Annotated in this window: 45 protein-coding genes and 3 pseudogenes (2 of these 48 cut by a window edge); 36 read left to right on the top strand and 12 right to left on the bottom strand. The window is 68.8% G+C overall.

Going from position 1 to position 57,671, the window contains the following annotated elements; genetic code table 11:
* Positions 1–736, bottom strand: the 5' portion of a protein-coding gene (locus DL990_RS40115) for a cytochrome P450 (RefSeq protein ID WP_233598738.1). 500 nt of this gene lie to the left of the window's left edge; only the first 736 of its 1,236 coding nucleotides appear in the window; its start codon is at positions 734–736; its stop codon lies off the left edge, out of view.
* A 118-nt stretch (positions 737–854) separates the two neighbouring features.
* On the opposite strand from DL990_RS40115, the pseudogene DL990_RS40110 reads away from it, so the two are divergent.
* Positions 855–2,306, top strand: a pseudogene (locus DL990_RS40110) (MFS transporter); the annotation flags it as partial.
* On the opposite strand, the gene DL990_RS40105 reads toward DL990_RS40110, so the two are convergent.
* Positions 2,218–4,248, bottom strand: coding sequence for an efflux RND transporter permease subunit (locus DL990_RS40105; protein WP_199746795.1), 2,031 nt, complete (start codon positions 4,246–4,248; stop codon positions 2,218–2,220). The pseudogene DL990_RS40110 and the gene DL990_RS40105 sit on opposite strands and share 89 nt — an antisense overlap.
* Before the next feature lie 106 nt (positions 4,249–4,354).
* Here DL990_RS40105 and DL990_RS40100 point away from each other — a divergent pair, with 106 nt between their 5' ends.
* Together DL990_RS40100 and DL990_RS40095 are read left to right on the top strand one after the other, a co-directional pair.
* Positions 4,355–4,837, top strand: coding sequence for a MarR family winged helix-turn-helix transcriptional regulator (locus tag DL990_RS40100; protein WP_125782853.1), 483 nt, complete (start codon positions 4,355–4,357; stop codon positions 4,835–4,837).
* A gap of 11 nt (positions 4,838–4,848) precedes the next feature.
* Positions 4,849–6,315 (top strand): SDR family oxidoreductase, encoded by a 1,467-nt coding sequence (locus DL990_RS40095; protein ID WP_125801786.1) that lies wholly within the window; start codon positions 4,849–4,851, stop codon positions 6,313–6,315.
* Positions 6,316–6,353: 38 nt separating this feature from the next.
* On the opposite strand, the gene DL990_RS40090 is transcribed toward DL990_RS40095, so the two are convergent.
* Positions 6,354–7,379 (bottom strand): LacI family DNA-binding transcriptional regulator, encoded by a 1,026-nt coding sequence (locus tag DL990_RS40090; RefSeq protein WP_125801807.1) that lies wholly within the window; start codon positions 7,377–7,379, stop codon positions 6,354–6,356.
* An 89-nt stretch (positions 7,380–7,468) separates the two neighbouring features.
* Between DL990_RS40090 and DL990_RS40085 the strand changes: the two genes are divergently transcribed.
* Genes DL990_RS40085 through DL990_RS40060 form a run of 6 tightly spaced genes read left to right on the top strand, consistent with a single transcriptional unit; the run spans position 7,469 to position 15,953 of the window.
* Positions 7,469–8,398, top strand: a complete 930-nt coding sequence (locus DL990_RS40085) for a carbohydrate ABC transporter permease (protein WP_199746794.1) — start codon at positions 7,469–7,471, stop codon at positions 8,396–8,398.
* Positions 8,398–9,261: a carbohydrate ABC transporter permease gene (locus tag DL990_RS40080; RefSeq protein ID WP_125782855.1), complete on the top strand. Its 864-nt coding sequence runs from the start codon at positions 8,398–8,400 to the stop codon at positions 9,259–9,261. Before DL990_RS40085 ends, DL990_RS40080 begins: the two co-directional genes overlap by 1 nt.
* Positions 9,262–9,284: 23 nt before the next feature.
* Positions 9,285–10,613: a sugar ABC transporter substrate-binding protein gene (locus tag DL990_RS40075; RefSeq protein ID WP_199746793.1), complete on the top strand. Its 1,329-nt coding sequence runs from the start codon at positions 9,285–9,287 to the stop codon at positions 10,611–10,613.
* Between the two features lie 3 nt (positions 10,614–10,616).
* A complete protein-coding gene (locus DL990_RS40070; RefSeq protein ID WP_125801785.1) occupies positions 10,617–12,161 on the top strand; it encodes an alpha-N-arabinofuranosidase in 1,545 nt (514 codons plus the stop codon).
* On the top strand, positions 12,154–13,917 hold the full coding sequence (locus tag DL990_RS40065) for a beta-galactosidase family protein (RefSeq protein WP_125801784.1): 1,764 nt from the start codon (positions 12,154–12,156) through the stop codon (positions 13,915–13,917). Before DL990_RS40070 ends, DL990_RS40065 begins: the two co-directional genes overlap by 8 nt.
* 35 nt (positions 13,918–13,952) lie before the next feature.
* Entirely contained in the window at positions 13,953–15,953 is a 2,001-nt protein-coding gene (locus tag DL990_RS40060) for an RICIN domain-containing protein (RefSeq protein WP_125801783.1), read from the top strand.
* A gap of 741 nt (positions 15,954–16,694) precedes the next feature.
* Here the strand turns inward: DL990_RS40060 and DL990_RS40055 are convergent.
* Positions 16,695–18,425, bottom strand: a complete 1,731-nt coding sequence (locus DL990_RS40055; RefSeq protein WP_125801782.1) for a glycoside hydrolase family 6 protein — start codon at positions 18,423–18,425, stop codon at positions 16,695–16,697.
* A gap of 236 nt (positions 18,426–18,661) precedes the next feature.
* On the opposite strand from DL990_RS40055, the gene DL990_RS40050 reads away from it, so the two are divergent.
* The 3 genes and pseudogenes from DL990_RS40050 to DL990_RS40040 all read left to right on the top strand — a co-directional run.
* Positions 18,662–19,339: a response regulator transcription factor gene (locus DL990_RS40050; RefSeq protein ID WP_125801781.1), complete on the top strand. Its 678-nt coding sequence runs from the start codon at positions 18,662–18,664 to the stop codon at positions 19,337–19,339.
* Between the two features lie 43 nt (positions 19,340–19,382).
* Positions 19,383–20,723 carry a cell wall metabolism sensor histidine kinase WalK gene (locus DL990_RS40045; protein WP_233620710.1) on the top strand — a complete coding sequence of 447 codons (1,341 nt, stop codon included), beginning with the start codon at positions 19,383–19,385 and terminating at the stop codon, positions 20,721–20,723.
* Positions 20,724–20,780: 57 nt separating this feature from the next.
* Positions 20,781–21,794: pseudogene (locus tag DL990_RS40040) on the top strand (acyltransferase family protein); the annotation flags it as partial.
* A gap of 126 nt (positions 21,795–21,920) precedes the next feature.
* Here DL990_RS40040 and DL990_RS40035 read toward each other — a convergent pair.
* Complete coding sequence (locus tag DL990_RS40035) at positions 21,921–23,369, bottom strand: DHA2 family efflux MFS transporter permease subunit (protein ID WP_125782869.1); 1,449 nt, start codon at positions 23,367–23,369, stop codon at positions 21,921–21,923.
* Positions 23,370–23,578: 209 nt separating this feature from the next.
* Here DL990_RS40035 and DL990_RS40030 point away from each other — a divergent pair, with 209 nt between their 5' ends.
* Entirely contained in the window at positions 23,579–24,430 is an 852-nt protein-coding gene (locus DL990_RS40030) for a maleylpyruvate isomerase N-terminal domain-containing protein (protein ID WP_370451416.1), read from the top strand.
* Positions 24,431–24,449: 19 nt separating this feature from the next.
* On the opposite strand, the pseudogene DL990_RS40025 reads toward DL990_RS40030, so the two are convergent.
* Positions 24,450–24,827 (bottom strand): annotated as a pseudogene (locus tag DL990_RS40025) (winged helix-turn-helix transcriptional regulator); the annotation flags it as partial.
* Between the two features lie 94 nt (positions 24,828–24,921).
* On the opposite strand from DL990_RS40025, the gene DL990_RS40020 reads away from it, so the two are divergent.
* The gene (locus tag DL990_RS40020; RefSeq protein ID WP_125782871.1) at positions 24,922–25,329 is read left to right on the top strand and encodes a RidA family protein; all 408 of its coding nucleotides are present in this window, start codon (positions 24,922–24,924) and stop codon (positions 25,327–25,329) included.
* A gap of 3 nt (positions 25,330–25,332) precedes the next feature.
* On the opposite strand, the gene DL990_RS40015 is transcribed toward DL990_RS40020, so the two are convergent.
* On the bottom strand, positions 25,333–25,812 hold the full coding sequence (locus DL990_RS40015; RefSeq protein WP_125782873.1) for a cupin domain-containing protein: 480 nt from the start codon (positions 25,810–25,812) through the stop codon (positions 25,333–25,335).
* Positions 25,813–25,951: 139 nt separating this feature from the next.
* Positions 25,952–26,383 carry a VOC family protein gene (locus DL990_RS40010; RefSeq protein ID WP_125782875.1) on the bottom strand — a complete coding sequence of 144 codons (432 nt, stop codon included), beginning with the start codon at positions 26,381–26,383 and terminating at the stop codon, positions 25,952–25,954.
* A gap of 104 nt (positions 26,384–26,487) precedes the next feature.
* On the opposite strand from DL990_RS40010, the gene DL990_RS40005 reads away from it, so the two are divergent.
* The 20 genes from DL990_RS40005 to DL990_RS39910 all read left to right on the top strand — a co-directional run bounded on the left by DL990_RS40005 (position 26,488) and on the right by DL990_RS39910 (position 52,625).
* A complete protein-coding gene (locus DL990_RS40005) occupies positions 26,488–27,144 on the top strand; it encodes a GntR family transcriptional regulator (protein WP_125801779.1) in 657 nt (218 codons plus the stop codon).
* 2 nt (positions 27,145–27,146) lie between these two features.
* Positions 27,147–27,653 (top strand): hypothetical protein, encoded by a 507-nt coding sequence (locus tag DL990_RS40000; protein ID WP_233620709.1) that lies wholly within the window; start codon positions 27,147–27,149, stop codon positions 27,651–27,653.
* A gap of 143 nt (positions 27,654–27,796) precedes the next feature.
* Complete coding sequence (locus DL990_RS39995; RefSeq protein ID WP_125782879.1) at positions 27,797–29,110, top strand: sugar ABC transporter substrate-binding protein; 1,314 nt, start codon at positions 27,797–27,799, stop codon at positions 29,108–29,110.
* Positions 29,110–30,066, top strand: a complete 957-nt coding sequence (locus DL990_RS39990) for a carbohydrate ABC transporter permease (protein WP_125782881.1) — start codon at positions 29,110–29,112, stop codon at positions 30,064–30,066. Before DL990_RS39995 ends, DL990_RS39990 begins: the two co-directional genes overlap by 1 nt.
* Complete coding sequence (locus DL990_RS39985) at positions 30,059–30,898, top strand: carbohydrate ABC transporter permease (protein ID WP_125782883.1); 840 nt, start codon at positions 30,059–30,061, stop codon at positions 30,896–30,898. Before DL990_RS39990 ends, DL990_RS39985 begins: the two co-directional genes overlap by 8 nt.
* 32 nt (positions 30,899–30,930) lie before the next feature.
* The gene (locus DL990_RS39980) at positions 30,931–32,268 is read left to right on the top strand and encodes a GH1 family beta-glucosidase (protein ID WP_125801778.1); all 1,338 of its coding nucleotides are present in this window, start codon (positions 30,931–30,933) and stop codon (positions 32,266–32,268) included.
* A gap of 338 nt (positions 32,269–32,606) precedes the next feature.
* Positions 32,607–34,082, top strand: a complete 1,476-nt coding sequence (locus DL990_RS39975) for an amidohydrolase family protein (protein ID WP_125782887.1) — start codon at positions 32,607–32,609, stop codon at positions 34,080–34,082.
* The gene (locus DL990_RS39970; RefSeq protein ID WP_125801777.1) at positions 34,079–35,221 is read left to right on the top strand and encodes a M20 family metallopeptidase; all 1,143 of its coding nucleotides are present in this window, start codon (positions 34,079–34,081) and stop codon (positions 35,219–35,221) included. Before DL990_RS39975 ends, DL990_RS39970 begins: the two co-directional genes overlap by 4 nt.
* Positions 35,222–35,252: 31 nt before the next feature.
* Positions 35,253–36,137: a GNAT family N-acetyltransferase gene (locus DL990_RS39965; protein ID WP_125782891.1), complete on the top strand. Its 885-nt coding sequence runs from the start codon at positions 35,253–35,255 to the stop codon at positions 36,135–36,137.
* Entirely contained in the window at positions 36,134–37,240 is a 1,107-nt protein-coding gene (gene menC / locus DL990_RS39960; RefSeq protein ID WP_125801776.1) for an o-succinylbenzoate synthase, read from the top strand. The genes DL990_RS39965 and menC overlap by 4 nt, the downstream gene beginning before the upstream one ends.
* A 76-nt stretch (positions 37,241–37,316) precedes the next feature.
* Positions 37,317–38,987 (top strand): CdaR family transcriptional regulator, encoded by a 1,671-nt coding sequence (locus DL990_RS39955; RefSeq protein ID WP_125801775.1) that lies wholly within the window; start codon positions 37,317–37,319, stop codon positions 38,985–38,987.
* Positions 38,988–39,128: 141 nt separating this feature from the next.
* Positions 39,129–40,397 (top strand): MFS transporter, encoded by a 1,269-nt coding sequence (locus DL990_RS39950; RefSeq protein WP_125782897.1) that lies wholly within the window; start codon positions 39,129–39,131, stop codon positions 40,395–40,397.
* 93 nt (positions 40,398–40,490) lie between these two features.
* Positions 40,491–41,402 (top strand): serine hydrolase, encoded by a 912-nt coding sequence (locus DL990_RS39945; RefSeq protein ID WP_125782899.1) that lies wholly within the window; start codon positions 40,491–40,493, stop codon positions 41,400–41,402.
* Positions 41,403–41,523: 121 nt separating this feature from the next.
* Positions 41,524–42,912: a serine hydrolase gene (locus DL990_RS39940; RefSeq protein WP_125782901.1), complete on the top strand. Its 1,389-nt coding sequence runs from the start codon at positions 41,524–41,526 to the stop codon at positions 42,910–42,912.
* Positions 42,909–43,796, top strand: coding sequence for a serine hydrolase (locus DL990_RS39935; RefSeq protein ID WP_125801774.1), 888 nt, complete (start codon positions 42,909–42,911; stop codon positions 43,794–43,796). The genes DL990_RS39940 and DL990_RS39935 overlap by 4 nt, the downstream gene beginning before the upstream one ends.
* 24 nt (positions 43,797–43,820) lie before the next feature.
* Positions 43,821–45,419 (top strand): ABC transporter substrate-binding protein, encoded by a 1,599-nt coding sequence (locus tag DL990_RS39930; RefSeq protein ID WP_125801773.1) that lies wholly within the window; start codon positions 43,821–43,823, stop codon positions 45,417–45,419.
* Positions 45,419–46,399, top strand: a complete 981-nt coding sequence (locus DL990_RS39925; protein WP_125801772.1) for an ABC transporter permease — start codon at positions 45,419–45,421, stop codon at positions 46,397–46,399. The genes DL990_RS39930 and DL990_RS39925 overlap by 1 nt, the downstream gene beginning before the upstream one ends.
* 15 nt (positions 46,400–46,414) lie before the next feature.
* A complete protein-coding gene (locus tag DL990_RS39920; protein WP_125801803.1) occupies positions 46,415–48,313 on the top strand; it encodes a dipeptide/oligopeptide/nickel ABC transporter permease/ATP-binding protein in 1,899 nt (632 codons plus the stop codon).
* Positions 48,310–49,317 carry an ABC transporter ATP-binding protein gene (locus DL990_RS39915; protein ID WP_125801771.1) on the top strand — a complete coding sequence of 336 codons (1,008 nt, stop codon included), beginning with the start codon at positions 48,310–48,312 and terminating at the stop codon, positions 49,315–49,317. Before DL990_RS39920 ends, DL990_RS39915 begins: the two co-directional genes overlap by 4 nt.
* Positions 49,314–52,625, top strand: coding sequence for a serine hydrolase (locus DL990_RS39910; RefSeq protein WP_125801770.1), 3,312 nt, complete (start codon positions 49,314–49,316; stop codon positions 52,623–52,625). The genes DL990_RS39915 and DL990_RS39910 overlap by 4 nt, the downstream gene beginning before the upstream one ends.
* Here DL990_RS39910 and DL990_RS39905 read toward each other — a convergent pair.
* The 4 genes from DL990_RS39905 to DL990_RS39890 all read right to left on the bottom strand — a co-directional run bounded on the left by DL990_RS39905 (position 52,622) and on the right by DL990_RS39890 (position 55,882).
* Positions 52,622–52,816: a hypothetical protein gene (locus DL990_RS39905; protein ID WP_125782913.1), complete on the bottom strand. Its 195-nt coding sequence runs from the start codon at positions 52,814–52,816 to the stop codon at positions 52,622–52,624. The two genes, DL990_RS39910 and DL990_RS39905, sit on opposite strands and share 4 nt — an antisense overlap.
* 488 nt (positions 52,817–53,304) lie before the next feature.
* Positions 53,305–53,952: a response regulator gene (locus tag DL990_RS39900; RefSeq protein WP_125782915.1), complete on the bottom strand. Its 648-nt coding sequence runs from the start codon at positions 53,950–53,952 to the stop codon at positions 53,305–53,307.
* Positions 53,940–55,139 (bottom strand): sensor histidine kinase, encoded by a 1,200-nt coding sequence (locus DL990_RS39895; RefSeq protein WP_125801769.1) that lies wholly within the window; start codon positions 55,137–55,139, stop codon positions 53,940–53,942. Before DL990_RS39895 ends, DL990_RS39900 begins: the two co-directional genes overlap by 13 nt.
* A gap of 29 nt (positions 55,140–55,168) precedes the next feature.
* Complete coding sequence (locus DL990_RS39890; RefSeq protein WP_233598741.1) at positions 55,169–55,882, bottom strand: sulfite exporter TauE/SafE family protein; 714 nt, start codon at positions 55,880–55,882, stop codon at positions 55,169–55,171.
* A gap of 177 nt (positions 55,883–56,059) precedes the next feature.
* Here DL990_RS39890 and ald point away from each other — a divergent pair, with 177 nt between their 5' ends.
* Both ald and DL990_RS39880 read left to right on the top strand, forming a co-directional pair.
* Entirely contained in the window at positions 56,060–57,175 is a 1,116-nt protein-coding gene (gene ald / locus DL990_RS39885) for an alanine dehydrogenase (RefSeq protein ID WP_125801768.1), read from the top strand.
* A gap of 65 nt (positions 57,176–57,240) precedes the next feature.
* Positions 57,241–57,671: the 5' portion of a PLP-dependent aminotransferase family protein gene (locus tag DL990_RS39880; protein ID WP_125801767.1), read on the top strand. Its footprint extends 1,033 nt past the window's final position; the window shows 431 of its 1,464 coding nt (coding positions 1–431); the start codon lies at positions 57,241–57,243; its stop codon lies beyond the right edge, outside the window.

Here is a 57,671-nt window from a genome sequence, read left to right as displayed (position 1 = left end):
GGCCGATCCCGGTCGCGACGAGCAGCGCGTCGGACCAGCGCTCGCCGTCGGCGTCGGTGTCGGTGATGAGCGCGCTCAGGATGTCCTCGCCCGGTTCCGCGCGCTTGGCCGCGATGTGCCCGCCCATGTAACGGCCGAATTCCGCCTGCGCGACGTCGAACTCCGCCTGGGTGTAGCGGGTCATGCTGAGCATGACGTCGGACCAGTGGGCGAACCGTTCCCGGTCGCTGTCCGGGACGCCGAGCATGTCGCAGATGACCCACACCGGCAGCGGGAAGGCCACGCCCGCCTTGAGGTCCGCGGGTCCGCCCTTCGCGACCATCTCGTCGATCAGCTGGACGGCCATCGCCTCCATCCGCGGCCGCAGCGCGTTCATCCGCTTGGCGGTGAACCACTTTCCGAGCATCCGGCGCCACTTCAGATGCGCTTCGCCGTGCTGAGGGATCACGCCCGCCATCTCGCTGTTGAAGACGCCGCCCGATTCGGTGTCCGCGACCCGCGCCGCGTTGTCCGCAGGGGTCGGCCTGGTGAACCGTGAGTCGGACAGGACGCGTTTGACGTCCGCGTAACGAGTGATCAACGCCGCCTCGTCGCCGCTGGCGAGAGCGACCTTGGCGACCGGGCACTTCGCGCGGAACTCGGCCCATTCGGCGGGCGGCGCCAGTGCCTCGTCGGTGGGGAACGGGAAGCTCGGCAGCCGATCCGGATCGCTCTGTGTCGTCAACGGCTCCGTCATCAAGGGCTCCTTCGGCGTGGTGGTCCGGTGATTCACACAGTGCCCGGGTTGTTGGCATAAGTCAATCAACTGACTTAAGTTGGAGTCGTTCACTCCCGCTCCCCTCCGGAGGCTTCGAATGACTCAGCCCGTGCCGCGTCCACAAGTGGTCGTGGTGGTGCTAGCGCTGGGCGGGATCGTGGTCTCGCTGATGCAGACCCTGGTCATCCCGCTGATCCCGAAGCTGCCGGAGCTCCTGGACGCTTCGCCCGCCGACGCGGCCTGGGTGATCACGGCGACGCTGCTCGCGAGCGCGGTCGCGACACCGATGGTCGGCAGGCTCGGCGACATGTACGGCAAACGGCGGATGCTGCTGCTCAGCCTCGGCATGCTGATCGCGGGTTCGGTGGTCGCCGGGCTGAGCGACACGTTGGTGCCGATGGTCGCCGGTCGGGTGCTGCAAGGTTTCGCGGCCGGGGTGATCCCGCTCGGGATCAGCATCATGCGTGACGAACTCCCGCCCGAAAGGCTCGCTTCGGCGACGGCGACGATGAGCGCCTCACTGGGCGTCGGCGGCGCCCTCGGCCTGCCCGCGGCCGCGTTGCTCGCCGAGAACGCCGACTGGCATCTTCTGTTCTGGACGGCGGCGGGACTCGGCGCCGTCGTGACCGCGCTCGTGCTGGCGTTCGTTCCCGAATCGAACGTGCGCACCGGCGGCAGGTTCGATTTCGTCGGCGCCGCAGGACTTTCGACGGCCTTGGTCTGCCTGCTGCTGGCGATCTCCAAAGGCGCGCAATGGGGCTGGGCGAGCGGGCGGACCCTGAGTCTGTTCGGGGCCGCCGCGCTCGTCCTGCTGCTGTGGGGCGGCTGGGAACTGCGGGCGGCCCGGCCGCTGGTGGACCTGCGGACGACCGTCCGGCGGCAGGTCCTGCTGACGAATCTGACGTCGATCGTGTTCGCGTTCGCCATGTTCGCGCAGTCGCTGGTGCTGCCGCAGATCCTGCAGCTGCCCGCGGCGACCGGCTACGGACTCGGGCAGACCATGCTCGTCACCGGTCTTGTGCTGGTGCCGTCCGGTGTGGTGATGATGCTGACCGCGCCGCTGTCCGCGCGGATCACGAAAGCCCGCGGCCCCAAGGTGACGCTGATGCTCGGCGCGCTCGTGGTCGCCGCCGGCTACGGCCTCGGCACCGTCCTGATGGCGAGCGAATGGCATCTGGTCCTGGTGTCCGCCACGATCGGCGCGGGGATCGGGCTCGCGTACGGCGCCATGCCGGCGCTCATCATGGGCGCAGTCCCGGTTTCGGAGACGGCGGCCGCGAACAGCCTCAACACCCTCATGCGTGCGATCGGCACGTCGGTCTCCAGTGCCGTCGCTGGCGTGATCCTCGCGCAGCTGACCGTCTCTTTCGGGCCGGTGCGGGTGCCGTCCCATGACGGATTCCGGCTGATCATGGGACTCGGCTCGGCGACCGCGCTCGTCGCGCTCGTGATCGCCGCTTTCATTCCCGGCCGGTCTTCGCCAGCTTCGACGGCCACCAGATCTTCCGTCCGACGTCCACCGACAGCGCCGGTACCAGCAGCGAGCGCACCAGAAGTGTATCGAGCAGAACGCCGAACGCGACGATGAAAGCCAGCTGCGCCAGGAAAAGGATCGGCAGGACGGCCAACGCGGCGAACGTCGCGGCGAGCACGACACCCGCGGAGGTGATCACGCCGCCGGTGACACGCAGGCCGCGCAGCGTCCCGTCCCGGGTGCCGATTCTGCCGGCCTCCTCGCGGACCCTGGTCATCAGGAAGATGTTGTAGTCGATCCCCAGCGCCACAAGGAAGACGAAGCCGAACAGCGGGACGACCGGGTCGGCGCCCGGGAAGTCGAAGACGTGGTTGAACACCAGCGCCGAGACGCCCATCGTCGCGGCGAACGACAGCACCACCGTGCCGATCAGCAGCAGCGGCGCGAGCAGCGACCGCAGCAGCAGGGCGAGTACGAGGAAGATCACGACCAGGACGATCGGGATGATCAGCAACCGGTCGTGCTCCGAGGTCTCCCTGGTGTCGAGCAGGGTCGCCGTCGGCCCGCCGACCTTGGTGCCGTCGACGGTGTGCACGGCTTCGCGGATCCGTTGGACGGCCGCGACGGCCGCGTCGGAGTCGGGCGGATCGGCCAGTACCGCGTCGATCTTCGCGAGCCCGCCCGCTTCGCCGCTTTGACGGACGTCCGAGACGCCGGGGACACGCGCCAGCTCGGTCACCGTCTTGGCTTGTCCGGCAGGGGCGATGATCACGGTCGGAGAGCCTGAGCCGCCGGGGAAGTAGCGGGAAAGGACTTCCTGTCCCGCCACGGAATCGACCGGCGTGAGGAAGACGTCGGACTGCGCGGTGCCGGAAGCCTTGAGCTGCGGGAGGAACGCGCCGCCCGCGAGGAGGACGACGGTCGTGACGATCCAGATCGTGCGCGGCGCGCGGGAGATCCAGCCCGCGACGCGTCCCCAAAGTCCGCCGGTCTCTTCCTTCGGCGGGGCGACCGCCGGCCGGAAGGGCCAGAAGGCGTTGCGCCCGCACAAGGCCAGGACGGCGGGCAGGAACGTGATGGTCGTCAGGAAGGCCGCGCCGATGCCGATGGCGGCGACCGGCCCGAGTCCCTTGTTGGAGTTCAGGTCGCTGAAGAGCAGGCAGAGGACGCCGAGGATCACGGTCCCGGCGGAGGCCGCGATCGGCTCGATGGTCGAGCGCCAGGCCGTGCGGAGCGCGGAGCGGGCGTCGTCGGACGTCCTGAGTTCCTCGCGATAGCGCGAGATCATCAGGAGCGCGTAGTCGGTGGCGGCGCCGAAGACGAGGATGAACAGGATGCCCTGACTCTGCCCGTTCAACGCCAGCACGTCGTGATCCGCGAGCAGGTACACCGCGAGGCTCGCCGTTCCCAGCGCGAACACCGCCGACAACAGGACGAGCAGGGGCAGCAGTGGGCTTCGGTAGACGATGATCAGGATGAGCGCGACCACCGCGCCCGCGACCAGGAGCAGCAGCCCGTCGATCCCGCCGAACGCCTCCTTGAGATCGGCGACCTGCGCGGCCGGACCGGTCACCAGCACTTTCAGCCCATCCGGTGTGTCACGGGCGAGCGCGTCACGCAGTGCCTCGACCCCGTCCCCGGGGTCGGTCGTGGCGTCGAGGAGCACGACGACCTGCGCGCCCGCGTTGCTCTCCGGAGCCGGGACGAGCCGTGCGTTCGACGTCCGGTCGGCGAGGAACCGCTTGTCGCCCTCGGTCAGGCCCGACGGCCGTTCGGCGACGACGATCGCCGGGATGACGGCGGCACTGGAGAACTGCTTCTGGAGTTCACCGACCTCGGTCGCTTCGGCCGAAGCGGGCAGGAAGCTGCTGCTGTCGTTCTCCGTGACCTGGCTCAGCTTGCCCGCATACGGGCCGCTGAATCCGCCGAAGATCAGCCAGGCCACCGCGACGAGGGCGGGGAGCAGCCAGCGCAGACGTGACCGCGTGCGGGCGGGGTGTTCGACTTCGGAGATCATGAGCGGATGGCTCCCGTGGCAGTACTACTTCGACGAGTGAATAGTTCGACCATCGAAATAGTAGAGTGGTCACCCGGACGGGGCAGCGTGAGGGGAGGTTTCGGGCATGACCAAGGGCGCTGAAGACACCGAGGAGGTCACGGACGCCCTGCTCGTCCTCCTGCTGCGGCAGCTGACCGTCGAATCGGACCGGTTCGCCGAGATGTTCGGCGAGGCGCACGGCCTGCACCGGACCGACCTCAACGCGCTCGCGGTGATCATGGACGCGGCCAGGATGGGGGACCCGATGAGCCCGAGCAGGCTCGCGGGCGCGCTGCATCTGAGCGCGTCGGCGACGACGTCGGTGCTGGATCGGCTGGAGCGGGCCGGGCACCTCTACCGGGACCGGAGCGCGACCGACCGCCGCAAGGTCGAGTTGCGGATGCACGACAAGGCGCGGGAAATCGGCGCCGAGTTCTTTCTGCCCCTCGGCGAGCGCTTCTCCGCCGCATGGCGCGACCTTGGGGACGATGAGCGGCGGACGGTCGCCCGGTTCCTCCGAAGCAGTATCGCCGCGACCGTGGAGGTGCGAGCACGCCTGGCACCGTGAACACTCGGGGAATGCGATGTGTGGTGCTCGGAGCGACGGGATATGTCGGCGGGCGGCTGGTGCCGCAACTGCTCGAAGCGGGTCACGAGGTCCGCGTGGTGGCTCGCTCGCCGGAGAAGGTCGCCGAAGAGCCCTGGCGTGACCGGGTCGAGGTCGAACGCGGCGACGTCACCGATCCGGCTTCGATCGAGACGGCGCTGGCCGACGGCGAGGTCGTCTACTACCTCGTGCATTCCCTGGCGCGAAAGGACTTCGTCGCGATCGACCGCGAGGCGGCGAAGACGGTCGCCGAGGCCGCGAAGAAGGCGGGCGCACGGCGGCTGGTGTATCTGGGCGGCATCGTGCCGGACGACGAGGAGTTGTCGCCGCATCTGGCTTCCCGCGCCGAAGTCGGCAGGGTCCTGCTGGACTCCGGGGTGCCCGCCGTCGTCCTGCAGGCCGCGGTGATCATCGGCTCGGGTTCGGCGAGTTTCGAGATGCTGCGCTACCTGACCGAACGCCTTCCCGCGATTATCACCCCGCGGTGGGTGCACAACCGCATCCAGCCGATCGCGATCCGTGACGTGCTGCACTACCTGGTACACGCCGCAGACCAGCCACCGGAAGTGAACGGCGCGTTCGACATCGGCGGCCCAGACGTCCTGACCTATTTGGACATGATGCGCCGCTACGCCGTCGTCGCGGGTCTGCCAAGGCGAGCCGTCGTGCCCGTTCCGGTGCTGACTCCGTGGCTTTCCGCGCAGTGGGTCAACCTGGTCACGCCCGTGCCGAAGTCGATCGCCGTACCGTTGATCGAGTCGCTGGTGCACGAAGTGGTCTGTCACGACCACGCCATCGCCGAGCACATCCCCGACCCGGAAGCGGGGCTGACCCACTACGAACACGCCGTCGAACTGGCGCTGACCCGGATCCGGAACGCCGACGTGCCGACCCGCTGGTCGGACGCGTCGACCGCGCCGTCGGACCCCCTGCCGAGTGATCCGGAGTGGGCGGGAGGCACGGTCTACGAGGACAAACGCGAGCAGCGGACGGACGCCTCGCCGGAAGCGCTGTGGGACGTCATCGAGTCGATCGGCGGGGAACACGGCTGGTACTCGTTCCCGCTGGCCTGGTCGGTCCGCGGCTGGGCGGACCGGCTCGTCGGCGGGGTCGGGTTGCGGCGCGGGAGGCGGGATCCGCGACGGCTGCATCTCGGAGAGGCACTGGACTGGTGGCGCGTCGAATACCTCGACCGGCCGCGCCTGTTGAGGCTGCGGGCGGAGATGAAGCTCCCGGGCCGCGCCTGGCTCGAACTCGGCGTCGAGTCCGATGAGGACGGTGGGACGATCTACCGGCAGCGGGCGGTGTTCGAGCCGCACGGGCTCGCCGGGCACGCGTACTGGAAGGGGATCGCGCCGTTCCATGGCGTGGTCTTCGGCGGCATGGTCCGCAACATCACCGGCGCCGCGCAGAAAGCGGCCGGCGTGCTCGAAGGCTGAAGGGGACTTTCCCCTCGTTACGTGCGGTGAAGCGCCCTTCAGTCCTTCCTCGACCGTGACCGCGGCGGCGCGGTGCTGGACCGGACGACGAGTTCCGTCGGCACGCTGATCGCACCCGCCGCGGCGCCGTCGGAGATCTCGGCGAGCAACGCGGCGACGGCCCGGTTCCCGACCGCGTCGAACGACTGCCGGACGGTGGTGAGCGGCGGCCAGAAGTGGGCGGCCTCGTCCATGTCGTCGAAGCCGACCACGCTCACGTCATCAGGGACGGACCGGCCCTTTTCGTGCATCGCACGCAGCAGGCCGAGCGCCATCTGGTCGTTCGCGACGAAGACGGCGGTGACCGCGGGATCGCCCGCCAGCCGGACGCCGTGTTCGTACCCGGACCGCGAAGACCAGTCACCGGTGAGCGGTGGCGGCACTTCCCGGCCCTCCGCCTCGAGCGTCTCCTGCCAAGACTTCCGGCGGCGTTCGGCCGCGTAGGACTCGGGCGGGCCGGCGACGTGCCACACGGTCTCGTGCCCGAGATCGAGCAGATGCCGGGTCGCGGCGATGGCGCCGGACGCCTGATCGAAGTCGACGACCGGATGGTCGCGCCTGCCGCCCGCGTCGATGACGACGACCGGAAGCCCGTGGGGCAGCTCGATCTCGCTCTGGTCCAGCTCGTGCTGCTCGATGAGGATGATGACGCCGTCGACGGCCTGTTCGTCGAGTCTGCTGAAGGCGCCCGACACCTCGCCTTGGGACGGTCTGGTCACCGGCATGAGGATGATCGAGAACCCTTCGCCCGCGGCCGCGGACGCGACCGCGTCGAGGGTGCGGCTGTTACCGAAGGTCGCGAGCGCCGAGATGATCACGCCGATACTGCGGAACCGGCCGTTGCGCAGTGCGCGGGCCGCGCTGTTGGGCCGGTAGCCCACCCGGCGCATCGCCGCGAGCACACGTTCTCGGGTCGCCTCGTCGACGTTCGTCCGACCGTTCGCGACCCGGGAGACGGTCTGGCCGGACACGCCGGCTTCCCTGGCGACGTCGGCCATCGACGGTCCGCGGCCGTTCCTGGACATGTTCACGTCAACACGATAGCCTCCGCCGGTCTGATGTTGACGTAAACATCTCGCGAGCCGCGCTTTCGCTCGGAGAATCCGGAGGGACGATGACGTCCACAGCGGTCGCGCCCGCACCGGCGCCGCCCCGCCGTGCGGGCACCACGCGACGAGTCCGTCGCAACTGGCGCGGCTGGCTTTTCGTCGCCCCGTTCATGCTGGTGTTCGCACTGACGTTCCTGGCGCCGATCGTGTACGCGTTCGTGCTGAGTCTCTTCCGCGACCAGGCTTTCTTCGGCGGGACGACGTTCGTCGGGGTGGACAACTACGCGCAGGTGCTCGCCGATCCGAAGTTCTGGGACTCCTTCCAGCGGGTGCTGGTGTTCCTCGCCGTGCAGGTGCCGATCATGCTGGTGCTCGCGCTGATCGCGGCACTCGCCATCGACAGCGCCCGCCTGCACGCGTCCGGCTTCTTCCGGGTCGTGATCTTCTTGCCCTACGCAGTGCCCGCCGTGGTCGCCGCGCTGATGTGGGGCTTCATCTATGGCGACCACTTCGGACTGGCGGCCGACCTGAACCACCTGCTCGGCCGCGACGTGGTCAAACCGTTGTCGGACAACTGGATGCTCGCCTCCATCGGCAACGTCGTCACGTGGGAGTTCGTCGGCTACAACATGCTGATCTTCTACTCCGCGCTGAAGGTGATCCCGAAGGAACAGTTCGAGGCCGCGGCGATCGACGGCGCCGGCGCGTTCCGCACCATCCTGAGCGTGAAGCTGCCCGCACTACGCGGGGCGATCGTCATCGCCACGATCTTCTCGATCATCGGCAGTTTCCAGCTCTTCAACGAGCCGAACATCATGCGCACCTTGGCGCCCAACGTGATCGGCACCTTCTACACGCCGAACATGTACGCCTACAACCTTTCCTTCGGCGCGCAGCAGTACAACTACTCCGCCACCGTCGCGATCGTGATGGGCGTGATCACCGCGATCATCGCCTATGTCGTGCAGCTGCGCGGCTCCCGGAAGGGGATGTGATGGCCACGTTCTCGGTGACGCGGCCCCGGAAGTCACGCGTCCTCACCGCCGTCATGGCGTTGTACCTGATCTACACGCTCGTGCCGCTGGTGTGGCTGGTGATCAACGCGACCAAGACGCAGTCCGCCCTGTTCACCACCTCGGGACTGTCGTTCGGCGGACCGTTCGCGCTGTTCGAGAACATCGGCGAGACCTTCACCTACGACAACGGGATCTTCCTGCGCTGGCTGGGGAACACGCTGCTCTACGTCGTGGTCGGCGCCGGGGGAGCGACCATTCTCGCCACCGCCGCGGGATACGGCCTGGCCAAGTACCGCTTTCCCGGCCGCCGCGCGGTGTTCGCGGTCGTGCTCGGCGCGGTCGCCGTCCCGGGTACGGCGCTCGCGGTGCCGACCTTCCTGATGTTCAGCGAACTCGGCCTCACCAACACGCCGCTGGCGATCATCATCCCGTCGCTCATCAGCCCGTTCGGTCTCTACCTGATCTGGGTGTATGCCTCCGAAGCGATCCCGGACGAGCTGCTGGAGGCGGCGCGGATCGACGGCGCGGGGGAGATCAGGATCTTCCTCACCGTGACGCTGCGCCAGCTCGCGCCCGGGATCGTCACGGTGGCGCTGTTCACCGTGGTATCCACCTGGAACAACTACTTCCTGCCGTTGATCATGCTCAGCGAACCGAAGTGGTACCCGCTCACCGTCGGGCTCAACCAGTGGAGCGCGCAGGCCTCCGGTGCCGGCGCCCAGCCGGTGTACCACCTGGTGCTGACCGGCTCGCTGCTCACCATCGTCCCGCTCGTCATCGCCTTCCTGCTCATGCAGCGCTACTGGCAGTCCGGCCTGAGCGCGGGCAGCGTCAAGCAATGAACATCGTCCCGAAAGGACACTCGATGTCGCGAATCCGTAGAGGCGTCAAGGCCGCCGTCGCCATGACACTGGCCGCGGCGCTGGCCGTCGGCTGTTCGTCCGGCGCGGACGGTCCGGTCGCCGGGAACCAGGACTCGGTCGACGCCGCGCTCAAGGCGGGCGGCACGATCACCTACTGGAGCTGGACGCCGTCGGCGAAGGACCAGGTCGCCGCGTTCGAGAAGGAGTTCCCGAACGTCAAGGTCAACTACGTCAACGCCGGTACCAACAAGGAGCAGTACACCAAGCTGCAGAACGCGATCAAAGCAGGCTCCGGGGCACCGGACGTCGCCCAGATCGAGTACTACGCGTTGCCGCAGTTCGCACTGACCGACTCGCTGGCCAATCTCGATCAGTACGGCTTCGGTTCCTTCGAAAAGGACTACGCGCCCTCGACCTGGTCCAGTGTCCGGGTGAATAACGGCCTATACGGCTTGCCGCAGGACTCCGGTCCGATGGCGCTGTTCTACAACAAGGAAGTCTTCGACGCCCACGGTATCGCCGTGCCGAAGACCTGGGACGAGTACGTCGCCGCGGCCAAGAAGCTGCACACGGCCGACCCCGGCAAGTACCTCACCTCCGACACGGGCGACCCCGGCTTCGCCACCAGCATGATCTGGCAGGCTGGCGGGAAGCCGTTCACCGCCGACGGGCGGAACGTCAAGGTCGACCTCGCCGACGCCGGCACCAAGAAGTGGACGGCCACCTGGAACCAGCTGGTCGAGGGCAAACTGCTCGCCCCGATCAAGGAGTGGTCCGACGACTGGTTCCGCGCGCTCGGCGACGGCACCATCGCCTCGCTGGTCACCGGCGCCTGGATGCCGGGCAACTTCAAGTCCTCGGTTCCCGGCGGCGCCGGCAAGTGGGCGGTGGCGCCGATGCCGACGTACGACGGTCAGCCGGTCACCGCGGAGAACGGCGGCAGCACGCAGTCGGTGCTGAAGCAGAGCGGCAACCCGGCGCTGGCGGCGGCGTTCGTCCGCTGGCTCAACCACGGCAACGGGGTCAAGCCGTTCATCGCCAGCGGCGGATTCCCGGCGACCACGGCCGACCTGAACTCGCCCGCCTTCCTCGACCAGGCCGATCCCTACTTCGGCGGGCAGAAGATCAACCAGGTGCTCAACGACGCGTCGAAGAGCGTCGCGAAGGGCTGGACGTACTTGCCGTACCAGACCTACGCCAACAGCGTCTTCAGCGACACCGTCGGCAAGGCCTACCTCAACGGCACCTCGCTCGACGCCGGACTGAACGCCTGGCAACAGGCGATCGTCGACTACGGCAACCAGCAGGGCTTCACCGTCAGCGCGGGGTGAGGCGTGGGCATCCAGATCGAAGCCGACGTTTCCGAGGTGATCGGCGCGGTGCCGCGACGGCTGTTCGGCTCGTTCGTCGAGCATATGGGCCGTTCCGTCCACACCGGAATCTTCGAGCCAGGACACTCCACTTCGGACGATCGCGGATTCCGGGGTGACGTCCTCGGCCTGGTTCGTGAACTCGGGCCGTCGGTCGTCCGTTATCCCGGCGGGAACTTCGTTTCCGCGTACCGCTGGGAGGACGGCGTCGGACCGGTGGAACGGCGTCCCGTCCGGCTGGATCCCGCGTGGCACAGTGTCGAGTCGAACCGCTTCGGCCTGCACGAATTCGCCGCGTGGACCGAGGCCGCGGACGTCGAGGTGATGTACGCGGTCAACCTCGGCACCCGCGGTGTCCAGGAGGCCGCCGACGTCCTCGAGTACTGCAACCACCCCGGTGGCACGGAACTGAGCGAACGGCGGCGCGCGAACGGCGCCGATCGGCCGTTCGGCTTCCGGCTCTGGTGTCTCGGCAACGAGATGGACGGGCCGTGGCAGGTCGGGCACAAGACCGCCGAAGAGTACGGCCGCCTCGCCGCCGAGACGGCCCGGCTCATGCGGATGATCGACCCGGGTGTCGAACTCGTCGTCGCGGGGAGTTCGAGCCGCGAGATGCCGACGTTCGGGCACTGGGAACGCACCGTCCTGGAGCACACCGCGGCGCTCGTCGACCACCTCTCCCTGCACGCCTACTACCAGGAGCACGACGGTGACGTTTCGAGCTACCTGGCCAGCGCCGCCGCTCTCGACGGCTTCGTCCGCACCACCGCCGGGATCATCGACGACGTCCTCGCGAAAGCCGGACTGGACAAGAAGATCGGCATCAGCGTCGACGAGTGGAACGTCTGGGACCAGCGCCACTGGAACGACGTCGAACAGCACGAGCTGGCCGCCGGCGGCTGGCGGGAACACCCACGGATCATCGAGCAGGACTACACCGTCACCGACGCGGTCGTCGTCGGCTCGCTGCTCGGATCCCTGCTGCGCAACGTCGACCGCGTCACGATGGCCAACCAGGCGCAACTGGTGAACGTCATCGCGCCGATCCGCGCCGAACCCGGCGGTCGGGCGTGGCGGCAGACGACGTTCCACCCGTTCAGCCTGGTTTCGTCGCTGGCCGAAGGGAACAGCCTGCGGCTCACCGTCACGGGCGAAACCATCCACACAGGACTGCACGGCCGGGTGGACGTCGTCGACGCCGCGGCGACCTTCGACGAGAACGGTCGTTGCGCGGTGTTCCTGACCAACCGGTCGACCGAGTCCGAGACCGAAGTGCGGTTGCGTGTCCGCGGCGCCCGGCTGACGCCCGACGGGACCTGGACCGTCGCCGTCCCGGACGGGCACCACCGGCACGTCACGAATTCCGTCCACACAGCACCAGTCCGGCCCGTCCCGTTGTCAGGGGTGACGGCCGAGCACGACCCGGAAGGAACCACCATCACCGCCACGCTTCCGCCCCTTTCCTGGACCGCGCTCCGGCTGGCCACGGTGGTGGTCCGCGATGTCTGAGTTCAGCATCGGGGAGACCGACTTCCTGCTCGACGGCAAGCCGTTCCAGATCATTTCCGGGGCACTGCACTACTTCCGCGTGCACCCCGACCTATGGGCCGACCGCATCGACAAGGCCCGCCGGATGGGCCTCAACACCATCGAGACCTACGTCGCCTGGAACGCGCACTCGCCGGAACAGGGCGAGTTCGACGTCTCCGGCGGCCTCGACCTCGACCGGTTCCTCCGGCTGATCGCCGAGGCCGGGATGTACGCGATCGTCCGGCCGGGGCCGTACATCTGCGCGGAATGGGACAACGGCGGCCTCCCGACCTGGCTGCTACGCGACACCGAACTCCGGGTCCGAGAGTTCGAACCGCGCTACCTCGCCGCCGTCCGCGGCTATCTGGACGACGTGTTCCGCGTCGTCACGCCGCATCAGATCGATCGCGGCGGGCCCGTCCTGCTCGTCCAGGTCGAGAACGAGTACGGCGCCTTCGGCGGCGACAAGCGTTATCTGGCCGCGCTGACCCACTACACCCGCGCCGCGGGCATCACCGTTCCCCTGACCACGGTGGACCAGCCCACCCACGAGATGCTGGCGAACGGCGGTCTCGACGGGGTGCTCCACCGGACGGCGTCGTTCGGTTCGCAGAGCACCGCGCGGCTGAAGACCCTGCGCGAGCACCAGCCGACCGGTCCCTTGATGTGCAGTGAGTTCTGGAACGGCTGGTTCGACCACTGGGGCGCGCACCACCACACCACCACGGTCGCCGAGTCCGCGGCGGATCTCGAAGCGCTGCTCGCCGCGGGCGCCTCGGTCAACCTGTACATGTTCCACGGCGGCACCAACTTCGGGCTCACCAACGGTGCCAACGACAAGGGCGTCTACCAGCCGCTGGTCACCTCCTACGACTACGACGCGCCGCTCGACGAAGCGGGTGACCCGACACCGAAGTACCACGCGTTCCGCGAGGTGATCGCGCGCTACCACAAGGTTCCGGACACCGTTCCACCCGAGGCCCGGCCGGCGCCGACGCCGGTCGGGGCGCTGCGCGACCCCGCCTGGCTGCTCGATTCACCGCGTCGCTGGGGAACCGCGCAGGTCCACGAAAGCCTGCCCACGTTCGACGAACTGACCCCGACCCCGCGTCTGGCGTTCCTGCGGACGACCATCGACTCCGAAGGGCCGAGTGTCCTGACCTTCGGTGAGGTGCGCGACCGGGCGACGGTGTTCTTCGACGGCGACCGTGTCGGCACCTTGCTTCGCGAGCACCGGGACCGCGCGATCCGCTTGCCCCGTGCGCGCGGCGAACTGCTGGTGCTGGTGGAAGACCTGGGGCGGGTCAACTACGGGGAGCGGATCGGCGAGGCCAAGGGGCTCATCGGTGGTGCGTGCCTGCACGGTGAACCGCTGACCGGCTGGGAGGTCGTCCCGATCGACGTGGCCGCGTTGCCGGATCTCCTTCCGGAGGTCTCCGCGGACGAGGGCCCGGCGGGGCCGTTGTCCGGTCCGGTGATGGTCCGGGGCGGCTTCGAACTCGACGAACCCGCGGACCTCTTCCTCGACACGGCGCACTGGGGCAAGGGCCTGGTCTGGATCAACGGGTTCCTGCTCGGCCGGTACTGGCGCCGTGGTCCACAAAGGACGTTGTACGTGCCGCGGCCGGTGGTCCGGTCCGGGACCAACGATCTCGTGGTGCTGGAGCTGGACACGATGCTCGAGACCGAGGCGCGGTTCGTGCCCCGGCCGCTCCTGGGGCACACCGAAGCCTGATCGGCAAACGGATCCGAACGAAGGGCAGTTCACCGATGAGCCGCAGAACCACGTTCCGCCGTCTGTTCACCGTCCTCTGTGTACCTTTGACCGCGGCCGCGCTGACCGTCGCGACGGCCTCGGCCGCCGACGCGGTCACCGTCCGGCCCGACCCCACCTACCGCCATCAGGCCTTCGAGGGCTGGGGCGCCAGCCTCGCGTGGATGGCCGAGGCCACCGGGCGCTATCCGGACCCGATCCGCACGAAACTGGCCGACATGGTGTTCGGCGAGGAGGGGCTGAACTTCACCATCGCCCGGTTCAACATCGGCGGCGGCAACGCGCCGGACGTCCCGCCGTATCTGCGTCCGGGTGGCGCGATCCCCGGCTGGTGGAAGGCGCCCGCGGGGACGACCCGCGTGGACAAGGACTGGTGGACTCCGAGCGATCCCGCGGAGTTCGATCCCGCCGCCGACCCGAGCCAGCGCTGGTGGGTGGACCGGATCAAGAACCGGGTCACGCGCTGGGAGGCGTTCAGCAACTCGCCGCCGTACTTCCACACGGTGTCGGGGTACGTCTCCGGTGGGTTCAACGCCACCGACGAGCAACTGCGGACCGAGAAGACGGGCGACTTCACCGCCTACCTGGCCAAGGTCGCCAAGACGCTCGAACGCGCGCACGGTATCAAGTTCGCGTCGGTCAACCCGCTGAACGAGCCCAACACGAACTACTGGAAGACCACGCTGGGGCCGGACGGGAACCCGACCGGCGGCAGGCAGGAAGGCGCGCACATCGGGCCGTCGGTCCAGTCCCGGCTGATCCCCGAGATGGCCAAGGCACTGGCCGCGACCGGTTCGCGGGCGATCGTCTCCGCTCCCGACGAGACCAATCCGGACATTTTCGCCGCGGACTGGAACGGCTGGTCGCCCGAAGCGCGCGCGGCCGCCGGACGGCTCAACGTGCACACCTACGGCACCGGGAACCGGCCGATCCCGCGGGATCTGGCCAAAGGCGCGGCGAAACCGCTGTGGATGAGCGAGGTCGGCGGGAGCTGGAAGGACGGGCAGGACTTCACGAGTATGGATCCCGGCCTCGGTCTCGCCCGGCAGATCACCGGCGACCTGCGTGAACTGGAGCCGAGCGCGTGGATCGGCTGGCAGCCGATCGAGGACTACAACGCGATGAAGCCGGGCGGCGAGCGGCCGGAGGGGATGAACTGGGGCGAGATCCAGATCCCGTTCGACTGTCCGGCGAACGCGACCCTGGCGAACTGTCCGATCAGGACGAACACGAAGTACCACACGATGCGGAACTTCACCCATTTCATCAAGCCGGGTGACCGCGTGATCGGGACGAACGACCCGTCGAGCACCGCCGCGCTGCGCGGCGAGAACCTGGCGACGGTGGTCCATGTCAACGCGGGGGACACCGAACGGGACGTCACCCTGGACCTGTCCGGCTTCGCCCGGATCCAGCCCGGTGCGAAGGTGACCCCGGTGGTGACCGACGTCGGTGGCGCGCTTCGGAAGGGCGAAGCGGTGAAGGTGTCGGGCCAGAAGGCGACCTTGCGGGTGCCGGCCCGGTCGGTGACCAGCTTCGTGGTCGACGGTGTCGGTTCGGTCGCCTCCGGGACCGGCCTCGGTTCCGGGAAGGCGTTCTCGTTCACCGGCGTGCAGAGCGGGAAGTCGTTGAGCGCCGAGAACGGTTCGCTCGTGCAGCGCACGACGGACGACTCGGCCGCCGCCCAGCGTTGGACGCTGGCCGATCGCACCGGCCGGTACGGCAACCGGGATCAGTTCACGATCTCGAACGCCGGGAGCGGGCAGGTGCTCAGTACGGCCGGTGGTGCGGTGAACCTGGTTCCGGCGGGCACGGACGGACCGGCTTCGCGCTGGACCTTGTCGAGCACCGGTGACGGGACCTGGGCGTTCGTCAACGTCGCAACGGGACGGCTGCTCGACGTGACCGGCGAATCCCGTGAGGACGGTGCGCGGATCGGGAGCTACCAGCCCACCAACGGCCCGAACCAGCGGTGGCAGGCTACGGCGCGTCATTGAGGGGTAAGGCGAAGGTGGCGTGTCCCGGCGCGGGTCCGGACTGGCGAGTGGACGCCGGGACGGTTACCCGGGTGTCCACAAGGGACACTTTACTGAAGTAGAATGTCCAACTTGGGCAGTATGCGCGGTTTTGAGTGAGGGTCGTGAGCGATTAGGACGGTTAGAATCCTCTTTATCACTCACGACCCCCTTTGAAACCGTACATATAAACACTAATCTGTCACTGGGTCGTCGAGACGTGTCCCGTGTGGACAGTCGTGGTCGCGCCCGGCCACAGCGGGGAGTCCCTTGCCTGCCGTCAGCCCGCGAGAGTCCTCCGTCCTGCCTTAAGGGTGAGCAAGGGCCTTTACGGCAGTGAGCCGATCACGCCATATTTGCCTTACCCCTCAATAGAAGCTCGTGAGTGGCGATTCGGGTTATTGAGGGGCATGGCATAGGTGGCTGGTTGCGAAAGCCACTTTCGCAACCTTCAACGTTGCGAAAGTGGCTTTCGCAACGTCGGGTGCAGGGGTGAACCCATGGTCGAGATGCGTCGCCCCACGGCCGCGAGCGGATCACGCCTTCTTGCGGTACCCGTAGTTGGTGCTCTGCCGATAAGCGTTTCGACCGTGCTGTTCGAGGTGGCCGTGGAGGATTCGGGACGTTCACTGTCCCGAATCCTCCACGCTTGAGCCCCGCGGCACCCAACCACGCGCCAGTCCAGGCGCGGGCCCGCCGCTCGCGCACCGGCGGTGCCACTACCTACAGCGCCGGATACGCGTTCTTCAGGAGTTCCTGGAACTGTGCAGAGAACCAGTGCCCGGAAAGCGGCGCGTCGGGAAGCGCGCCGGACAGGTTGTTCTGGTTCCGCGGGTTACCGGTGTACGTCGGATCGCACATCCGATCGAACCCCTTGCCCTCGGTGTTCGGGATCTCCTTGCTGGCACCGTCGGACTCGCCCGGCGGCTTGATCCAGACGTAGGCGTCGATCCCGGCTTCCGGCGCGGCCTTCGGGCGCTCGCCCAGCCCGGCGCCGGACTGGTTGCACCAGTTGCCCAGGTGGATGCGGCGATCGGTCCGGCCGCCGTTCACGTAGGCGTCGACGGTGGTGGACGGCCCGGCACCGGTCGGCCGCGCGGTGCCGCCCCAGCCGTTGCGGGAAGTGTCGATGAGCATACCGACGTCCGCCGAGAACCCGGCTCGGACCGCTTCCTGCCGGAACGCCTGGGCGAAGGAAAGTTCGTCGACGTAGCGGTTCCAGTCGATCCACTTCGACGTCCGTACCGAAGTGCCGCCGACACTGTCGTTCACGGTGAAGTACGGCTCCTTGAGCGCACCGTAGTTCGCGGTGTTCGCGATGAAGCCGTGCACGTTGGCCGTCGTGCTCCCGGAGGTCCGTGCGGCCTCGGCCATGAGCGCGGCGGACGGGCCGAGGTTGTCGTCCCAGCCGAGCCAGCCGTGGTGCCCGGCGTCGATGTAGTTGTAGACGTTGGCGATCGGACCGAGTTTCGCCAGCGCGTAGCCGACGCCCTTGACGTAGTTCCCGTTGGCCTTCATGACGTCGCACTGGGGCGTGACCGTCGGGCGGGGCGTCACGTTGGTGACCAGGTTCGGCAGCGAGTCGATTTCGACCACGTTCACGATCCGCAACGTCGAGTACTTCGGATCGGCGACGATCGTGGCGATCGGGTCGATGTACTCGGTCTGGTAACGCGCGAGTTCGTCCGCCTTGAGTTCGCCGTTCGAAGCGAGCGCGGAGCAGTCCCTGCCGGGCAGGTTGTAGATCACCAGCTGGACGACCAACGGTTGCCCGGCGGCCTGCAGAAGTGCTTCGTCGAGGTGAGCGCGCAGGCCGCGGCTGGTGCTCGTGCCCGCGATGGCGGCGATCCGGTCGAGCCAGACGCCGGTCGGCTGGTTCGCGATCCGGGCGCCGCCGGGTTCCGCGGCGGCCTTCGCCGACCAATCCGGGTTCACGTACCCCCCGGCGCCGGCATAGGGGTTGTCCACCTTGGGGCCGCCGGGACCCGGAGTGGTGGTCGTGGTGGTGGGCGAGGTCGTGGTGGTGGGGACGGTGGAACCGGTGCAGGTGGTGCCGTTCAAGGTGAAGACCGCGGGTTTCCCGTTGGTGCCGGAGTGGCTTCCGTTGAACCCAGGGGAGGCGGTGGCGCCGGTACCGAGTGAGCCGTTCCACCCCGCGTCCTTGACCGTCACGCGCGTACCTTGCTGGCCGAAGGTCCCGTTCCAGCCCTGTTGCACCCGCTGGTCGCCGGGGAAGTCCCAGCTCAGCGTCCAGCCACCGCTGATCGGGTCGCCGAGATTGGTCACGGTCACGGTCGCCCCGAAACCGGTGTCCCATTGGTTGGTGATCGTGTAGTCGACCTTGCAGCCCGGCGCCGCTTCGGCACTCGAGCTCAGCACCACCGGCACCGCCACCATCGCGAGTACCGCGCTGATGGCCAGTGGTGCCGAAACACCCTTTCTGCGGAATCTCATACGTCGCCTCCTTGCGACCGGAATCCGAATTATGGGAGCGCTCCCATCGAGGACCGTAAAGGGACGGATCGGTCATGGCAAGGTCGATGAGTCCGGGGTATGGGATCGCTCCCATAAAGCTACGAAAGAACTAAGCCACCTGGTGTAAGGCTCCGCCTGATGGCCGCGAAGCCTTCACTCGGACAGTGGGATCGGGCTTCGGGAGTTCGGACCCGGCCGTATGGGATCGTGAGCCGATGAGGATCTTGCTCGTGGAAGACGAGCGGCGGCTGGCCGAATCGCTGCGCGCCGGGCTGAGCGCCGAAGGCTACGCCGTGGACGTCGCGCACAACGGCCGCGACGCGCTTTGGTACGCCGCCGAGCATCCCTACGCCGCGATGATCCTCGACATCATGCTGCCCGGACTCAACGGCTACCGCGTCTGCCGGAGGCTTCGCGAACGAGGTGACGACACCCCGATCCTCATGCTGACCGCGAAGGACGGGGAGGACGACGAGATCGAGGCGCTGGACACCGGCGCCGACGACTTCCTCCCGAAGCCGTTCTCGTACGGCGTCCTGCTCTCCCGGCTGCGAGCGCTGATCCGGCGCGGGGGAGCGACCCGGCCGGGCACGCTGCGGCTCGGCGACCTCGAGCTCGACCAGGCCAGTCACAGCTGCCGTCGCGGCGCGGCCGAGATCCCGTTGACCACCAAGGAGTTCGCGCTGCTGGCCTATCTGATGAAACGGCAGGGCGAAGTGGTCACCAAGGCGGAACTGCTGGAGAACCTCTGGGATTTCGCGGCGTCGGCGACCGCGAACCTCGTGGAGGTCCACGTGAGCGCGCTACGGCGCAAGATCGATCTGCCGTTCGGGGTGGAGACGATCCGGACGGTGCGCGGCGCCGGCTACCACGTGGTCGGCTCCAGTGCCTAAGGCATGGAGGTCGACCCGCTTCCGGGTCGCGCTGACGTCCTTCGTGACGTCGCTTCTCGCGCTCGGCGTGGTGTCGGCCTGGCTGGTGATCGACGCTCAGAACCGATTGGGCAACGGCGCCGCGCAGGTGGCGAGAGAGCGTGTCGCGGCGATCGTCCAGCTGCTCAACACCGGTGCCGCGCCGTCCGATCTGCCTCTGCTCGTGCGGGATTCGGCCTACGAGGTGATCGACCGGACAGCGAAGCGGGTCATCACCTGCCCTGGCCTGCGGCACGGCGCGTTCGCCCCGGCGGACGGGTACAAGGGCGGCGGCGACTCCGTGTCGGTCCTCCGGCCCGGTGATGTCGATCTGGCGATGCCGGAGTCGACCGGGTGTCAGCGGACGCTGGGCCGCGACGTCGAGATCACCGAGACGCGGGTACACGTCGCGACTGACACGAGCGGTGACAGCAAGTACCGGATCTTCGGCGCCGCCGTCGTCGACGAGTCCGGGCAGGCGGCGCTCGATTCGGTGCGCGTGACGCTGCTGGCCGGTGTCCCGGTGATCGCACTGCTGATCGGGGCGATCGCGTGGTTCGCGGTACGCCGGTCGCTGCGGCCGGTCGAGGCGATCCGCTCGGAGGTCGCGGAGATCGGCGCGCACGATCTCTCCCGCCGCGTCCCGGCCCCGGACAGTGCCGACGAGATCGCGAAGCTCGCGGAAACGATGAACACGATGCTCGCCCGCCTGGACGCCGCGGTCACCCGGCAGAGCCGGTTCACCTCGGACGCGTCGCACGAACTCCGCACCCCGCTGGCGTCCCTGCGGACCCAGCTGGAAGTGCTGCTCGCGCATCCGGACCGGCTGGACTGGCGCGACGCCTGCCGGAACGCGCTCCTCGACGTCACCCGGTTGCAGGACCTCGTCGGCGATCTCGTGCTGCTCGGCAAGCTGGACAATGCGGGACCGGAACGATTCACCCCGGTGCGACTGTCCGAAGTGGTCGAATCCTGTCTGTCCGGACGGCAGGGTGTGCGTGCGGGGATCGAGGGAGATCCGACAGTCCTCGGTGACCGCGGTAGGCTGGAACGGTTGCTGCGTAACCTCGTGGACAACGCGCAACGCCACACCCGCACCGGCGTCGAGGTGACGGTGTCCACAGTGGACGGTGTCGGGGTGCTGGCGGTCGCCGACGACGGTCCCGGCATTCCCGCCGCCGACCGCGAGCGGGTGTTCGACCGCTTCGTGCGGTTGGACGACGGACGCGCGCGTGACGACGGTGGCGCCGGACTCGGGCTGGCGGTCGTCGCCGAGATCGCCCGGGCGCACGGCGGCACCGTCGAGGTCGCCGACCACGACGGCGGAGCCCGCCTCGTCGTCCGCTTGCCGTTGGCGCGAAGCTGAAGACGTCTTCAGCTTCCTTAAGGTCCGGTTCAGCGTCCGAGCCCGAACCTTCGGGTCATGTTCGCTTCCTCGCGTCACCCCTGGTGGCGGCCGCTCGGCCACGCCGACTACCTGGCCTCGTCGTGGTTCCCCGGCCTCACCGGCGTGCGCGCGCTCGCCGCCGTGGCCGTCGTGTTCTTCCACTACGGCGGTCCCGTCGTCGACCGCCTGCAGGGCTGGATCGCCGTGCAGCTGTTTTTCGTGCTGTCCGGTTTCCTCATCACGACACTGGCATTGAGGGAGGAAGACCGTGACGGGCGGATCTCGCTGCGCGGGTTCTTCGTTCGCCGGGTCTTCCGGATCATGCCGGTGTACTTCCTGCTCCTGGCGCTGACCACGCTCGCGGTGGTGCTCGGCGGCACGTATCAGAGCAGCAGGCTCGCCGACGCCATGCCGTACTACCTCCTCTTCGGCAACGAACTCGTCGACTACAACACGCCCTACCCGACGTCGTGGTCGCTGGGGGTGGAGGAGAAGTTCTACCTCGTGTGGCCCGCGCTGCTGGTGCTCACGTCGTTCGCGCGGAGCGTGAAGACGGCGCTGCGCCTGCTGCTGGGCGCGTCGGCAGTCCTCGGTGTGGTGCTGTTCGCGCTTCCGCTGGCGCCGTCACACACCTGGGCGAGCCTTTCGGTGCACTACTGCTCGCTGGTCATCGGCTGTCTGCTGGCGATGACACTCCACCATCCGCGCGGGTTCGCCCTGTTCCGGCCGCTGACCAGGCCGGCCGTCGCCACGGCGATCGGGTGCGGATTCGTCGTCCTGCAGTTCTCCGTCGGCCCGCTGGCGAACGTACTCGGCGGACACTGGCAGTTCGTGGTCCCGGTCTACGCGGCGGGCTCGGCCTTGCTGCTCGTGGCCGTCGTTTCCCCTGGTCCGGTCCGGAAACTGCTTTCGAGCAGGCCGATGACCTACGTCGGCGATCGTTCCTACGCGCTCTACCTCGCCCAGACGGGCGCGGCAGGGGTCACGGGCTGGCTGTTGCCCAGCGGGCTCGCCAAGGCCGCGGCGACCACCGGTGTCGCGTTGCTGTTCGCGTGCGCGCTGCGCCGCTGGGTCGAACAGCCCGCCATCGCCTACGGCCGGAAAGTGGCCGAACGCCGCGCGCCCGCCGTGCCTCCGGTGGAGGCCTCGGCGGGCGCGAAGGGAACGAGTCCGGCGTCAGTGGTGCGCGGCCACCGCGGTGGCCCCGGCGCTCTTCTTGACGAACAGCGAACCGACGAACGCGGCCAGTCCGACACAACCGGCGACCATGAACGTGATGCGGATGCCCCCGGCGTCGGGGCTGGCCGCCCCGGCCGTGGTCGTGCTCGCCGTGGCCACCGCGATGAACATGGCGGTGCCGAGCGCGCCGGCAAGCTGCTGAAGGGTGGCGAGGATCGCGCTGCCGTGTGAATAGAGGTGCTCGGGCAGCGAACCGAGGGATTCGGTCATCAGCGGCGTCATCATGAGGCCGAGCCCGCCCATCAGGAGGACATGGATGGCGATGACCGCGACCAGTGGCGACCCCGGGCCGAGCAGGGCGAACAGCCACAGCGAGACCGCCATCGCGGCGGCGCCAGGGATGACCAGGGGCCGGGGGCCGAAGCGGTCGTACAGCGCGCCGACCGGGCGGCCGAGCAGCCCGAGGGCCAGGCCGCCGGGAAGCACCGCGAGCCCGCTGACGAACGTGCTGGTGTGCAGGACGGTCTGCAGGTACAGCGGCAGCAGGATCGCCGCGGCGCCGAGCAGGCACATGAACAGCAGCGCCGTCAGTACCAGCGCGACGACGAAACTGCGGTGGGTGAACGGGCGCAGGTCCAGCAGCGCGCGATCTTCCTTCTGCAGGCGCAACTGGCGCCAGGTGAACACCACGAGTGCCACGGCGCCGACGGCGATCGGCACCCACGGCGGCACCGGCTGATGCCCGCCCGCGGACTCACCGGACACCGACAGGCCGTACAGGACACCACCGAAACCGATGGCGGACAGGATCACCGACAGCACGTCCAGCGGCACCTTGCGGGTGTCGCTCTCCAACCTCAGCTGCAGCATGCCGACCACCAGGGCGGCGATCGAGAGCGGCAGCACGATCCAGAACATCCAGCGCCAGCCGAGCGAGGAGAGGACGGCACCGCCGATGGTCGGGCCGATGGCAGGGGCGACCGCGATGACGATCGTGATCGTGCCCATCGTGGCGCCGCGTTTCTCCACCGGCACCAGGCGCATCACCGTGGTCATCAGCAGCGGCAGCATCACCGCGGTACCGCAGGCCTGGATGACCCGGCCGGTCAGCAGGAGCGCGAAGCCCGGGGCGAGCGCGCTGACCAGCGTGCCGGTGCTGAACAGGGTCAGCGACGCGAGGTACACCTGGCGCGGGGTGAACCGTTCGAGCAGGAACCCGGTGGTCGGGATGACGACCGCCATGGTGAGCAGGAAGCCGCTCGTCAGCCACTGGACGGTGGTGGTCGGGACCTTGAGGTCGACGGTCAGGTCACGCAGCGCGACGCTCAGGATGGTCTCGTTGAGGATCATCACGAACGCGGACAGGACCAGGACCCCGATCAGGAGCCCGGCTTTCGCCGGTGCCCTTTCCTGGTCGTGGGCGGTTTCGGGCAGGGTCTCGGTCATCAGTGAAGGGCTCCTGGGAGGGCACAAGTCCGCGTTGGCCGCCTTCGGCGACGGCAATGGCAACAGCGAAGGCGAGGCTGATCTGCCGTCCAGTCTGCCTGGGCCGGTCGGTGCGTGTCACGTCGATTTCCGTAGTGAGTACGGTCACTGCGCCCGAAGACAGCACGAGAGCGGAAGAATTCGCCGTCCCACCAGGATAAAATCGGCCCGTGACCACAGCGATCACGGCGGATCGATGGCAGGCGGTGCGGCGCGCCTACCGGGTGACAGGGGCGCGTTTCGCGGAACTGGTGGCCCGCGTCCCGGATCCGGACGCGATGGTCACCGCGGACTGGACGGCGGCCGACACGGTGGCCCACGTCGCGATGATCGCGAAGATGTACACGTCACTGGCACGCCCGGACAGCACGCCGTTCTTGGACCCCCGCGGCCAGAGCCAGGTCGAAAAGACCACTGTGGACACCGTTTCCGTGCTGAACACTTTGGTGTTACGGGATTTTCCCGAACGTGACATCGGCGTGCTGGTGACGGGACTGCTCGCTGACATCGACGAGGTACTGCGGGTGACCGAGGACGCCGATCCGGCGACCCCGCTGGACTGGCTCGGCGATTCGAAGGTGCCGCTCGCGGGAGTCCTCGCGCACCTGGTCAACGAACTGCACATCCACGGCTGGGACATCGCCAAGGCACTGAAGCTGCCGTGGACGATGCCACCGGGTGACGCGGCGCTGTTCTTCGACCTCTTCATGGTGGGTGTGCTGACCCACGACACCGGTCACCTTCTCGACACCGGCGAACCGCCGAGGGAAAGACGGATCGCCGTGGCGTTCCGGTCGGCGTACACGTCCCCGGTCGTACTGGTGCTGCATCGGGGGCGGGTCACGGTGGAGCGGCCCGGAGGGCCGGTCGACGTGCGGATCTCGTTCGACCCGCCGACGCTGAACCTGATGCTGTTCCACCGGGTCGGCAAGGCGCGTGCCGCGCTGACGCGCAAGATCGTCGTCAGCGGTCCGCGACCGTGGCTGTTGCCTGCGTTCCTGCGGGTGGTTCGGTTGCCGTAGGGCCTGTCGGGTCGACAGGCGCGTCGAACCGGCGTCGTGAGTCTTCGATGTGGCCGAGGAACCGGTGGGTCCAGTCGCACATCCCGTCGACCGTCGCGCGCAGGCCGCGCCCGGCCTCGGTGAGGGTGTAGTCGACGCGCGGCGGGACGGTCGGATGCACCACCCGCTCGATCAGGCCGTTACGCTCCAGCATGCGCAGGTTCTGGGTGAGCATCTTGTGGCTGATGCCCTCGATGTCGTTCCGCAGTTCGGTGAACCGCCGGGTGCGTTCGCCGACCGTCTCGATGATCAGGAGCGCCCACTTGTTGGCGACGTCGGAGAAGATCTCCCGCGCCAGCGAGTCCGCCCGCATCAGGTCCGCGTCGTCCGCTGTGCCGCTGAGCTGCTTGGTCACCATGAGGTTCCCCAGTCACGAAAAAGTGCGTTCTTCCAGGTCGCTGCACACTCTCCTACAGTTCCTGGGTAACCACAAGTGACCAAGAGGAGTACTGATGAGCATCACCCTGGTGAATCCCGCGGGACTGCCGGAGATCCCCGCCTACCGGCAGGTGTCGATCGCGACCGGGTCGAAGCTGGTCTTCATCGCGGGGCAGGTTTCGTGGGACGCCGACGGTGCCGTTGTCGGCGAAGGTGACCTCGCCGCTCAAGTCGAACAGTGCTACCTGAACATCGGTACCGCTCTCGCCGCGGCCGGCGCCACCTTCGACGACGTCGCGAAAATGACCGTCTACGTCGTCGACTGGACGCCGGACAAACTCGCGCTGTTCCTCGAAGGTGTGGACAGGGCCGCCGCCAAACTGGGCGGCACCCCTGTCCCGCCGGGAACACTGATCGGCGTCGCGGCCCTCGACGTGCCCGAGCACCTCGTCGAGGTCGAGGCGACCGCGGTCATCGACTGACGCTCACCGGTCGCGCGCGGCACGCCAGATCGGGCTGTCGACGTAGTGGTTGTCGTACTGCTTCGAGGACGCGGCGATCTCCGAAGGGTCGGCCTCGCCACGCGCGACCCGGTCGAGGAGCCGGTAGTAGTCGAAGCGGGCCATGCCCGGCGTGAAGGTCACCAGAACGTCGGCGTCCGAGCCGTCGGCGGGCCCGAACGCGTGCGGCACCTTGGGCGGAACGGCGAGGAAGTCGCCCTTTTCCAGCGTGTGCAGGGTTTCCTCGACAAGGACCTGGAGTTTTCCTTCGAGCACGAAGAAGAACTCGGTCGCGCGAGTGTGGAAGTGGGCCGGGGTGCCGAAGACGCCGTCCTTCAAGGTCGCACGGTTCGCGGTGAAGCCTCCATCGGTGGTGGCCGAATCGGCCAGCAGCGTGATCTCGCTGCCCGGCGCGTCGCTGACGATCTCGGCGTCGGCGGCCCGGAGGAGGATGGGGTCGAACATGGTGGCGTCTCCTTGGTTTTCCCTGTTCAGCAGGCTCGCTGACAGGAACAGCTTCTCGCGGTGCCGGGCCTTGATCAACGCGGGAAGCCGACCCGATCGATAATATCGAGGTTATCGATCGGGTCGTGCTCGTGACCGCTCAGGCGGCGAAGACCTGCGAATCGTCGGCGAACGCCTTGAATTCCAGGGCGTTGCCCGCCGGGTCCAGCAGGAACATCGTCCACTGTTCCCCGGTCTGGCCCTCGAATCGCACGTAGGGCTCGATGACGAACGAGGTGTTCGCCGCGCGCAACCGGTCCGCCAATTTCCGGAATTCCGGCACGGTGAGGATCAGGCCGAAGTGGGGGACGGGCACGTCGTGACCGTCGACGGGGTTGTGGATCTGCCGCGGTCGCTCCGGGGCGAGGTGCGTGACGAACTGGTGGCCGTGGAGGTTCCAGTCGATCCAGGTGTCGGAGCTGCGGCCCTGTTCGAGCCCGAGGACATCGCCGTAGAAGGTGCGCGCGGCGGCGAGGTCGTCGACAGGCATGGCGAGATGGAAGCGCGGGATGGGGGAGTCGAGGACGGTCATACCCAGGGGATCCTTTCCGGCGGACGAACACTTGTCGTAATGTTAACATTAGGACAAAGTGCGGCGAGCCGCTACGATCGGCCGTTCCGGTGGGAGGGATGAGGATGAGCGAACCCGGCAGGGTGGTGCCGGCGCGTCGCCGCGGGCTGGCGGACGAGGTGGCCGACAGGGTCCGGGACGCCATCTTCGGCGGCGCCTATCCGCCTGGGGCGCAATTGCGCGAGGTCGAACTTTCGGCGGCGCTCGGCGTCAGCCGCGGTCCGGTGCGCGAAGCGCTGCTCAAACTCGAGCGGGAGGGGCTGGTCCGCAGCGAATGGCATCGCGGCGCGATCGTCACCACGCTGTCCGACGTGGACGTCGCCGAACTCGACAGCCTGCGGTCGGCGCTGGAGCAGTTGGCGGTCCAGCTGGTCGTCGCGAAGGCGTCGGACGCGGACCTGGCCACGATCGACGAGGTCGTCGAGCGGATGGACCGGGCGCGTGACGAGCACGAGATGGTCCGCTGCGACATCGACTTCCACGACAAGGTCTACGCGGCGTCCGGACATCGGCGGCTCATCGAGGCGTGGCAGGCCATCCGGTCGCAGGTGTACCTGTTCCTGCTGACCCGGATCGGCGTGAGCTCCGACGGCTACCTCGCGAGCATCCCGGCCGAGCACCGTCGGCTGGCGTCGGCTCTTCGTGCCCGCGACGGTGAGAAGGCGCTCGAACTGTTCGCCGTCCATCGAGGCGAGGCCTTCGACGTGCTGACGGGGAAGTGACCGTGCTCAACGTTCGCCTGAACGACCTGGCAGTGGAGGCGCTCGGCCCCTTGCCCGTCGCGATACGGCCCGACCGGTTGGCGCCGGGGCTGCGGGAGATGCTCGCCGGCGGCGTGGTTCTGACCGGTGAAGTGCTCGGTTTCGGGGCTGAACGGCCGCCGGGAACCCAGTCCGACCTGACCGGCTGGGAATGGTCCTTCAACAGTTTCCATCTCGAAGACCATCTGCCGGTCGAGGTGGGACGCCTGCCGGACGGCGAGCCGGTGATCTCCGAGGCGGATCAGGTCCTGATGTTGCGCCACGGCGTCGGGTTCGCGCTCGAAATCGCCAGGACGGCGCCGGTCCCGGTGCGGTGCGTCGTCAGTGCCGGCAGTACGAACGGGACGTGCGGGTTCCACCGGGCCCGGCCGGGAGAGAAAGTGCTCAACGAGGATCTCGACGGCTATCGTTTCGAGAAGATGATCACCGTCGATCGCGGCCCCGCGACCCTGGGTGGAACCCCCTGGTGAACGATACGGTGCCGAGGCGGACGAAATGGCGTTCAAGGTCTTGACGGCAAGGTTGGCCAAGGCTTAACTCAAGCCCTGAAATAAGACGTGTCCCGGGTCACAGGCTCCGGACGCGGCTTGGCCACTCACCCCGAGGACCATCGATGCGAATCGGAAAGATCGCTCCCGCGCTCGTCCTGGCGCTGGCGGCCGCCGCCACGACGGCATGCGGCGGCGGCGACACGTCGTCCAGTGCTCCCAAGGAGCTCGTGTACTGGGCGTCCAACCAGGGCACCAGTCTCGACAACGACAAGGCAGTCCTGCGGCCCGAACTCGACAAGTTCGAGAAGGCCTCCGGGATCAAGGTCAAGCTCGAGGTCGTCCCGTGGACGGATCTGCTCAACCGGATCCTCGCCGCCACCACCTCCGGCAAGGGACCGGACGTGCTCAACATCGGCAACACCTGGTCGGCCTCGTTGCAGGCGACCGGGGCGTTCCTGCCGTTCGACGACGCCGCGCTGGAGAAGGTCGGCGGCAAGGCGCGGTTCCTCGGCCCGTCGCTGGCGGCCACCGGGGCGAGCGGTCAACCGCCGGTCGGCGTACCGCTCTACGGCCAGGCGTACGGCCTGTATTACAACAAGAAGCTCTTCGCCGAGGCCGGGATCACCAAGCCGCCCGCCACCTGGGAGGAACTCGTCGAGGACGGCAAGAAGCTCACCAAACCCGACAAGGGGCAGTGGGGGCTCTCGCTCCAGGCGGGTCAGGTCACCGAGAACAGCCACCATGCGGCGATCCTCGGCGCCCAGCAGGGCGCCCAGTTCTTCACCCCGGAGGGCAAACCTCAGTTGGCTTCGGATCCGTCGGTCGCGGCGGTGCGGCAGTTCGTCGACCTGATGCAGAAGGACAAGATCGTCAATCCGGCCAACGCCGAGTACGCCGACACCGCCAAATCCCTCAAGGATCTGTCGGACGGCAAAGCCGCGATGTTCATGAACCAGGCCTCCGCGGGTTCGTTCAAGAACATCGGGATGGACATGGCGAACCTCGGTGTAGCGCCGATCCCGCTGCCCGCCGCCGCGCCGCCGAACGGCCGGAAAGTGACCAGCTTCGTCGCGGGCATCAACATGGCGGTCTTCAAGAACACCAAGAATCCGGACGCCGCGCTGGACTTCGTGAAGTTCATGGTCTCGGCGGAGGAACAGGCGTTGCTCAACAAGACCTACGGTTCGCTGCCGACCGTCCAGGACGCTTACGGCGACGCGGCCTTCCAGACCGAGGACGTCAAGGTCTTCCAGAACGTGCTCGCGAATTCGGCCGAGCCGATGCCACAGGTTCCGCAGGAGTCCCAGTTCGAGACCCTGATCGGCACCGCGATGAAGGCGATGTTCGCCGACGTCGCCGCGGGAAAGCCGGTGGACGGAGCCAAGATCCGGGACCAGCTGAACCAGGCGGACCAGCAGATCGCGGCCGGTAGTTGATGCCGACCGCTCTCGACAACGCCCCGGCCGTGAAGGCGGCCGGGGCGCCCGGGCCCCATCGCGTCCGGCGCAAACGGCGCCGGGTCGCGCTGCCGTATCTGCTCCTGCTGCCCGCGATCCTGCTCGAACTGCTCGTCCACGTGATCCCGATGATCGCCGGGCTCGTGATGAGCTTCTTCAAACTGACGCAGTTCTCCATCAGGGACTTCTCGTCCGCCCCGGCGGCGGGACTGGACAACTACAAGTTCGTCCTCGACTTCAACTCCGCGGCGGGGAAGTCGCTGCTCGGTTCGTTCTGGATCAGCGTCCTCTACACCGTCCTCTCGGTCGGGTTCTGCTGGCTCTTCGGCACCTCGGCCGCCGTGCTGATGCAGAAGAACTTCCGCGGACGTGGCTTGCTCCGGACGCTGTTCCTGGTGCCGTACGCGCTGCCGATGTACGCCGCCGTGATCACCTGGTCGTTCATGTTCCAGAAGGACACCGGCCTGGTGAACGACCTGCTGGGCACGGATTCGTTCTGGCTCATCGGGGACAACAGCTTCTGGTCGCTGGTGGTGGTGTCGGTCTGGCGGAACTGGCCGTTCGCCTTCCTGATCGTGATGGCCGGGCTGCAGAACATCCCCGGCGAACTGTACGAAGCGGCGGCCATCGACGGCGCGGGCTGGTGGCGCCAGTTCCAGTCGATCACCCAGCCGATGCTGCGGCCGGTCAACCAGGTGCTCCTGCTGGTGTTGTTCCTGTGGACCTTCAACGACTTCAACACGCCGTATGTCCTTTTCGGAGCGTCCGCACCGAAGGAGGCGTCGCTGATCTCGATCCACATCTACCAGAGTTCCTTCGTGACCTGGAACTTCGGCCTCGGCTCGGCGATGTCGGTGCTGTTGCTGCTGTTCCTGCTGATCGTCAGCACCGTCTACTTGGGACTGACCGCGCGGAGGAGGAACGCCGTTGTCTGAGCCTCGCTGGGTCCCTTGGGCCCGCCGATTCGTCCTCGGCTTCCTCGCCTTGTTCACCCTCGTTCCGTTGTACGCGATGGTTTCGTCGTCGCTGAAACCGCTCGGGGACGTGCAAGGCAAGTGGGAGTGGCTTCCGACGACGTTGACCATCCAGCCGTTCTTCGACATCTGGGAGACCATCCCGCTCGCCGAGTACTTCGTGAACAGCCTGATCATCTCCGGATCGGCGGCGATCCTCTCGGTGGTGATCGCGATCTTCGCGGCCTACGCGTTGAGCCGTTTCCGGTTCCGGGGCAAGAACTTCTTCAAGATGACCGTGCTCTCCACGCAGATGTTCCCCGGCATCCTGTTCTTGCTGCCGCTGTTCCTCATCTTCGTCAACATCGGCAACACCACCGGCATCGTCCTGTACGGCTCGCGCCTCGGACTGATCATCACCTACCTGACCTTCTCGCTGCCGTTCGCCATCTGGATGCTCGCCGGCTACATCGACTCGATCCCCAAAGAGCTCGACGAGGCCGCGATGGTCGACGGCACCGGGCCGCTCGGCGCGCTGATCCGGGTGGTCATCCCCGCGGCGATGCCAGGCATCGTGGCGGTGGGGATCTACTCGTTCATGACGGCTTGGGGCGAGGTCCTGTTCGCGTCGGTGATGACCGACTCGGGCACCCGGACCCTCGCCGTCGGACTCCAGGAGTACTCCACCCAGGTCCAGGTGTACTGGAACCAGGTCATGGCCGCGTCCCTGATCGTCTCCGTCCCGGTCGTCGCCGGATTCCTGCTGCTCCAGCGTTATCTCGTCGCCGGGCTCACCGCCGGTGCCGTGAAATGACCCGCCCGTCGCTCCGTACAGAGAGGTCCGCCTTGAATCTGCACCTGCCCGCCGATTTCCTGTGGGGTGCGGCCACCGCCGCGTACCAGGTCGAGGGCGCCGTCGACGCCGACGGCCGCCTCCCGTCCATCTGGGACGACTTCGTCCGGGTCCCGGGTGCCGTCCTGAACGGCGACACCGCCGACGTCGCGTGCGATCACTACCGGCGCTGGCCGGAGGATCTCGCGATCATGAAGGGACTGGGCCTGGACGCGTATCGCTTCTCGGTCGCTTGGCCTCGGGTGATCCCCACCGGCCGGGGCGAGGTCAACGCGCTCGGCCTCGACCATTACGACCGACTGGTCGACGCGTTGCTGGAAGCCGGGATCCGGCCGTTCGTCACGCTGTTCCACTGGGATCTGCCCTCGGCGTTGCAGTCGGACGGCGGCTGGCCCGAACGCGACACGGCGTACGCCTACGCGGATTACGCGGCGGTCGTGGCGGCTCGGCTGGGTGACCGGGTGAAGGACTGGAACACCGTCAACGAGCCGCTGTGCTCGGCCTGGCTCGGCTACCTCGAAGGCCGGTTCGCCCCCGGGATCAAGGATCTCGAACAGGCGATCCACGCGTCGCACCATCTTCTGCTCGCGCACGGTCTCGGGGTGCAGGCGATCACCGCGAACGCCGCCCTGCCCGCCAACGTAGGCCTGGTGGTAAACCTCAGCGGGATCGAGCCCGCGTCGGAGTCCACCGCGGACGTCGAGGCGGCGGCGCGGATGGACGGGCACGTCAACCGCTGGTGGCTCGACCCCTCGAACGGGCGTGGCTACCCGGCGGACATGATCGAGGTCTACGGCGTCGAACCGCCCGTGCTCGGGGACGACCTCGAGGTGATCTCGGCCCCGGTCGGTTTCCACGGGCTGAACTACTACTTCCGCCAGATCGTCGAGGACGACCCGGACGGTCCGGCGCCCCGCGCGCGGCAGGTGCCGGTCGAAGGAGCCGCCACGACCGCGATGGGCTGGGAGATCCACGGGCAGGGCCTCGCGGATCTGATCCACCGGCTCGCCAACGAGTACGGCGCCCGCGCCATCTACGTCACCGAGAGCGGGGCCGCCTTCGACGACAAGGTCGCCGAGGACGGTTCGATCGACGACGCCGACCGCATCGCCTACCTGGAAGAACATCTCGGGGCCGTGGCGGGCGCGGGCGAAGCGGGCGCGCCGGTGAAGGGGTACTTCGCCTGGTCGTTGCTCGACAACTTCGAATGGGACAGCGGGCTGAGCAAACGGTTCGGGCTCGTCCGGGTCGACTACGACACCCAGGTCCGCACGGTCAAGGCGAGCGGCCATCGGTACGCGGAGATCATCGCCGAACACCGGAACCGCTAGCCGGGCCGGTCCTGGCGGACACGCAAAGGCGATCTCGCGTGACTGGGGGCGAACGTCAGGACCGCTACCGAGCCGAAGGTTGCGTGTCGGTGGCTCGTAAGGTGCGCCCGATGCGGCATCGGAGGCGTTGACTGTCCCCAATGCCACATTGGGCGCACCCTGGGCCACCGACCGCTCGGTGCCGCCTGGAATACCGTCCGCCTCGCAGCGCAGGGATCACTCGTCGGGGTTCGTGCGCGCGGATGGACCGAGGGGGCCGGATTCGTCGCGCGGTACGAACGGACGTCCGCCGAAACCTCCTAGGGTCGCCATGAAGAGGCGATCCTAGGAGGCGAAGCATGCGGACAGTCTTGCGTGGCGGTCGTGTCATCGACCCGGCGACGGGCTTCGACGGCACGGCGGACGTGCTGGTGACGGACGGGGTGGTCACCGCCGTGGGGCAGGGCCTGCCTTCGGAAGCGGGCGACACGGAGATCGACGTCACCGGGCTCGTCGTCGGACCGGGTTTCATCGACCTGCACAGCCACGTGCACACCATCGCGGGCCAGCGGCTCCAGGCGATGGACGGCGTGACGACCGCGCTCGACCTCGAAGCCGGGCTGATGCCGATCGAGCGGGCCTACGCCGAGGCCGCCGCGGCGGGACGTCCGCTGCACTACGGGTTCTCCGCGTCCTGGGGTGCGGCGCGGGCGCAGGTACTGGCCGGGATCGAACCGGACGCGAATATCGACAGCGGGCTGGCGGTGCTCGGAAACCCGGCCTGGCAACGGACCTCGTCACCGAAGGAACTGGCGGCCTGGCTGTCCCTTGTGGACGGTGAGCTGGCCGCGGGTGCGCTCGGCGTCGGCGTGCTCCTCGGTTACGCGCCCGACACCGACCCCGCCGAGTTCCTCGCGCTGGCCCGCCTGGCCAAGGAGGCGGGCGCACCGACGTACACCCACGTCCGTGAACTGGTCGAGGTGAACCCGGCGACGCCGATCGACGGTTCGGCGGAGATCGCGATCGTCGCGGCCGAGACCGGGGCCGCGATGCACCACTGTCACGTGAACAGCACTTCCGGCCACCAGATCGAGCGCGTGCTCGCGGCGCTCGAAGCGGGCCGTGCGGCCGGCTCGCGGGTGACCGTCGAGGCCTATCCGTACGGGGCGGGCAGCACCGGGATCGGTGCGGCGTTCCTCTCGCCCGAACGGTTGAAGATGAAGGGGCTGTCCCCGTCCAGCGTGATCATGCTGGAGTCGGGGGAGCGCATCGCCGACGAGGGCCGCCTGCTCCAGGTTCGCGCCGAAGACCCTGGCGCGCCGTGCATCCTCGAGTTCCTCGACGAGAGCAGCGTGCACGACCTCGACCTGCTGCGTCAGGCGCTCGCGTTCCCCGACGCCATCGTCGCCAGCGACGCGCTGCCCGTGTACTGGAAGAACGGAACCAGCGAGAGCACCGAATGGCCGTTGCCGCCCGGTGGCGCGACGCATCCGCGCACGTCCGGGACGTACGCGAAGACGCTGCGTTTGATGGTGCGGGAAAGCAAGGCCTGGACCTGGCTGGAGGCGTTCCGGCGCTGCTCCTATCTGCCGGCGCGCGTGCTCGACGAGGTCGCCCCCGGAGCACTGACCAAGGGCAGGCTCGACGTGGGCGCCGACGCGGACATCGTCGTGATCGACCCGAACACCGTCACCGACGCGGCGACCTACTTCGACTCGACCAGGCCGTCGGTCGGCGTCCGGCACCTGTTCGTCTCGGGGGTCCCGGTCGTCACCGACGGGAACCTGCGCACGGACGCCTTCCCCGGCAAGCCGCTGCGCGGTGAGCCGCGATGAGCGACCTGCTCGCCGACATCGAAACCCTGGTCCGCTGCGAGTCGCCGTCCTCGGATCACGAGGCGGTGGCCCGCAGCGCCGAGGTGGTGGCCGGACTGGGCCGACGGCTACTCGGCGCGGAACCGGAGTGGATCGTCGTGGACGGCGTCACCCATCTGCGCTGGCGTTTCGGCGACGGGCCGACCCGGGTCCTCTTGCTCGGTCACCACGACACGGTGTGGCCGCACGGTTCGCTGGAGACGCATCCGTTTTCCATCCGGGACGGCGTGTTGCGCGGCCCCGGATGCTTCGACATGAAGGCGGGCGTGGTGATGGCGCTGCACGCCGCCGCGACCGTGCCCGACCGCGACGGACTGTCCATTCTGGTCACGGGCGACGAGGAGATCGGCTCGCCGTCGTCCCGCGCGCTGATCGAGGAGACCGCGGCGGGTTGCGACGCGGCGTTCGTACTGGAGGCTTCGGCCGACGGCGGCGCGTTGAAGTGCCGCCGGAAAGGCGTTTCCCACTATCGGGTCGAGGTGACGGGCCGGGCCGCGCACGCCGGGCTCGAACCGGAGAAGGGGATCAACGCGGGAATCGAGATCTCCCACCAGATCCTCGCGGTGGCCGCCCTCTCCGACCCCGGATCGGGGACCAGCGTGACACCCACCGTCGTCTCGGCGGGAACGACCGTCAACACCGTTCCCGCCGCCGCGAGTGTGGCCGTCGACGTCCGCGTGTGGAACGAGGCCGAGCAACTCCGCGTCGACAGGGCCATGCGGGACCTCCGTCCGGTACTGGAGAACGCCGTGGTCGGGGTGACCGGCGGGATCAACCGACCGCCGCTCGAAGCGGGTTCGTCGGCGGGATTGTTCGCGCTGGCACGGGAACTGGCGGACGATCTCGGTCTCGGGGAACTGAATTCCGCGTCGGTCGGCGGCGCCTCGGACGGCAACTACACCGCGGGGATGGGCGTCCCCACCCTGGACGGCCTCGGCGCCGTCGGCGGCGGGGCACACGCGGATCACGAACACGTCGTCGTCGCGGAGCTGCCGCGGCGCACCGCTTTGCTGGCCGCGCTCGTGGAAAACGTGCTCGCGAAGCGGGGTCCGTCCGGTGCGACGAATCCCGCGGGTGAATCTGGTACGGCACGACGGTGACTCCATCGCCGAGCCGGGAAAGGATCGTCCCGTGACGAATCTTGCGACGAACGCGGAAAGCCTGGTCACCCGGGAGGTGCGCGACGAAGCCGTCGCGGCCGCGCGGGCCGCGGCCGCGGCTTCGGGCGTCGAAATCCGCGAACTCACCGAAATCGCCGATCTGGCCGCGGTGGTCGGTCTCTTCGAGTCGATCTGGCAGACCGCGCCCGGCGCCCGGCCGGTGAGCACGGAGTTGCTGCGGGCGATGTCCTCGGCCGGGAACTACGTCGCGGGCGCTTTCGAACACGGCGAACTGCTGGGGGCCTGTTTCGGTTTCTTCGGGAATCCCGGGAAGGCGAGTCTGCACAGCCACATCGCCGGAGTCGCCAAGGCGGGCGCCGGCCGGGGGATCGGGCACGCGCTCAAACTGCACCAGCGCGGCTGGGCGTTGCTCCAGGACGTCTCGGTGATCACCTGGACCTTCGACCCGCTGGTGCGGCGCAACGCCTACTTCAACCTGGGGAAGCTCGGCGCGCGTCCGATCGGGTACCTGCCCGACTTCTACGGTCCGATGGAGGACAGCATCAACGGTTCGGGCGACACCGACCGGTTGATGGTCGGCTGGGAGCTGGCGAGCCCGGCGGTCCGCGCCGCCACTTTCGGTGAGCCGGTCCTGATCGACGCGGAAGCGCTGGGAGCGACGAAGGCACTGTCGGTCGGCTCCGACGGCGGTCCGAGCATCGGCTCCATCGACGCGCCGACCGTCCTCGTCGCCGTCCCGTCCGATATCGAACGGTTGCGCCGCACCGATCCCGGTCGCGGCAACGCGTGGCGTGTCGCCCTGCGCGAAGTCCTCGGTGGACTGATGGCGGACAACGCCGAGGTCGCCGGTTTCGATCGTGCCGGCTGGTACGTGATCTCGAAGGAGCAGTCGTGAAACTCAGCGGTGTGGAACTACGCCGGGTCCGGATGCCGCTCGTGGCCCCGTTCCGGACGTCGTTCGGAACGCAGGCCGAACGGGAACTGCTGCTCGTCCGCGCGGTGACCCCGGCGGGTGAGGGCTGGGGCGAATGTGTGGCGATGGAGGCGCCGCTCTACTCGTCGGAGTACAACGACGCCGCCGAGCACGTGCTGCGCAATCACCTGATCCCCGCCCTGCTGGCCGCCGAGGACGTGACCGCGTACAAGGTGACGCCGTTGCTGGCGAAGGTCAAGGGCCACCGGATGGCGAAGGGGGCGCTGGAGATGGCGGTCCTCGACGCCGAACTCCGTGCGCACGACCGGTCGTTCGCGGCCGAACTGGGGTCCACTCGCGACTCCGTGGCCTGTGGGGTCTCGGTCGGGATCATGGACTCGATCCCGCAGCTGCTCGACGTCGTCGGCGGCTACCTCGACGAGGGCTACGTCCGGATCAAGCTCAAGATCGAACCCGGCTGGGACGTCGAACCGGTCCGCCGGGTGCGGGAACGCTTCGGTGACGACGTGCTGCTGCAGGTCGACGCGAACACCGCGTACACCCTGGGCGACGCGCCCCTGCTCGCCCGGCTCGACCCGTTCGACCTGCTGCTGATCGAGCAGCCGCTCGAAGAAGAGGACGTGCTCGGCCACGCCGAGCTGGCGAAACGCATCCGGACCCCGATCTGCCTCGACGAGTCGATCGTCTCCGCCAGGGCGGCGGCGGACGCGATCAAGCTCGGCGCCTGCCAGATCGTCAACATCAAACCGGGCCGCGTCGGCGGCTACCTCGAAGCCCGCCGTGTGCACGACGTGTGCGCGGCGCACGGGATCGCGGTGTGGTGCGGCGGGATGATCGAGACCGGCCTCGGGCGGGCGGCCAACGTCGCGCTGGCCTCGCTGCCCGGCTTCACGCTGCCGGGTGACACCTCGGCGTCCGGCCGGTTCTACCGCACCGACATCACCGAGCCGTTCGTGCTCGAGGCCGGGCAGCTGCCGGTGCCGACCGGTCCTGGCCTCGGCGTGACTCCGATTCCCGAGCTGCTGGATGAGGTCACCGTGGAGAAAGCGTGGATCGGTTCGTAGCGTTCTACGAATTCCGGGGTTAGATTTGGTCGGCTCGGACCAATCGGTTCGGTGAGACCGGGTTTAACTTCGGGGGGTGCTGACACCGGTGCCCAGCAAGCCGCATACGAGTTTGGGGCGCGTCCTCGAAGACCTCGGGGACGTGCTCCTGGAGCCGGTCGCGGTCGGCCGGACCACCCGCAGGCACCTCGGCGGGGTGGTCATCCACGATCCGCACGACGAATCCGACATCCCTGGCGGAGCCGTCGTGCTCGGCGTCGGGGTGCGGGAGCAGGACGAGGTCGTCCGCCTTTTGCACGACGTGGGTGCGAGGGGTGCGGCGGCGCTCGTCGTCCGGTCTCCCGTCACCCCGGCGCCGGAACTCCGGCGTGCCGCGGAGTCGTCCGGCGTCGCCCTGCTCGGGCTGGCGCGCGGCGCGTCCTGGGCCCAGCTCGCCGCCATGCTCAGGACCTTGCTCGCCGAAGAGGACGTCGGCGAGGTATCGCCGCAGACGCTCGGCGGAATGCCGTCGGGCGATCTGTTCGCACTGGCCAACGCGATCGCCGCGCTCATCGACGCGCCGGTGACCATCGAGGATCGCAACAACCGGATCCTCGCCTTCTCCGGACGCCAGGACGAGGCGGACCCGTCCCGGGTGGAAACGATCCTCGGCAGGCAGGTGCCGGAGCGGTTCGCCCGCAACCTGGAACGGGACGGCATCTTCGAGAAGCTGTACCGCGACCAGGCGCCCGTGTACGTCGACCCGGAACGCTATGACGCCCACGAGATCGTGATCCCCCGCGTGGCGCTCGCCGTCCGCGCGGGTGACGAGGTGCTCGGGTCGATCTGGGCGGCGGTGCGGGAACCGCTCAGTGACGAGCGGACCCAGGCGCTGATCGACGCCGCGAAGCTCGTCGCGTTGCACATGCTCCGGCTGCGCGCGGGTGCCGACGTCGAACGGCGGCTGCGCGCGGATCTGGTGAGCACGGCACTCGAAGGCGGCGCCGGGGCTCCGGAGGCCATTGCCCGGCTGGGCTTGCTCGGCCAGCCGTCGATCGTGCTCGCCATGGGCCTGCTCGGTTCGCCCGCGCTCGAGGACGATCTCCGTCTGGTCGCGGACCGCCAGCGGGTCGCCGACGCACTGGCCATGCACCTGAGCGCCGTCCAGCCCCGCTCGGCCGTCGCGCTCGTCGGCGACGTCGCCTACGGCATCGTGCCGATGCCCGGCGGCCACTCCGACTGTCAGGAACGTTCGGTGCGGGTCGCCTCGACGTTCCTGGAACGCACCGGACGACGCGCGGCGGCCGCGATCGGCATCGGGCCGCTCGCGCTCGACGCCTCCGGACTCCACGCCTCCCGTGACGGCGCCGACCGGGCGTTGCGCGTGCTGCTGACCAACGGTGGAGCCAAACGCGTCGCGACCGCCGACGACGTCCACGTCGACGCGCTCATGCTGGATCTGGCCGACCTCGCCGCGGCCAGGGGAGACGTCGCGACAGGACCTGTCGCGCGCTTGCTCGCCTACGACGCCCAGCACCAGTCACAACTGGTGCACACCCTGCGTTGCTGGCTGGACGCCTTCGGGGACATCGGCGCCGCGTCCGCCTCGGCCTACGTCCATCCGAACACCTTCCGCTACCGGTTACGCCGGCTCGCCGAAGTCGGCGAGATCGACCTCGACGACGCGGGGGAGCGGTTCGCCGCGATGCTGCAACTGCGGCTGCTGCCCCACGACGCGAGGACCGGGCCGCCCGGCATCGAAGACTGACGTTGGTCTGACCGCCCCGAAACGACGGCCGATGTTCGTGTGATCGCACGAACTCCGCCCGCCGGACGCGTTTCAGAATGAGTGATCGGCGCCACGCTCGCGCCGTTCTCCTTCTCTCCCAAAGTTTCCCGCGGAGGCGCCATGACGGCAGTGGTCAACGAGGACACCTGGACAGCGCGGCGGATCAACCGGACGGCGCTCATCACCATGGTGGTGATGGTGTTCGCCTGGGCGGTCGACTACATCGACCGCTTCTCGATCGGGATGGCGCTGCCGATGATCGGCGCCGAATTCGAGCTCAGCAAGACCGAACAGGGCTGGCTCGTCACCGTGTTCGCGCTCGTCTACATGGTCTGCCAGATCCCGGCGGGATTCCTCGCCGACCGGTACGGCTCGCGGGGGCCGATGCTGGTCACGCTGTTGCTCTGGTCGGCGTTCACCGCGATGACCGGGATGGCGGGCACCTTCGGAATGCTGCTCGTCGTCCGCGGCCTTTTCGGTGTGTGCCAAGGGCTTTTCCCGGCGGCCTCGTTCAAGGCGATCGCCGAACGGACCACCCCCGGCAACCGCGCGACGGTGACCGGCGTGATGTTGTCCGCCGGCGGGATCGGCGCCGGGCTGGCGCCGCTGATCGTCGGCCCGCTGCTGATGGCGATCGGCTGGCGGCACACGTTCTTCTGGATGGCGGGGATCGGCGCGATCATCGGGGTGATCGTGTGGACGATGCTGCCCAAGGCACTGCCCGAGGCACTGAGCAGCCTTCCGCGCGACGAGGTGAAAACCCCCGAGGTATCCCGCAAACAGGTGCTGAAGTCGCCGGTGATCTGGAAGTTCACCCTGCTGTTCTGCGTCACCAACATGCTCAACTACGGGATGATCACCTGGGTGCCCAGCTACCTGCTGGAGTCGAGGGGTCTGTCGCTGAGCCAGACCGGGGTTCTGGCCGCGATCCCGATGCTGGTCAGCATCGGGACGACCATCCTCGGCGGCTGGCTGTTCGACCGGTACTTCCACGATCACGGCCGCTGGTACCTCGGTTCGATCGCGCTGGTGACCGTGGTGCTGCTGACCTTGATGGTGAACGCGGACAGCACGGCGGAGTTCACCGTCTACGAGACGCTCGCCCTCGCCGTCTTCGGCATGGCGACGATGGCCGTCTTCGGCCTACCGCTGCGGGTGCTCCCCACCGCGGTCACCGGGATCGGCATGGGAGTGATGAACTTCGGCGGCCAGGTGGCAGGCGCGGTCGCGCCGGTGGCGATGGGCTGGCTCGCCGACACCTTCTCCTACACCGCCGCGTTCGGTTTCCTCATCGGCACCACCTTCCTCACCGCCGTGATGGCGTTCTGGGTGCCGCAGAACCCGGGGCAGTTCTCGTTCGCACCGGCGAGTCCCAGCTCGGCGTCGTGAGTGGCGATTCGGGTTCTAACCCGAATCGCCACTCACGACCACCTGTACCGAACCCCAACGTGGCCCTCTCCCTCCAAAGTAGACAGGAGCCCCATGCCCACCGCGTCCGAAGTCATCGAAACGATCAACGACCGCGCGAAGGAGGTCGGTGTCCGGGTCCGGCTGCACGCGGCCGAAGTCGACGGCACCCGGCGGATCGGCGTCGATGAGCACACCCCCGTCGTGACGGCGTCGGTCTTCAAGGTCCCGATCGCCCTGGAGCTGGCGAGGCAGGCCGCCGAGGGCGGGCTCGACCTCGGTGAGCGGATCGCCGTCCCGCCGGGGCATCCGACTCCGAGCCCGTACGGCCTGGCCACCTTCCGGCACGAGATCACGATGTCGTGGTACGACCTCGCGATCCTGATGATCGGGATCAGCGACAACGTCGCGACCGACCTGATCCTCGACCGGGTCGGGAAGGAATCGACGGAAAAGTCGTTGCGGCGACTCGGTTTCGAGCAGACCACCGTGCCGCAGGACTGCGGGGAGGTGCTCGGCGGTATCGGGGAGGATCTCGGGATCTCCTACGAGGACGACGAAAGGCTGCTGGCGGATCTCCCGATGGAGCGGATCGCCGCGTTGCGCGCCCTGCGCCCGGAGCACACCTGCGCCACGACCGCCGAAGAGATCACCCGGCTGCTCGCGCTGATCTGGCGGGACGAGGCGGCCGCGCCGGTCGCGTGCGCGGACGTCCGGCGCTGGATGGAACTCCAGGTGTGGCCGCACCGGCTGCGGTCCGGGTTCCCGGACGACGGGATCCGCGTCAGCGGCAAGACCGGGACCCTGCCCTCGGTGCGCAACGAGGTCGGCGTGGTCGAGTACCCGGATGGCGGCCGTTACGCGGTAGGGATTTTCACCGAAGCGGTCGACGGGCGGTCGAGGGTGCCGGAGCGGGACGCGTTCATCGGGTTCGCCGCCGCGCAGGCCGTCGAATGGCTCAGGCTTCCCGAGGCCGGGAGCGAATGATTCGTCCGCCCGGATGAATTTTCCCGTCGCTCTCGTCGTTCCGCACGAACCGGTGACGCCTGTCACCGTCCTAGCATTCCGGGAACCGCCGGACCGCCCTTTCCACGGACAAGAGGTGCGCATGTCGAAACTTTCCGAAATCGAGACCTGGCTCGCGGAGAACTTTTCCGCCCTGTTGGAGAAGCATCAGGTGCCCGGCGCGGCCGTCGCGGTCTTCGCGGGCGGAGAGGTGATCGACCACGCGGCAGGTGTGCTGAACAAGAACATCGGGGTCGAGTCCACAGTGGACTCCGTCTTCCAGATCGGATCGATCACCAAGGTGTGGACGACCACCCTGGCGATGCAGCTCGTCGACGAGGGCAGGCTGGATCTCGACAAGCCGGTCCGTGACTACCTTCCCGAGTTCACCCTCGCGGACGACGACGCGGCGTCGCGGATCACCGTACGACAGCTGACCTGCCACACCTCCGGCTTCGAGGGCGACATCTTCACCGACACCGGGCAGGGCGACGACTGCGTCGCCAAGCTCGTGGCCACGCTCTCCGACGTGCCCCAGTTGTTCCCGCCAGGGGAGATGTTCTCCTACAACAACGCCGGGTACTGCGTGCTCGGCAGGATCGTCGAGGTCCTGCGCGGCAAGTCCTACGACGACTGCCTGCGCGACCACCTGTTCGTCCCGCTCGGCTTGACCCACGCCGCGGCCGGACCGTACGACGCGATCCGGTATCGCGCCGCGATCGGCCACGTCCAGCCGTCGCCGGACGAGGAGCCGGTGGCCGCACCCGTCTGGGCACTGACACGGTCGAACGTCCCGGCGGGTTCGCATCTCGCGATGCGCCCGCGCGACCTGCTGACCTTCGTGCGCATGCACCTCAACGAGGGCCGTGCCGACGACGGCACCCAGGTGCTCAAGCCGGAAACCGCGCGCGCCATGTGGGAACGCCAGGTCGAACTGCCCTACCTCGGCCTGATGGGCGGCGCGTGGGGGCTCGGCTGGATGATCTTCGACTGGGACGGCGGCCCGGTGATCGGCCACGACGGCGGCACCATCGGCCAGTCCGCGTTCCTCCGGGTGGTGCCGGGCAGCAATGTCGCGGTGGCGCTGCTGACCAACGGCGGCAAACCGCTGCACCTCTACCGGGACGTCTTCGGGAAGGTGCTGGGCGAGCTGGCCGGCGTCGAGGTCCCGCCGCTGCCGGAGCCCAACGCCGCGGAGGCCCCGGCGGATCCGTCGCGCTATGTGGGCGAGTACTCGTCGCAGGTCGCGGACATCGTCGTGAGCCAGGACGAGGACGGTGGCCTGTGGCTGGAACGGACGCCGAAGGGCGTGTTCGCCGACCTCGGTTCCGGGCCGGAGAAGAACCGGCTGCTGGGCTACCAGGGCGACACCCTGGTCGCCGAGCACGGTGAGCTCGGCCTGCACCTCCCGCACGCCTTCGTCGGCGACGACGGCAACGGACGGGCGCTGTACGTCCACACCGGACGGGCGGACCGGCGGGTGAGCCGGTGACCGGAATCGGCGCCGAGATCGAGGCCGTCTTCGCGAACGCGGGGGCGCGCGGATTCGTGCACGCGCGCGAGGTCGGCGTCCCCGATGGTCCCGAAGTCGGCGTCGGCGCCGACGATCCGGTCGTGCTCGCGTCCGTGTTCAAGATCCCGGTGGCGGTCGCCTTCGCCCGTGAGGTGGCCGCCGGACGGCTCGACGATACCGAGCGGACCCGCGTCACCGCGCGGTACCGGATCGGCGGGATCGGCACCGCCGGCTGTGCGGACGACGTCGAGATGAGCTGGCGCGACCTCGCGCATTTCATGTTGACGATGAGCGACAACGCCGCGACCGACGTCGTCTACCACCGGGTCGGGCAGGAAGCGGTGGACCGGGTCCTGACCGACCTCGGACTCACCAGGACCCGGCTGATCGGCTGCTGCGAGGACCTCTTCGCCTCGGTGATCGCCGACCTCGGCGCGAAACCGGACGACGATCTGGAAGCCGTCTTCGCCGCGGCGACGCCGGAACAGCTCTGGAAGCTTTCGGTGCTCGATCCGGAACGCACCACGGCGTCGACCGCGCGCGAGATCACCACGCTGCTCGACGCCATCTGGACCGACCGCGCGGGCGACCCGGCCGCCTGCGAACGCGTGCGGGCGATCATGGCCCAGCAGATCTGGCCGCATCGGATCTCGTCCGGGTTCCCGGCCGGGGTGACGATCGCGGCGAAAACCGGGACGCTGCCCGCCGTCCGCAACGAAGCGGGTGTGGTGACCGATGTGGACGGTCGCCGGTACGCCGTCGCGGTGTTCACCCGCGCCGAATCCCTCGCCGACCGCCTGCCCGCGGTCGATTCCGCCATCGGCGAGGCCGCCGGCCTCGCCGTCGCCCACCTCCGCGCGTAGAGCGTGACCCAGTAGGAGAACCGCATGAAGAAAGCCCGGCTCACCGCCGCGATCACGAGCGTGGTGGCCTTGACCGTGAGCGCGTGCGGGGGGACGTCGCAATCCGGACAGGACCGGACCGCGAACCAGAAACCGGTCGAAGGAAAGACCTTCACCATGGCGATCGGTACCGACCCTGGAGCTCTGGACCCGGCGATGACCGTGCTTTCGGTCGCGCTGGACATCGGCCGCTATCTCTACGACAGCCTGATCAACCTCGACGAGACCGGAAAACCGATCGCGGGGCTCGCCGAGAAATGGGAGGCCAGCACGACTACCGCCTCCTTCACCCTGCGCAACGGGATCACCTGTGACGACGGCACGCCGCTGACCGCGAGCGATGTGGCGGCGAACATCGGCTTCATCGGCGACCCCGCGAACAAGTCCCCGATGGCCGGACTCGCGATCGCGCCGGGTACCAAGGCGACCGCGGACGACGCGGCCCGGAAGGTCACCGTCACCAGCGGGGCACCGGACGCGTTCCTGCTGCGCAACGTGGGCGGGCTGCCGATCGTCTGCGGCAAGGGCGTCACCGATCGGCAGGCGCTGGCCAAGGGGAAATACGGCACCGGCATGTACACCATGACCGAAATCGTGCCGAACGACCACTACACCCTCACCCGGCGGAAGGACTACGCGTGGGGACCGGGGGAGTGGCAGCGTGAGCAGCCGGGGCTGCCGGAGAAGGTGGTCTTCCGGGTCATCCAGAACACCACGACGGCCGCGAACCTGCTGCTGTCCGGTGAACTCAACAGCGCCAGGATCACCGGTCAGGACCAGCAGCGTCTCCGCGCCCAGAAGCTGTATCACGGCGAACAGGTCGTGCCGATGGGCGAGATGTTCTTCAACCAGGGGCCCGGTCGCCCGGGAGCCGATCTCGCCGTGCGCCGCGCGCTGGTGCAGGCACTCGACCTGCCCCAGATCGGCAAGGTGCTCACCGGTGGTTCCGGGGCGCCCAGCCAGGGAATGGTCACCACCGAACCCAGGGCGTGCACCGGCGACGCGGTGAGCGGGAAGCTTCCCGCGTTCGACGTCGCCGCCGCCAAGGCGGGTCTCGACGCGGCGGGCTGGAAGCCGGGAGCGGACGGCGTGCGGGTGAAGGACGGCAAGCGGCTCGCGCTGACCGCCATCTACGGCACCCAGGTGGGGCCGACGATGGCGCCCTCCGCCGAACTGATGCAGCAGTCGTGGAAGGCCGCCGGCGCGGAGGTCACGCTCAAGGGCCTCGACAGCCCGGGGACCAGCCAGGTGCTGTTCAACACCGGTGAGTGGGACATCTCGCTCGCGCCGGTGACCCTGTTGCTGCCGAGCCAGGCCGTCCCGTTCGTCTCGGGGCCGAAACCGCCGGCCGGCACGAACTTCGCGCATATCGAGAACGAGCGGTACACGGCACAGGCCGCACAGGCGGCGCGGATGCCGGGTGATTCGGGCTGCGCGACCTGGCTCGCCGCGGAGACAGCGCTCATCGAGCGACTGGACGTCGTGCCCTACGTCAACTCAGTCATCCCGACCTTCGGCAGCAACGCGCGGTTCAAGGTCAGTTTCGGCTCGGTCGAGCCGTCGTCGATCCGGATGTACGGCTGATGGCGGTCGCGGTCGCCCCGTCCGGGTTGCGCGGCAGTCCCTGGCTGTCGTTCGCCGTGCGTCGCCTCGGCCGGTTCGTGGTCTCGCTGTGGGTCTTGATCACCACGGCGTTCCTGATGATCCAGCTGATCCCCGGCGACCCGGTCCGGGCGGCGCTCGGGCTGACCGCGCCGGTCGAGCTGGTGAACGCGCGACGGGCGGCACTCGGCCTCGACGATCCGCTGTGGCTGCAGTACGTCCACTACCTCGGCGGAGTGGTCACCGGTGACTTCGGGACGTCGATGACGAGCGGGCAGCCGGTCTCCGAGGTGATCGGCGACCGGCTGCCCGCCACCCTCCAGCTGGCCTTGCCCGCTTTCGCGGTGGTGATCGCGGTGGCGATCCCACTGGGCCTCCTGTTCGCCGTGCTGACCCGCGGCGGACGGCGGCGTGGCAGTGAGCTGGCGTTCACCTCGACGACCGTGCTGCTCGCGGCCATCCCGGAGTTCCTGCTCGCGGTCGCGCTGGTCGCGTTCTTCGCGGTCCGGCTCGGCTGGTTCCCGGTGGCCGGGAGCGACGGGGCGGGTTCGCTCGTGCTCCCGGTGATCGCGCTGGCGCTCGGTCCGGCCTCGGTGCTCTCCCGCATCGTCCGGGTGGAGACGCTTTCCGTGCTGGGCCACGACTTCATCCGCACCGCGCGGGCCAAACGGCTACCCGCGCGGCTGGTCTACCTGCGGCACGCGCTGCCGAACGCGCTGACCGCGACGCTGACCATGGGCGGGCTGATGCTGACCGGGATGGTCGCCGGGACGGTGCTGGTGGAGAACGTGTTCGCCTGGCCCGGTCTCGGTTCCACCATCGCGCAGTCGATCCTGCAGAAGGACTATCCGCTGGTGCAGGGCATCGTGCTCGTCTACGGCATCGGGGTCCTGCTGGTGAATCTGACGGTGGACGTGCTGCTGGCCGTCCTCGATCCGCGTTCGACGATCCGGGAGAACTAAGTGGTCACCATCGGAATGGCGAATCGGCGCGGAGCGAAATGGGCCGCGGCCCTGCGCACCCCGGTGGGCGGGTTCGCGGCGGCCCTGTTGCTGGTGGTGATCGCGCTCGCGGTGCTGGCCCCGATCCTGTGGCACGACAACGCCTTCGCGATCGACACGGACGCGATCGGCCAGGGCCCGTCCGCCGCGCATTGGCTGGGTACCGACGACCTCGGCCGCGACATCCTCTTCCGTGTCCTGGTGGCGACCCGGCTTTCGGTACTGCTGGCGCTGCTCGCGACGGTGATCGGGGTGGTGACCGGACTCGTCCTCGGCACCCTGCCTTCGCTGCTGCCCCGGCCGGCCGCCCGGCTGGTCACCTCGGCGGTGAACATCGCGGTCGCGTTCCCCGGGCTGCTGCTGGTGCTGTTCTTCTCGGTCATCTTCGGGGTCGGGACCCACGGCGCCGTGCTGGCGGTCGGTTTCGCGCTGGCCCCGGCGTTCGCGCGGTTGGCGCAGACGTTGTCGGCTTCCGTGGCGGGCCAGGACTTCGTGTCCGCCGCGCGGATCTCCGGCGTCGGCCGGATCCGGTTGCTGGTGCGGCACATCCTGCCCAACATCGGTGAACCGCTGGTGGTGAACGCGACCATCGGTGCGGGTGCCTGCCTGCTGGCGTTCTCCGGGCTGTCGTTCCTCGGCATCGGTGTGCAGGCACCGGATTACGACTGGGGACGGCTGCTCGGCGAAGGGCTCAACGGGATCTACGTCAACCCGGCGGCCGCGCTCGCGCCCGGCGTCGCGGTGGTGCTGGCCGGGCTCGCCTTCAACCTGGTCGGAGAGACCGTGGCAGGCGTGATCGGCGTCCGGACCGGGCTGCGCAAGCTCGCGCCACGGCCGGCCTCCCCGGCACGGGAGTCCTTCGAACGCGACGACGACGCCGTGCTGGTCGTGGAGAACCTCCAGGTGGCGTTCCCGCGTCCGTCGGGCTGGACCGTTCCGGTGCGCGGGGTGAGCTTCACCGTCCGCGCGGGCGAGGCGATCGGCGTCGTCGGTGAGTCGGGTTCGGGGAAGAGCCTGACCGGTCTGGCGGTGTCACGGCTGGTCGAAGCACCGGCCGTGGTCACCGCGGACCGGCTCGAATTCGCCGGGAAACCCCTGCTGACGACGCCGGAACGGGAGTTGCGCGGCCTGCTCGGTACGTCGCTGGCGATGGTGTTCCAAGATCCGATGACCTCCTTCAACCCGACCAGGCGGATCGGCCGCCAGCTGGCCGAGGTCGCCGAACAACATCAGGGACTTCCACGCGCCAAGGCCTTCGAACGCGCCGTGGACCGGTTACGCGCGGTGCGGATCCCGGCGGCCGAACGGCGTGCGCGGCAGTATCCGCACGAGTTCTCCGGCGGGATGCGGCAGCGCGCGATGATCGGCATGGGCCTGATGGGCGACCCGAAGCTGATCATCGCCGACGAACCGACCACGGCGCTGGACGTCACCGTGCAGCGGCAGCTGCTGCGGCTGCTGGCGCGCACCAGGAGCGAGCGGGACACGGCGATCATCCTGATCAGCCACGACATCGCGGTCGTTTCGCAGACGTGCGAGCGGATGCTGGTCATGTACGCGGGCCGGGTGGTGGAGGACCTGCCGTCGGCCGGGACGCCGCGGCATCCGTACACGCGGGCTCTGCTGGCCGCGACGGTCGACCTCGAGACCGATCGTGACGCGCCGCTCGCGGTGATCCCCGGCCGTCCGCCGGAACCGGATCGCGTGCCCACCGGCTGCGCCTTCGCCGATCGGTGTCCCGCGGTGACCGACCGGTGCCGTCTCGAAGACCCGGTGCTGGAGCGCGTGGAACCCGGGCATCGCGTCGCGTGCTGGTACCCGGCGCCGCTTTCCCGGCCCGCCAAGGAAACCGTGACCGCCGGAGGTGCGGAATGAGTGATCTCGTCTTCGAGACGGTGAGCGTGCGGTACGGCGGACGGCGTGGACTCACCGCTGTCGACCGGGTCGGGCTGACCGTCCCTTCCGGACAGGTCGTCGGACTCGTCGGCGAATCGGGTTCGGGGAAATCGACGCTGGCCCGTGCCGCGGTCGGGCTCTCGCCGATCAGCGAGGGACGGGTCCTGCTGGACGGCGTCGACGTCCGGAAGCTGCCCCGGCGACCTCCGCTGCAGATGGTGTTCCAGGATCCGTATTCCTCTTTGGATCCACGGATGAGCATCGGGGAGTCGATCACCGAGGCGATTCCGCGTGGCGTGCTTCCCGGTCGCGCGGCGCGCCGGGAGGAGGTGGCCCGGCTACTGGAGCTGGTCAACCTCGATCCCGAACGCGCGGGCCACTTGCCGGGGCAGCTTTCCGGCGGTCAGCGCCAGCGGGTGGCGCTCGCCCGTGCGCTGGCCGGGCGGCCCGACGTGCTGATCGCCGACGAGATCACCTCCGCACTCGACGTCTCGGTGCAGGGCGCGGTGCTCAACCTCGTCCGGTCCGTGCAACGGCGGCTGGGCCTGTCGATGCTGTTCATCTCGCACAACCTCGCGGTGATCCGCTATCTCAGCGACATCGTCGCCGTGATGTACCTCGGCCGGATCGTCGAGGTCGGCCCTGCCGAGCAGGTGCTCAGCGATCCGCAGCATCCGTACACGCGCGACCTGCTCGCCGCGGCGCCTTCCGCGCACACGTCGCTGTTCGACACCGGCGCGGACGAGGCGACCGCCGACACCGAGCCCGCCGACCCGCACCACCCGCCGTCCGGATGCCGCTACCACACCCGCTGCCCGGTCGGCCCGCTCGTCCGCGCCGACCGAGAACTCTGCCTCCAGGCGGACCCCGCCGACACGGTGCCCATCAAAAACGTGGCACACCGACGTCACTCGGCGGCCTGCCACTTCAGCGAAAACGAGAGCCGCCGGCTCACGATCCCCCGAGGAGCGACCGCATCATGACCCGACGTCTCGGTCTCGACGACCTGTACGGAATCGCCGTCCCCAGCCAGCCTTCGCTGTCGCCGGACGGCGACCGGATCGTCTACGTCCTGCGCACCGCGAACCGCGACGAGGACAGGAACGAGCACACGCTCTGGGAAGTCGGCGCGGCCGATGGCGAAGCGCGGCAGCTCACGCGCGGAACCGCCGACCTGGCGCCGATGTGGGCGCCGGACGGCACGCGGATCGCGTTCCTCCGTGCCGAGGAGGGCCCACCGCAGGTGTGGTTCCTGCCGTCGTCGGGCGGTGAGGCCGAACGGATCACCGAACTGCCGCTCGGGGCGGGTGCCCCGGTCTGGAGCCCCGACGGCGGCAAGATCGCGTTCTCGGCCGCGACCGACCTGGCGGGCGGCGATCCCGCGCCGAACGCCCCGGTGGTGGCGGACCGGCTGGACTTCAAGGCCGACGGCGCCGGGCTGATCAAGACCATCCGCAAGCATCTGCACGTCCTCGACGTCGCCACGCGTGAGGTCCGGCAGGTGACCTTCGGTGATTGGCACGCGGGCGATCCCGCCTGGTCACCCGACGGGACGCAGCTGGCCTTCTCGGCCGGACGGGACGCCGACGCGGACCTGACCTTCCGTTCCGGCGCCTATGTTCTCGACGTGACCACGAAGGCCGCCGAACCGCGACTGATCGGCTCCGGCGAGGGCATGGTTGGAACGGTCGCCTGGACCGCGGACGGGAGCGAGCTCCTGGTGGCGGGCCGGGTCGACACCGAAGTCGGCCACATCGGGTTGCTGCGGGTCCCGCTCGACGGCGGCGATCCTGTGGACCTGGCGTCCACTTTGGACCGGAACGTGATGGTCGGCGGCGCCGGCTATCCGGGCGCGTTGCCGAAGCTGACCGCGGACGGCGGGTCCGTGCTGTTCGGTCTCCGCGACCGCGGCTGCACCCATCTGTACCAAGTGGACACCGATGGCGGAAATCCGCGCGCGGTGTTGGCAGGCACGGACCGCGTCGTGTCCGGAATGGACACCGCGAACGGAAGAATCGTGGTGGCCCTTGCCACGGCCACCTCGTTCGGCGAGATCGCCGTCGTCGATCAGGCCACCGGCGCCGTCGACGTGCGGACGAAGCACGGTGTCTCGGTCGCCGAGGTGGAACTCTTCCGCCACGTGGAGCGGGAATTCACCATCGCGGACGGCACCGTCGTCCATGGCTGGCTGTTGCGTGACCCCGCCAGGCCGGAGGCCGCGCCGCTGTTGCTCGACATCCACGGCGGCCCGCACAACGCCTGGAACGGCGCGGCCGACTGGATCCACCTCTACCACCAGGCGCTCGTCGCGCGAGGCTGGGCGGTGCTGCTGCTCAACCCGCGCGGCAGCGACGGCTACGGCGAGGATTTCTACACGGGCGCCGTCGGCGGCTGGGGTGTCGCCGACGCCGCGGACTTCCTCGAACCGCTGGACGACCTGGTCGCCGAAGGGATCGCCGACGCCGACCGGCTCGCCGTGGCGGGGTACAGCTACGGCGGTTTCATGACCTGCTATCTGACCAGCCGCGACAACCGCTTCGCCGCTGCCGTCTCCGGGGGCGTGGTCAGCGACCTGACCAGTATGGAAGGCACCTCCGACGCCGGGCATTACCTGGCCGTCCGCGAGATCGGCGACCGGTCCCGGGGTTACGCGGAGTTCTCGCCGTTCGCCAAGGTCGACCAGGTGCGGACGCCGACCCTGGTCATCCAGGGCGCGGAAGACGAGCGCTGCCCGGTCGGCCAGGCCGAGCAGTGGTTCGGCGCGCTGCGTGCGCGGGGCGTCCCGACCCGGCTGGTGTTGTACCCGGGCGCCTCGCATCTGTTCATCCTCGACGGACCGCCCTCGCACCGCGTCGACTTCAACCGGCGCGTGCTCGAATGGGTCGAGCAGTACGCGGCCCCGGCGGACGGGGTGTCTCGTGTGCCGATCGAGGCGGCGCACTGGCAGCGGCGGCTGGCCGAACTCGCGCGCAAGTACCGCGTTCCCGGTGCGGCGCTGGGCATCACGCGGCTCGGGGACGACGCGGAGACCCACGTGTCCCACGGCGTGCTGAACACGGCGACCGGCGTCGAAGTCACCGAAGACTCGGTGTTCCAGATCGGCTCGGTGTCCAAGGTGTGGACCGCGACCGTGGTGATGCGACTGGTCGACGAAGGACTCCTCGACCTGGACGCGCCGATCTCCGACGTCGTCCCCGAACTGCGGCTGGCCGATCCGGACGTCGCCAAACAGGTGACCATGCGGCATCTGCTGACGCACACCAGCGGGATCGACGGAGACGTCTTCACCGACACCGGGCGCGGCGACGACACCCTCGAGCGCTACGTCGAGATCCTCGACCAGGCCGCGCAGAACCATCCGCTCGGCGAGACTTTCTCGTACTGCAACTCGGGTTTCGTGCTCATGGGCCGGGTGATCGAGAAGCTCACCGGGCAGACCTGGGACGCCGCGATGCGGGAGAAACTGTTCACCCCGCTCGGCCTCACCCACACCGTGACGCTGCCCGAGGAAGCGCTGATGTTCCGCGCCGCCGTCGGTCACGTCGCCGGTGAGGACGAGGAACCGCGGCCCGCACCGATTTGGGGCCTGCCGAGGAACATGGGCCCGGCCGGCTTGATCACCGCCACCACCAAGGACGTGCTCGGCTTCGCCCGCCTGCACCTGAGGGGCGGCCTGACGTCGTCCGGCGAGCGGATCCTGACCACGGCGTCCGTCGCCGCGATGGCCGAAAAGCAGGCCGACATCCCCGACAAGCACTCGCTCGGCGACTCCTGGGGTCTCGGCTGGATCCGCGACGACTGGAGCGGACGGCGGGTCATCGGCCACGACGGCAACACGATCGGACAGTCCGCGTTCCTGCGGCTGCTGCCCGACCAAGGGCTGGCCGTCACCCTGCTCACCAACGGCGGCAACACCCGCGACCTGTTCCAGGAGCTGTACCGCGAGATCTTCGCCGAACTCGCCGACGTGGCGATGCCGCGGCCGCTGGAGCCGCCCGCGACACCGGTCACCGTCGACGGTTCGAAGCACGTCGGTGTCTACGAACGAGCCGGCGTGACGATGGAGGTACTGTCCGAAGGCGACGGACTCCGGCTCCGGCAGACCGCCACCGGACCGCTCGCCGAACTCATGCCGGAGAAGACGCAGGAGTTCGACCTCGTCCCGGTGACCGACTCGCTCTACGTCTGTCGTGAGCCGGGCGCGCGGACCTGGATGCCGGTCACCTTCTACACGCTGCCGACAGGGGAGCCGTACATGCACCACGGAGTGCGTGCGACACCGAAGGTCTAGCTGCGGCGCCGTGCCACGTAACGGATGACCAGAAGCACGATGCAGACGACCGAGACGCCTCCCGCGATCATGCGGAGGGTCCAGTCCATGCCCGCGAACTGTCCGATCGAGTTGGCGGCGGCGCTGACGAGGAGGACGAGCCAGAGGGAAGCGGTGACCATCGTGCCGCCGGCGTTTTTGGTGTCGTTCATGGGAAAGACGTTATGGAACGGCGGGCCGGGCGAACAGGGGAGTGACCCCCGTCGCGGGGTGGTGCTGGCGCTACCCCGCCACCGGTCCGTGAACGCCTCCTTGGGGCACCGCATTTGCTTACCCACTACTCGGGGCTCGCGCTCTGAGATCCCCTTGGTCGACGTGTGGCCTTAGGCGTGACACGCGTGATTGGGTGGCGATCACGCGTGATTGGACGCGGAACTCGCGTGATTGGAAGCGGAACTCACGGCGGACCCGGTCACGGGCGAGATCGGCCTCCAATCACGCGAGTTCCGCGTTTAAACACGCGAGTTCCGCCTTCAATCACGCGCGACGTCCATCGACCTGGTGGTGACATCACCTCACGACCCACCCACCAACCCGCAGGTCAGACGTAGGTACACAAATGAAGGCCTCCTTTGAGGGACCCAGAGTCCCTCAAAGGAGGCCTTCACGGAACAGGCCGCCAGGCACGACACTGTGACGCTCAGCGCTTCCCGCTCAAGTAGGCGAGCACGGCCAGAACCCGCCGATGCCCGCTGTCCTCCGGCAACCCGAGTTTCGCGAAGATGTTCCGGATGTGCTTGTGCACGGCGCCATCGCTCACCACCAGCAGTTCGGCGATGGTCGTGTTGTTGTAGCCCTCCGCCATCAGCCCGAGCACCTCGCGCTCGCGCGCGGTCAGTCCTTCGAGGGGATCGGTCGCCCGACGGTGCGCCATCAGCTGGGTGATCACCTCGGGATCCATCGCCGTCCCGCCCTTGACGACCCGGTCCAGCGCGTCGAGGAACTTCTCGACCTTCCCGACCCGCTCCTTGAGCAGGTACCCGACCGCGCCTTTGCCGTCGGCCAGGAGTTCCGCCGCGTAGCCGGTTTCGACGTGTGCGGACAGCACGAGCACGGGCAGTCCCGGATGCATCTTCCGCGCCTTGACGGCGGCACGGAGACCTTCGTCGGTGTGGGTCGGCGGCAGCCGGACGTCGGTGATCACCGCGTCGGGACGGTCGTTGGTGACCAGTTCGAGGAACTCGTCCACATCGTCCACCGCCGCGGCGACGTCGATGCCGGACGTGTTCAGCAGCATCACCAGGCCTTCGCGCAGCAGCGCGTCGTCCTCGACGATCACGACCCGCATGGCAACTCCACTTTCAGTACGGTCGGCCCACCGGCGGGGCTGGACAAGTGCAAGGTCCCGTCGAACGCCTCGGCGCGTTTGCGGATCCCGGACAGGCCGGAGCCGCCGGATTCGTCGGCGCCGCCGTGGCCGTCGTCGCGGATTTCGATGAGCAGGGTGTCGGCGGTGCCGTCGAGAGTGATCCAGGCGTGTTCGGCGCCGGAGTGCTTGGTGATGTTGGTCAGCATCTCGGCGACGACGAAGTAGGCGGCCGCCTCCACGGCGGCAGGACGGCGGCTGCTGCTCAGGACGTCCACTGTGCACGGAACGGGGCAGCGATCGGCCAACGCCGTGACGGCGCCATCGAGGCCGCGGTCGGTCAGCAATGGCGGGTAGATGCTCCGTACGACGCTGCGAAGTTCGGCCAGCGCGCCGGTCGCGGTGTCCTGCGCCTTGCCCAGCAACTCCCGCGCCTTCCGGGGGTCCTTCTCGAAGATCGAGTCGGCGATCCCGAGCTGCAGCACCACCGCGGCGATCCTCGCCTGCGTCCCGTCGTGCAGATCGCGTTCCAGCCGCCGGAGTTCGGCGCCGTGCGCTTCCAGCGCGGCGGCACGCGACGCGGCCAGTTCGACGACGCGGTCGGTCAGCACGACACCGGGTGCGGGCGCGAGCAGCTTGCGCGCGATGGACGCCTGCCACCGGGCCAAGCGGGGGTAGAGGAAGACGAGCGCGATCATGCCGACACCGGTGATCAGGCTGAGGGCGGCCATCGGCCACGACGTCACCATGAAGCCGAGTGAACTTTGCACTCCGCCCGGCACCATCGGCCAGATGAACGCGGTGACCACCTGGCGGAGCCCGCCGAGCGGAAAGGCGATGGCGAAGATGCCGATGACGAAACCGGTCGCGGCATGGAAGGCGAGCCACCCGAGGTCCCGGCGCGAGGCCGGATCGGTCACCGGGTTCCCGGACCGGTACGGCTCGGGGATCGGCTCGTCGAGCAGGCGCGCGGCGCGACGGCGTTCGAAGTTGACCGGGTACCTGATCAGCTTGAGCGCGTGCGGCACCGCCGGGATCCCGACGCCGAACGGGCACATCAGCAGCACGAACAACATGCCGACGAGCACGAACCAGGAGACCATCGAAGAAGCCGCGCCGACCGCCAGGAACCGGATCGCGGACCAGCAGGACCGGAGCCGGGTGATCACCCGGACAGTCTCCCATCCGGGCCCGGGGTTCAGAACGCGGCGTGCCCCAGCGTCAGCACGCCACCGGCCGCCGAGAGGACGAGGACCGACCAGCGGACGGACCGGTCGCCGACGCGGCGGCTCAGCGCTCTTCCCAGCAGATCGCCGGCCAGCGCCGAGCCCGCGACCGCGAGGAGCACGCTCACGGGCACCTCCACCCAGCCGAGGCTCGGCAGCGCGACCAGGCCGAGCAGGAAGAAGTAGATCGACAGCGTTCCGCGCGTCTCGTCCGCGCCCCAGCCCGCGCTCGCCCCGTACACCGCCACGGCGGGGCCGGACAGCCCGGCGACGGAGTTCATCGCCGCGCTCAGCACGCCCGCGCCGATCGCACCCGTCCTCCCCGCCAGCCGTGTACTGGTCACGCCACTGGCCAGCACGCCGACGGCGAGGACACAGCAGCCGCCGGCGGCGAGCAGCAGTGGACGTTCGGGAGCGTTGCGCACCAGGAGCGCGACGACCGGCGTGCACACCACCGCGGGCACGGTCAGCCAGGCGACCTGCGCCCATCTGATCGACCGCCGATGCGTGATCGCGACCGCGAGATAGACCGGGAAACCGAGTAACAGGGTGAGCCGGACGGCATCGAGCGGGCCGAGTGTCAGCGCCAGGAACGGCACGCACATCAGGGAAAGGCCCATACCGGAAAGGCGCTGGGCGACGACCCCGGCCGCCGCCGCCAGCGAAGTGATGGCCAGGGTTCCCACCCGGCCATGGTGCGGCCGGTGCGCACGCGGCGGTAGCCGGTGCCTGACGAGGACCTCATAGCCCGAGGCTATGACCACGGACTGGACCCGTCGATCGCGCGGATTCTGGCTCTTCTGGCCGTTCCAGTCGTGCCGCACGCTCAGCGTCACTGCCTTTGGAACAGACGGGAGCGTGAGATGAAGATCGGTGTCCCTCGTGAAGTCAAGAACCACGAGTACCGGGTCGCGGTGACGCCTGCGGGCGTACACGAGTTCACTTCGGCCGGGCATGAGGTGTTCGTCGAACGCGGGGCGGGGGAAGGGTCGTCCCTCCGCGACGAGGACTACGCCGCGGCCGGGGCGAAGGTGCTCGACAGCGCCGACGACGTCTGGGCGACCGGTGAGCTGGTGCTCAAGGTCAAGGAACCGATCGCCGAGGAATACCACCGGCTGCGGCGCGACCAGCTCCTGTTCACCTACCTGCACCTCGCCGCGAGCGAGCCGTGCACACGGGCGCTGCTGGACGCGGGCACGACGTCGGTGGCGTATGAGACCGTGCAGCTGCCGAACGGCTCGCTGCCCCTGCTGTTCCCGATGAGCGAGGTCGCCGGGCGGCTGGCCCCGCAGGTCGGCGCGCAGACGCTGATGCGCGCCAACGGCGGACGCGGGGTACTCATCGGCGGCGTCTCCGGGGTGGCCCCGGCACGGGTGGTCGTCCTCGGGGCCGGTGTCGCGGGGATGAACGCGGTCGCCGGCGCGGCCGGGACCTGGGCCGATGTCGTCCTGTTCGACAAGAACGTCGACAAGCTCCGCGCCGCGGACCGCATGTACCAGGGCCGGATCCGCACCGCCGCGGCCAACGCGTACTCGATCGAAGAAGCCGTGCTCGAAGCGGACCTCGTGATCGGCGCGGTACTCGTGCCCGGCGCCAAGGCGCCGAGCCTGGTGTCGAACGAACTCGTGTCCCGCATGAAGCCGGGCAGCGTGCTGGTCGACATCTCCGTCGACCAGGGCGGTTGCTTCGAGGACACGCGGCCGACGACGCACGCGGAGCCGACGTTCCCGGTGCACAACTCGGTGTTCTACTGCGTCGCCAACATGCCCGGCGCCGTTCCGCACACCTCGACGTACGCGCTGACCAACGTCACGCTGCCCTACGCGCTGGAGCTGGCGAACAACGGCCTCGCCGGTGCTGTCGCGCGGTGCCCGGAGCTGCGTGGCGGGGTCAGCACGGTGGACGGGCGGCTGACGTCCGCGCCGGTCGGCGACGCACTCGGGATCGGATCGGTCGCGCTCGACGACGTGCTCGGTTAGGTGGTGTCGGCCGGGATCTGGAGCTAGGTTCAGATCCCGGCCGAGTCGCCGTGAGGGAGGTGCCGTTGCCGCGAACGTTGATCGAAATCGACCGGACGTCCACCGAGCCGCTCTACCGGCAGGTGCGACGCGCGATCGAGCACGGCATCGCGATCGGCACGTTCGACCCGGCCCACCGGCTGCCGAGCTCGCGTGAGCTGGCCGCCGAACTGAGCGTTTCCCGCAACACCATCAACCTCGCGTACCAGGAGCTGGTCGCCGAAGGGTTCGTGGAGAGCCGCGAGCGCAGCGGGCTGTTCATCAACGCGGAGATGCGCCCGCACTGCGCGGTACAGGAGCGGGGCACCAGCCCGGCCATCGACTGGAGCGCGCGGGTGCGCCGGTATCCGGACGCCGGCGTGCCGCACGTCGAGAAACGCGTGGACTGGCACACGTACCCGTACCCGTTCCTCGCCGGGCAGGTGGACGTCACGGCCTTCCCCGCGAGGTCGTGGAC

This window comes from Amycolatopsis sp. WAC 01416 (assembly GCF_003947485.1).
In the GTDB taxonomy this organism is placed as follows: Bacteria; Actinomycetota; Actinomycetes; order Mycobacteriales; family Pseudonocardiaceae; genus Amycolatopsis.
Note: the sequence above shows the minus strand (reverse complement) of the source record. Positions and strands in the feature narration are given on the sequence as shown.

Bases quoted from the DNA above. Each gene is read 5' to 3' on its own strand.
- DL990_RS40075 (WP_199746793.1), top strand. From the start codon at position 9,285: ATGTCGCGAATCCGTAGAGGCGTCAAGGCCGCCGTCGCCATGACACTG.
- DL990_RS40080 (WP_125782855.1), top strand. From the start codon at position 8,398: ATGGCCACGTTCTCGGTGACGCGGCCCCGGAAGTCACGCGTCCTCACC.
- DL990_RS39950 (WP_125782897.1), top strand. From the start codon at position 39,129: ATGACGGCAGTGGTCAACGAGGACACCTGGACAGCGCGGCGGATCAAC.
- DL990_RS39970 (WP_125801777.1), top strand. From the start codon at position 34,079: ATGAGCGACCTGCTCGCCGACATCGAAACCCTGGTCCGCTGCGAGTCG.
- DL990_RS40105 (WP_199746795.1), bottom strand. From the start codon at position 4,248: ATGATCTCCGAAGTCGAACACCCCGCCCGCACGCGGTCACGTCTGCGC.
- DL990_RS40005 (WP_125801779.1), top strand. From the start codon at position 26,488: ATGAGCGAACCCGGCAGGGTGGTGCCGGCGCGTCGCCGCGGGCTGGCG.
- DL990_RS40050 (WP_125801781.1), top strand. From the start codon at position 18,662: ATGAGGATCTTGCTCGTGGAAGACGAGCGGCGGCTGGCCGAATCGCTG.
- DL990_RS40010 (WP_125782875.1), bottom strand. From the start codon at position 26,383: ATGACCGTCCTCGACTCCCCCATCCCGCGCTTCCATCTCGCCATGCCT.
- DL990_RS40095 (WP_125801786.1), top strand. From the start codon at position 4,849: ATGCGATGTGTGGTGCTCGGAGCGACGGGATATGTCGGCGGGCGGCTG.
- DL990_RS39995 (WP_125782879.1), top strand. From the start codon at position 27,797: ATGCGAATCGGAAAGATCGCTCCCGCGCTCGTCCTGGCGCTGGCGGCC.
- DL990_RS40015 (WP_125782873.1), bottom strand. From the start codon at position 25,812: ATGTTCGACCCCATCCTCCTCCGGGCCGCCGACGCCGAGATCGTCAGC.
- DL990_RS39945 (WP_125782899.1), top strand. From the start codon at position 40,491: ATGCCCACCGCGTCCGAAGTCATCGAAACGATCAACGACCGCGCGAAG.
- DL990_RS39900 (WP_125782915.1), bottom strand. From the start codon at position 53,952: ATGCGGGTCGTGATCGTCGAGGACGACGCGCTGCTGCGCGAAGGCCTG.
- DL990_RS40055 (WP_125801782.1), bottom strand. From the start codon at position 18,425: ATGAGATTCCGCAGAAAGGGTGTTTCGGCACCACTGGCCATCAGCGCG.
- ald (WP_125801768.1), top strand. From the start codon at position 56,060: ATGAAGATCGGTGTCCCTCGTGAAGTCAAGAACCACGAGTACCGGGTC.
- DL990_RS39905 (WP_125782913.1), bottom strand. From the start codon at position 52,816: ATGAACGACACCAAAAACGCCGGCGGCACGATGGTCACCGCTTCCCTC.
- DL990_RS40035 (WP_125782869.1), bottom strand. From the start codon at position 23,369: ATGACCGAGACCCTGCCCGAAACCGCCCACGACCAGGAAAGGGCACCG.
- DL990_RS39920 (WP_125801803.1), top strand. From the start codon at position 46,415: ATGGCGAATCGGCGCGGAGCGAAATGGGCCGCGGCCCTGCGCACCCCG.
- DL990_RS40100 (WP_125782853.1), top strand. From the start codon at position 4,355: ATGACCAAGGGCGCTGAAGACACCGAGGAGGTCACGGACGCCCTGCTC.
- DL990_RS40020 (WP_125782871.1), top strand. From the start codon at position 24,922: ATGAGCATCACCCTGGTGAATCCCGCGGGACTGCCGGAGATCCCCGCC.
- DL990_RS40065 (WP_125801784.1), top strand. From the start codon at position 12,154: ATGTCTGAGTTCAGCATCGGGGAGACCGACTTCCTGCTCGACGGCAAG.
- DL990_RS39975 (WP_125782887.1), top strand. From the start codon at position 32,607: ATGCGGACAGTCTTGCGTGGCGGTCGTGTCATCGACCCGGCGACGGGC.
- DL990_RS39930 (WP_125801773.1), top strand. From the start codon at position 43,821: ATGAAGAAAGCCCGGCTCACCGCCGCGATCACGAGCGTGGTGGCCTTG.
- DL990_RS39990 (WP_125782881.1), top strand. From the start codon at position 29,110: ATGCCGACCGCTCTCGACAACGCCCCGGCCGTGAAGGCGGCCGGGGCG.
- DL990_RS39910 (WP_125801770.1), top strand. From the start codon at position 49,314: ATGACCCGACGTCTCGGTCTCGACGACCTGTACGGAATCGCCGTCCCC.
- DL990_RS39940 (WP_125782901.1), top strand. From the start codon at position 41,524: ATGTCGAAACTTTCCGAAATCGAGACCTGGCTCGCGGAGAACTTTTCC.
- DL990_RS40085 (WP_199746794.1), top strand. From the start codon at position 7,469: ATGACGTCCACAGCGGTCGCGCCCGCACCGGCGCCGCCCCGCCGTGCG.
- DL990_RS40060 (WP_125801783.1), top strand. From the start codon at position 13,953: ATGAGCCGCAGAACCACGTTCCGCCGTCTGTTCACCGTCCTCTGTGTA.
- DL990_RS39925 (WP_125801772.1), top strand. From the start codon at position 45,419: ATGGCGGTCGCGGTCGCCCCGTCCGGGTTGCGCGGCAGTCCCTGGCTG.
- DL990_RS40090 (WP_125801807.1), bottom strand. From the start codon at position 7,379: ATGTCCAGGAACGGCCGCGGACCGTCGATGGCCGACGTCGCCAGGGAA.
- DL990_RS39915 (WP_125801771.1), top strand. From the start codon at position 48,310: ATGAGTGATCTCGTCTTCGAGACGGTGAGCGTGCGGTACGGCGGACGG.